The sequence below is a fragment of the Enterococcus florum genome (assembly GCF_004309355.1).
Taxonomy (GTDB): Bacteria; Bacillota; Bacilli; order Lactobacillales; family Enterococcaceae; genus Enterococcus_A; species Enterococcus_A florum.
Window position 1 is genome coordinate 57,672 of record NZ_BJCC01000031.1, and the last position, 57,671, is coordinate 115,342.

Sequence of the window (57,671 nt, forward strand, 5' to 3'; positions counted from 1 at the left end):
GGGGATGGGTCATAAATCGTCTCAACAAAGTCAAATTTTTTGAAAAAATAATCAAGCTGTTTCCGCTGCAGCGGGTCGTTGATCGCTACCAGGCCCACCTTGCGTTTTCGTTTTTTCGAGTCCAGCTGATAAAACGGCATCAATGCAAGGGACAACGATCGTGCCATTGAATCGCTGATCGGGCCCATCCACTCCAATCCGTTTCTGCGACTTAAGCTCAAGACAATACGTTTCACTTTTGGGAATAAGACCGTGTATTGTTCAGAATGCAAAATGGATTGTTCTTGCGTAGGCTTAAAAAGCAGCGGCACATTGTTTTTTTGGATCGAATAGTTCAAAAAGGTCGTGATGATGTTGCTCATAAGCGTTTCTTTTTGCTTGTAATCCTCCAGAGCCGGCATCCATTCCAGTAAGCTTTGATGGTAAAAAGTTTCGATTGCCAGGTACAGGGAATGCCCTTCCTCAAGATTTTTTTGATAATACATCAACAAAGGCTGTGCCGCTTGCGACTGGCAATCAATAGCATAAGGATAGTAATAAATAAGATAATTAATAAATTCAACATTTCGAGTAACTTGTAAAGAATCTTCCAGAAAGCTCTTCAGGTATGTTCGGACCTGTTGCTCTGCTTTAGGGAACAGTAATTCCTCAAAGGGGGTGACTGCCAGCCAATTCCCCGTTTCATTTCTTAGTCGGCACACCCCCAAAAGAAGGAAGACCAATTGCTGGTGAATATGATCCTGCAATTCAGCAGCCAATTCTTGCGCCAGCTTTTTTTCGGCCTCAAAGGACTGCTTCGCCATTGACAAGTCAGTGCCTGAAGAACAAATCCATAAAAATTTGATATACATCAGACGAAGGATCGACTCACGACCAGTCAGCTGCATACTTGCTACATTCACAGTGATTTCATAACGAGAGAGGTAAGTGACAAATGGCTTCAATCGGCGGACTGCGGTTGTTTCGCTAATGGAATGAACGGCACAAAAATCGGCTAATTTTTTTTCGGGGTAAACCAAAGACCAGAGCAAAAACTGATAAGGAATGGAACGGTGCCACAGATGGACCAGATAGTTGTCCAAACGGCTGGCCTCTTTATCCCAAAGCAGCTTTTTCTTTTGATCGATCAATAAGGGCTGCTCGCCAATTTCAATTAGTTCCTTGTCTAAATCGAGGAGCAGTTGTTGAAGAAAAACATAATTCATTTTCAATTTTTTACTAAGTGTATGTATGGTGTATTCGCCAACGGGGACCGTCTCCATCCGGTAAAAAAAATCGATTTTCTTTTTCTCAGTATTTGTCAGTAAAACATCTTGAAGCAATAGATACGTCTCCTTTGTAAAGATAGTAAAAGTAATGAATGTTTGTATGTATAAAGCAGCTTATCGATTAAACTTTCGGTAAAAATAATTAATAATAGTTGTTTGTATGATATTTTAACACAAAAAGTTAACTATATATGATAAAAGATCAAAAAAATCCAATCCTATTTTTAATTTAGTGAAATTGAATTATTATAAAAGAACTCGTAGGGCCTCTTCTCTTTGGAGAGTTGGGACTTACGAGTTCTTTCTACAAGTCATTCATTCCTCAAATCATCGCCAGATACTTGTTGGTTTTTTAATCCTTTCAAGGATTGTTCATAGCGCTTGTTGCCGCGATACAGCTCAGTGATCGTCCATACCAGTAGAGCCAAAACAACGAGAATCAACCCATAAGCAATCCAATCTGCGGTTAGCAAATCGGCCGGCGTAGCTTGTTCTCCAAAAAATCCTTCAAGCTGTCCGGGAAGTCCAACGAGGTTCAGATAAGTTAAGCCAATCACGGACAGCCAGCCTAGACCTTTTACCAACCAGTTATTTTTGAAGCGATCCCCCATTTCTGCCTGACTATTTGTCATCATCAGCAAAGGGATCATGGAAAATGGCAAGGCGAAGGCCAAAAAGACTTGGGAGTTGTTCATCAGATTATTTAGCGCTTCGTGCTCTTCAATCGTGCTTTTTCCGCTAGTGAACCAGACACAAAAGAGAACAGGTAAAACAGAAATCAGTCGAGTGACCAGTCGACGCAGCCAAATCGGCATCCGCAGATGGATAAATCCCTCCATAATTACTTGGCCAGTCAAGGTTCCTGTGATCGTGGAATTTTGGCCAGAGGCAAGCAGAGCCACCGCAAACAGAGTGGAGAGCAGGCCTGACTTGGCGATTGCTGCCAGTCCTGCATTGCTTAACGTAGCTGGATCAGACAACGCTTGGTACAAGCCGAAAAACGAAGGATCTTTTACGGTTCCTGTTTTGAAAACAGCCACGCCCATGATAAGCAATAAGGCGTTGACCAGAAAGGCCATTGTCAATTGAATATTCGAATCCCAAGTCGAGAAACGAACAGCCTCCGCGATATTTTTCGGATCATGACGGTCGATTTTTCGTGTTTGCGACACTGCAGAATGCAAATAAAGGTTGTGAGGCATAACGGTTGCCCCGATGATCCCCAATGCGCCGGTTAAAGGTGTTTGTCCTCCGATCATCGGGTGATTTGCGACAGTTGCAGGTGTCGGAATCAAACCTTTGATAACATCGCTCCAGACAGGATTGGACAATACGACCTGATAAACAAAAACAAACAGAATTACAAAAATCAGGCAAACTACCAGCGCCTCGATTTTACGAAAGCCGATTTTGGTCAGCAGCAGCAACAAAAGGACATCAAAGATCGTGATTACGACGGCAACGAGCAACGGGATGTCAAATAGCAAATACAACGCAATGGCTGCTCCGATTACTTCCGCGATATCAGTCGCCATGATCGCCAATTCAGTCAAGATCCAAAGTACCAGCCCCAAGCGTTTGCTGGTTCGAGCACGAATCGCTTGTGCCAGATCCATTTGGCTGACGATTCCTAATTTTGCTGCCATATACTGCAAAAGCATGGCGATCAGGCTGGACATTAAAATGACCGACATTAACAAATATTGAAAATTTTGTCCACCAGTGATCGAAGTTGACCAGTTGCCCGGGTCCATGTATCCAACGGCTACTAAAGCACCCGGTCCTGAATAGGCGAAAAGGGTCCGCCAAAAGCCGCGTCCCTGAGGAACCTTTACGGTACCGTTGATTTCTTCTAAAGAAGTTCCATTTGTATGATGGATCAACCGTTGTTTATGGTTTTGTTCTGTCTCTTTCAACACACGTTCATCCTTCTTTCACTACGTATCATATACCTGAATGAGGTTTAACGAAAGCGAAAAGTATGGCAAACCTAATTTTTAATCATTTGTATCTTTTTAAAAGAAAAAATTCAGCTTTCACGGTAAAATGAAGAAGCAATTGAATGGTTGGAAATTGATTCAAAATGAACAAGTAAAGCGGGTTATCAAAATGAAAGAACGTGTTTTAGTCTTTAGCGATGCGATTATTGCAATTATTCTAACGATCATGGTTTTGGAATTGCCGATCCGGTATGCGACAAATGGAGCGTTGGATTTTGGGTCTTTGCTGAATGCAGTAGGGATCTACTTTATTAGTTTTTGCTTCGTAGCCAATCTTTGGTTTCAAACCGCTTATGCGTTTAATCGGTTAGAGCAGGTAAAGAATAAGAATTTGGTCGCTTACATGCTGCTGTTGTTTTCGCTGTCGCTGGTTCCGTCAGCGACTCGACTGCTGATCGAAGACACGACACAGCAGACGATCTTGCTCTATGGTGTTTTGACCTTGCTGGTCACTCTGGTAATGCGGCGGATGATCGTTTCATTGACGAAGCAGGAGATCACAGATGAACAGCTGCAAAAGCGGCGTGTAGATGAGTTAAACCGGCAAGATATGGTGAGTATTTTCTTTCGACTGCTATTACTGGTCTTTGGCTATTTTTTTGTTAAACCAGCGTTAGTAATCTATTTGATCTTGCCGATCTTGGCCTTTCTGCAAAACATGATTGATCGTGAGGAAGACCGCTTTGTTGACAGCTTAGACCACATGCAGCAGGCCGATTATTTTCAAGACCGTGATCGTTTGTGGGGGAATACCATGAGGCGGTATTCTTCACTGCTGCGTGATTCGCTGCATGATAAAAATGATGTTGATTCCGAACGCTGGAAAAAAATCATGGACGAATGGCAGGCACGAGTCGATCAGGAAATTACCGAGCGGCAGCAGCTGTTGGCCTCTAATCAATCGATTAACAAAGAAAAGGTATCCTTTGAGCTGCAACAATTAGAACAGCAAAAAAAGCGTCTTGCTCAGCAAAATGCGCGAATGCAAAGCAAAGTAAAGAGGCAAATGGATCGCAAAGTCAACAATCGCTAAACCGAAGCTTGGTATCGTCTGTGAACGATATCAAGCTTTTTTAAACGTAAACCAGTCACTCAACGATAGGTTGAGTCGCAAAAGCAAGGCTCAATGAATCCATCGACAGAAACGTTTCTAAACCTCAGGCTAAACGAGTAGGATCAAGGGAAGGAAAGCTTCTTTTGTGCAGGAGAAAACGAGATGGAAAAGAAAGTAAAATAAGCCGTTCTGGTGTTGTACAATATGTGCGGCCGTTCGTCGGTGATGCTGGCTGTCAAAGGAAATGGTGATTGCTGAACTGCGATCTGCATTAGTGGATAAAAAGAAGACGAACCGCCAGATGCAACTAGCGGTTCGTCTTCTTTATTGTTCAATCGAGGAGAGGGACATTTTAACCAACTGATCGTCTTGTTCGGAGGGAGAGCCGCGGCCATCACGATTATTGGTAACGAAATAGAGATCGTTCCCATCAATATAAACATCGCGAATTCGGCCAAAACCTTCGATAATTTGGGTTTCACTGTCTTCTGCCAAATCAAACCGTAACAAGGTATTTCCTCTTAACCCAGCCACATAAAGCGCATTGCCAGCAACATCCATACCAGAAGGTGCCCAAGTATCGTTGCTGCCAGATGTGAAGATAGGCGTTTCCATGCCGTCCTCTGTTTCCATGCCTTCAATCACCGGCCAGCCATAATTTTTCCCAGCTTCGATTCGATTGATCTCATCGTTGGCACTCGCGCCATGTTCACTGGCGTACATGGCATTCTCTGAGGTCCAAGTAAGACCTTGAGCATTTCGATGTCCATAGCTGAAAACAGGGGAGTCAGAAGAAGGATTGTCTTCTGGGATAGAGCCGTCTAAATTCAGCCGCAAAATTTTTCCTGCTAAAGAATCCTGATCTTGAGCTGTCTCCGGGCGTGAAGCATCTCCGGTGGTGGCATACAGTTTCTGATCAGGTCCGATCTTCAAACGACCGCCATGATGGGTGCTGCCGCTGGGAATCTCATCCAATAATACAGCTGTTTCCTCCCATTGCTCCTCCACCAGCTCCAATTCAACGATTCGGTTCATTCGCTGATTTCCCGCTTCATAGGTGTAATATGCAAACGCAGCGTTCGAGTCTGAAAAGTCTGGCTGCAAAACGAAGCCCAATAAACCTGCCTCAGAAGCGGAAGAAAGAGACTGCTCCAACACAACCTGCTGCCGTTCAAGTGCACCATCAGTGATTGCTGCGATCGTTCCCGGTCTTTCACTAATGTAAAAGGTCTCCTCATGCTGATCAATAGACCACGGCACTTCTAAATTTTCCGCAAGCACCTCAGTCTCACTGTTCGCTGTCTCCTGCGAATTGGAAGGACTCGGGGTATCTGCGGCATCTTCTCCAACGCAGCCGCTCAACAGTCCAATCAATAATCCGCCAAGAAGTATCTTTGTTCTCATTTCTTCTTCCTCCTTGAGTTTTTCAATCCTAAGCAATAGTTCCCTTCTAAACTAGCATCAATGAAAAAGAGAAGTAAAAGGATCTGCCTAAAAAATTGGACGAAGCAGTCAAATGATTTGCTCAACGAATCTATAAAGAAAGAGGTTGCTGAGTATTCTTTTTGACGCTTTTTTAGAGTCTCTTGTAAAGTTTAATTGTAGTTAATAATCATTCTTATAAAAAATAAAGGAATTAAAAGAATTAAATGATAGAAACGAAGGACGGTGAAGAAATGAAACGGTGGATAAAATTGATTGTTCTGGGATTACTGATAACTCATACATCGCATCCATCCGTCTTTGCACAGGTGACCCATTCCTCGGAAAATGAGGAACATTTGACCACTCGAACCGAGGAATCCAGCAGTAAATCTGGAGATGCAATCAAAGATTTCTCTTACGAAGAAAAAAATGATTGGCCAGCAGAGAGCTCTTCCGATTCTACTAAACAGCAACCCACCAGCGAAAGCGCTGAACGATCTATTCAGGAGCAATCCTTGGAAGTCCAAGCTGCGGGAGAGGGAACCAGCAGCAATCCTTTTCGGGTTCAAAATGCAGCAGAGTTAAAAGAGGCCCTTAAAGCCGATTTTATGGAGGGGCAAACGACGCACTATATTCAATTGATCAATGACATCGTTTATACAGATGATGATACACAATTTGAGATTGATAAAAATACGGTGCTTGAAGGAAACCATCATGCCATCTTATACGACGGCACTCGCCCTGCATCGGTGCATTTTCGAACAGGAGCAAATAATCTGACAATTACGTTCAAAAATATTACGTATGGCAACGAACAGTACCCAGACAGCTCGTATTATGGAATTTTACAAGCAACGAACAGCAATATTGATTTTACAGTTGAAAATATCCAGTACACGATCAGGGATGGCGGCCAGCCATTTTATGCAAACAAAGGTGCGGGCAATAAATTGACCCTGACTGGAACCAACCGATTTTACTCTGAGGGGGCCACGGGGGGAGAATTTAACGAAGGCTTTGAAGATGTCTATTTCGCTGCGAATAGCCAAACCTCGATCCATAATGACACTTCGACGGGCTCTGCTATTTTTTGGACCAATGATCAACGGATTTTTGTGGAAGAAAATGCTGAGGTGGACATTACTTTTTCAAAACGCTATTTGTCTTATAACAAATTGGAGCTCAATGTTGCGAGAGGTGGAAAATTCACTGTCAATGGAATTACAACTTCCATCAATTCAGCGACGTACATGACACTTGTTCGTGCAGGAGACTTTACGATGAATTTTGCCCAGGATTCAATTGGGCGTTTTACCACAGAAAAAGGAAGAGGCTTGGATGGTCGAAATCCGATTGTCTATGCGAACTCTCCTTATTATATTTTATTTGATGCAGGACAGAATCCGACTTCCATTATTAATTCGATCAATCCAACATTTCATCGGATAGATGATGATGGCAAAGACTATTCCATCGAATACCTTTTGAACCAAGCAGATGCAGTGCAAAAGACGTTGACCAATAACGTTACATCCGGTCAAAGTCTCGAAGTGAGCAATTCGGATATCGAAAATGGACAATCTCTTCTATACACGAGAAATGTTTCTGTAGATGATTTTTGGGGATCTGCACAAACGGGAGATGCCCAAAGCGAGATCAATACACAGATTACACAGTGGACATTGCCTTCACTGAAGCAACTAGAGGTCAACTATAAGCTGAGCGATCGAACGCTTTATTCAGTAGAGGACATCTATTCGGCGGAGGCACAAGAAAGTATTGAGCAGAGTACGGAAAATGAAGCGGGGATTCAGGAATTTGCCCTCCAGCCAACAGAGGACGGAGCACGCTATCCGGCTGAAGCGACCCAACATACTTTTTCGCCATTAGTTGGAGGAAAAACCTATTATCTCTATGCAAAGGCCTCTACTTCAGGCTTGCCCGGGTATCGTCTTGAGAGCCTGTGGGTGGAAAAAGTCATTGAGGTACCTGCTTATGTCAACATGACCTTTTCCACAGATCATTTACGATTTGCCAGTCCGATTCCGGGTGTGTTTGGTAAAGATCAAAACCTGGAAACGTATTCCGTTCGCAACTTAGGGAATGTTCCTATCGCACTCAGCCTGAATGAAGTTATCACAAATTCCAGCAGTTCCTCAGAGATCGCTTTAGTGAAGCAATTTACCCTGAGGGATCAAGAATACAAGATGCAATTGGTCGCTGAAAATACGCTTACGAACCAAAAAATTACTTGGGGACCATTGATAGAAGGGGAAGTAGAGGAAGGGCAGAAAATGCAGATTGATCCATACTGGACACCAGGAAGCCAACCTCAGCTCTATATCGAAGGAGAATACTCCGGCCCATTGATCGGTCCAAAAGATGTCAGCTATTTATTCAAGTTTACGTATCGATCCATACAAGAAGATCAATAAAGGAGGATGACCATGGAAGAGACACAAGACAAGAAAAGAAAAAGAGGCCTGCTGCTGTTGCTGCTGTTATTATTGCTGGCAGGCGGATATGGTGCGTATCGCTTCTTTTTAGCACCCAAAGCGCAAAACATGTCAGTCGTAAGTGGGGATTTTTTACCTGAAGGAAAGGACGCACAAAAAATGTCCGACCAGGAAATCGCCACCTTGGCACAACAAACTGTCGACAAAAGCCAGTTCAATTTGATGATTGCATCCGAGTCTGCGATCGACGCAGCGACTCAAAAAGGGATGCTTCATATAAAAAATCCTGAAACCAACGGTTATCCGATCAACGTAGAAATTTTTGATGATCAGACCGGAGAGATTTTGTATACTTCAGGAGCGATTCAGCCGGGCGAGGAGGTGAGCGAGATACAATTAGAGAAGCCTCTGAACGAAGGCACACACAAGACGACCGCACTTTTCAGCTTGTATGATCCGCAAACTAAACAGAAGCAAGGAGAGGTATCAGCCGGCGTCACTATTTCTGTGGATTAATTTTTTAACTAAAATAATGAAAAACAATTAGGAGGAATCACCATGAAAAAAATCGTATCAACTATGTTACTGGCGACACTTGTATTAGGAGCGGCACCTTTGGCATTCGCGCAGGATGGAACGGCACCTGAAAGACAAAATAATGTAAACGGTCAAGGCTCAGCAGAGATCGAAGTCAACGGAACATTAGGAGCAGACAACAAAGACCCTGATGCAACCATCCCGGAAGAAGACGTGAACTGGATCAATGTTACCGTTCCAACCAAAACGATTTTCTACAATACAGCGGATGATCCAGCTATCAAAGCTCCAACCTACAACATCGTCAATCATTCAGGTCGACCGGTGACCGTTACTGCAAATGGGTTTGAAGCCGGTGAAGATAATTCTGTATTGCCTGAGGATTTTGATTTGAACTTGGCAGTCTCTGGGAACAATGTTACGACGGCAACTACCTCATTGATTGCTGGTGGACAATTGGCAGAAAATCTAAACAGTGAATTGATTACCTTGGCAAATAATGAAAATCATTTGACTGTTGATGGAGCTGCTGGCGAAAGTGCAGCAACATTCACTTATACGGGTACAGCTACCGTAGAGGAACAATTAGAATTAACCTACACATTGAACTTGAAATTTGACGCTGTGTCTTGGAACTAGGCGTTCTTTTCACTAAGAGGTGATTCGATGGAAAATTCGATCGACGTGGAGGGCATCCTTGGTATTTCAGATGACCATCTAGAAGTATCCGAGCAGTTTCAGCATGTCGCAGATGAGGGTCAACCCCGTGTACAATACACGGTGCAGCCGCAAAAGGTCTATCCTCAGACAGGAGCAATGGAGCAACGAACGATCGCTTTGCTGGGCTGGCTGTTGCTTCTATTGGTTTTGTTGTTCGCATTGAAAAGGAAAAGTTTAGAAGAATAAGAAAAGGCGTTGACACTGATTTGATTCGTTTCAGTGTCAACGTCTTTTTTGAAGAGTATCGCAACCTAACAACAGCCCAAATTACAGCCCATTTGAGCGGCAATTTTTAAACCGGTTTTTGTTTGAGCCAAACCACCTAGGCCGGTACAGCGTAATTCAGGGGCAATCATACGGCCTACTCGATTGAAGCTGTCGATCGTTTCGTCTAAAGGAATCACTACATCATATCCAGCTAACGCCATATTGGCGGCCCCTAATGCATTGAGTCCGCACATCACATTTTTTCCTAAACAAGGAACCTCCACCCGCATGGCGATCGGGTCGCAGACCATCCCAAAAATATTTTGCAAGCCCATCGATGCGGCATTGACTGCTTCTTCAATAGAACCTCCCATCAGCTGAGTCAAGGCACCAGCAGTCATTCCAGAGCCAGCGCCGCATTCCGCTTGACAGCCGGCTACTTCGGCTGCGAAGGTCGCATATTCGGCAATGAATACGCCGATCATCCCACCGGCCAGCAAAGCTCGAACTAGCTCTGATTTTTCCTTTTTATAGTGATGGGCAACAGCGATCAACGTACCTGGCAATGCGCCGCAGGAGCCAGCGGTAGGTGCTGCTACAAAGACGTTCATTGAGCTTTTCACTTCCATCATCGCAGAAATGTACCGAATGATCGAGGCATTTAACTCGCCGCCGATCAACCTTGCTTGATTCTCTAAAATCTTGTGGGACTGCTGCCCTAAAATCCGATCCTCAAAGCTGGTTCCTGCCAAGCCGATCTCAATGCCTCCGACCATGATATCAAGGATCTCCTCTGCCTTTTGGTAGACCTCTTCTTCAGAGATACTCCCGCGAATACTTTCATAGCGCAAAGCCATATCTGCCAAATCGAGCTTTTCCTTGTTGGCTTGTTCCACCATCTCTGCTGCTGTATAAAAGGGCAAGGTCGGTGTTTTCTGGGACAGGACCGGCAAGACCGGATCAAAAGCGATTACCTTTTCAACTGTCATTTGCTGGTGCAGCCATTGGAGTTCCGAGTCTATCAGTTGTTTCTGCGACTTGATAGCTAGAACGATACAAGTGCCGGTTTGCTGAAGGGTGAAGGAACAATAGGTTTGGACATGCTGCGCCAATAATGTATCCAAGTCTTTTTCTGTGTGCTTCATCCCTTGACCAAACAGCAATGTTTCATAAAATCCGCCGGCGATGGACACTGCGGCCTCATCGATCTGAACAAATTCGATCATGCCGCCGCCAACAGAAAGTGCAGTCGCTTCCAAGGTTTCATTTTGATCGGTTTTGATGGTCATTTTATACGTATTGGGATGCGAGTTTTCATAAGGAACGATCCGAAATTCAATCGCCATGCCGTTTTCTTTTGCAATCGTGATCGCGTTCAGCAGATTTTCATCTGTCGGCGCCATATCCAGTAAGCCGCCGATCAGTCCAACGTCTGAACATTGGCCGATATAGCTGGCAGCCAGGGAGCCTTCTGGATCAAAATCTGCCCGGAAATAGGTGATGTTTCCCTGCACCATTTGTCTCAAGGCTTTTCCAATTCGTACAGAGGCGGCAGTATGTGAACTTGAGGGGCCAACCATCACGGGTCCTAAAACATCGTTAAAGATACTTGCATGTTCTTTCATTTGATCGCACTCCTTTTTGCCTTCGCTGATGCTGCGTTAGTGAACCTGTCGAATTTGATTAGGACCAAGTCGTCCCGATTTTTTTGGCAACTGCTTTGTCATAGATTTGTTTTGCAGTGACTAGATCTTGTGCCCCGATCCCCACTGTTTTAAAGACGATGATCTCGTCGTCGTTTTCGCGTCCGGTCAGGGTACCCAATAATACTTCGCCAATGTCGCCGGTAAAGTCATCTTTTGTGATCGTTCCATCCCCAAGCGGAATCAAAATATCTCCAGCTTCAGACAATACGGCATCTTCTGAATCAAAGTACAGTTTGGCTGCTCTTTGTAAGATTACCGGGTCCATTTCCTGCATATGAGGTTGATAAGAGCCTACACAGCTGACCGTAGCTCCGGCTTTTACTTTGTTTCCATCAAACACAGGAGAGGTTGCCGGGGTAACCGTGATAATCATGTCTGCATCAATAATTGCTTCGTCAGAAGAAGCTGCAGCGGTGATTGTCGCACCATAAGCGGACAATTCCTGATTCATTTGCTTAGTAAATGCTTTGGTCCGTTCGAAATTCATGTCGTACACCTTCACTTCTTCCAACTCGCGGGCACAAAGCATCGCCTCTAGTTGCGTCGCTGCTTGTCCGCCAGTACCGATCAAAGCACCTTGCTTCGCATCTCTTCTTGCCAAAACATCAAAGGCAACGCCTGAAGCCGCACCGGTACGGAATTGTGTGACTGTTGCCCCTTCCAAAACGGCAGTGACCACTCCTGTTTCACCATCAATTAACAAGACCTGGGCAGGCGCAGATGGCATTCCCTTATCGATATTGTCAGGAAAAATATTGATGATCTTTAGAGAAGCAGTATCCAAATCCGGCGCATAGGCTGGCATAAATAAAAAGGTGCCGTTTTGTTTTTCAGAAACGATCTGCGTGCGCAGCGGAACATCTGTCTTGCCCGCGGTAAACAGCTTGAATGCTGTCTTGTCGGCTTCGATCGCCTCCTTCATGGTAAATACTTGTTTGATGTCTTCGCGAGATAACAGTAACATAATCTTCCTCCTTGTATTTTGTGGAACAAGCATCGCTCATTTTTTAACTCCTGTTAATGATGCTTGATCCGCGAATAGATAAATCTACGAAAATCTTCAAAGCTGTGTACATTGCGAATCTCCTGATAGCTTTGCGGCGAATCGAACAGAGAGATCAAGCCCTCATAAATATCGGTAAATCTGCGACGATCAACATCATTGATCGCTGCCAGCAAAACCACATGAACTTTGCGATCTCCCCAGCTGATTCCGCGTTCGGATACCGTCACACTGATGATCGTTTTTTGCGCTTCCATATAAACAGAATGCGGAATCGCGATGGATTCAAAGGCCGTTGATGAAGCCGTCTCTCGTTCCAGTACATGCGGATAAAACTCTGGTCCAACAATGCCGTGCGTAGACAACTGGGAGCACATTTTTTCCAAGATCTCCTGTTGTCCGACAGCGTCTGTTTCGGTCCGAAAAAAGAGTTCATCAAAGAAGTCATCAAAGTTGGCTTTTAAGATCTCTCTTTTGCGGTCCAGCCGGATGGTATCTAGCTCGTTAATCAGCATCAGCCGTTGTTTTTCCGTAAAAATAGGAGAGACGTTGATGACGGTGTATTCATTGGCAGCAGGAACCGGCAGGGTAGTGATCAAAAGCTCCAACTCTTGGCCCTTCAACTCTGCGGCTTCCGATATGACCGACTGTATCCGCAGTTCATTGCCAAAGTGCTGATTCAGCTGGTCATACAGCTTCTCGTCTAAATTCATATATTTGGGACACAATAAAACCGTTCGAATTTTTGAAAAATTCTTTTTTTGCTTCTCCAGCTCTGAGCCGATGTGCAGTGCGATATAGGCACATTCGTCCTCATTGATCGTGATCTCCAATAGATCGCCGAGACGCAAAGCCAAAAATACAGCGATGTCATGCACGATCGGGTAATCCTTTTTTAGAGAATCCAGCATCGGATTTTTCAGAAAGGAGGCTTGCTTGGCTCGGTTGAACAGGCCGCTGACATGCAGCGAAAAAGGCACGACAAAGCTTTCATTTGTTAAGTTGATACCAAACGTTCTCCTGACGTCCTCCAAAGCCTGACTGATCGGTGCCATCAAGTCAGCACCTACGATCTGCTCCAGTTCTTTTAGGTTATTTGAAGGGATATAATTAGCATTTGCTTGAAAGATCATGTGGATCTCTTCTTTTTCCAAGCGGTTTAAAGACAAGTCAAAGGTCTCTTCGATCCGTTGAATCATTTTAGTGACCAGCTTGGCTTTGTCTTCGGTCAGCCAAGAGCTGAACCAGTTTCTAGTGATCAGCGATTTATTATTGCGTACCGATTCTAACAGGATCAGCAAATGGATCATTAGATTGATGAAGGAGAAATCATTGAGCTGGTAATTGGATTCCTTCATCAGCGACTGAATGATCTGAGTTAGTTTTTGAATATCCTCAGTCTGAAAGTTTTTTTCTAAAATGTCCTTATCTAGAAATTGTTGCGGTACTTCCTCGAAAATGACATAGGAGATCAGGCGCCGTTTTTCTTTTTCCTCCCCCTCGATTTGGAGAGTATCTTGTTTGAGCAGGAATTTGACGTGGTATTTTTCAAAGGCTTTGTTCATTTTTGTAATGTCTGCTTTGAGGGTGGAATAGCTGACGAATAACTCCTCAGACAAGTCAAAAAGGTTCAGCTGCTGATGTTCAATCAAACTCTTTTTGATGATATAAAAAGCCCGTTCTTTAAAGTTTTGCGGTAGTTCCTCTTGCGGCTGCTCTGAGACGATCAGCTGTCGGGCTGCCTCACGATTGATCTTGTACCCCTGATTCGAAGAGAGGATCACCGGTTCGCCGCTCAGCTGGTTCAATTGAGAGATGTAGTTTTTGACCGTTCGTATCGAAACGTCCAAGGTTTCTGCCAGCACCCGAGAAGGAACCGCTTGCGTTTGTTCCAGTAAAAAATGCAGCATCTGCGCTTGTTTTTCTTTCATAAGGAACCCCTTCTTTTCATTTCATATTTCTATTATAGCGTTTATGAAAGCGATATAAAACAGCAACTTGCACGGGGAGGGTGCAACAGTGTGGTTGAGGCGGACGCTGCAAATCGAGATAATAAGAGTGTAAAAAACATCTAGATGCTAAAAAAATACAAAGCGGAGGTTTTTAAAATGGAAACGGTTAATATTCTTTTATGCTGCGGTGCTGGAATGTCCAGCGGATTCTTGGCTCAAAAAACACGGAAGGCGGCGAAAAAGCGCGGGATTTCCGGTACTATCGATGCTAGAAGTGAAAGTGAAGTAGCGTCTTACCTTGATTCAATCGACATTTTACTTTTAGGACCACATTATGCTTCCTTCAAAGATGAAATGGCTCAGCAGGCAGCTCCTCATAATGTGGTCGTGGATGTGATTCCGCAAGATATCTACGGCATGTTGGATGGTGAAGGATTACTGAATTTTGCCTTGGAAAAATTAAACGCATAAATCGATGACAAAGGGGTAAGTAAAAATGAAAAAATTTATGGACTGGCTAGCGAATTCCTTCGCACCAAAAGCTAAGAACCTGACGCAGAAGCCAGCAGTCGCAGGGCTTTCAAGCGCCATGCAAAAACTCATCCCATTTATTATGACGGGATCAATTGTCTTCTTTTACAACGTATTTCGTTCCTACATTCCGCAGCTGCCGGATTTAGGAAATATCTCAAATTATTCCTTTGGGATGATTGGCTTGATTGCTGCCTTCATGGTTGCCAATCAATACATGGAAAAATTCAAGCACGCCAATTATTCCATTACAGCTGGAATCGTAGCCGTCTGTGCCTTAATGATGACCCTGCATCCAGTAGGAGCTGAAGAAGGCGTGTATGACATGGGTCGGGTAGGTCCGACCGGGATTTTAATCGGCGTTATTACCGGTGCAGTAGTTAGTATCATCTTCCATTATTACAGCAAACTGAAATTATTTAAAAACAGCGAAATGCCGGACTTTGTCATTGAGTGGATCAACAACATCATTCCGATTTTCTTAAGCTTGGCGCTATGGTCTACTTTGATTTTCGGCTTGAACATCGACATTTTCCAAGTGATTCTGAACCTGTTTGAACCAATTCAAAACTTTGGTCAATCACTGCCTGGTCTAATTTTACTAGTGTTAATCCCGGCTTTCTTCTATTCAATGGGGATTTCTACCTGGTTATGGTCAGCGATTCAAAATCCGATCTTTATTGCCGGGATTGCTGCTAACGCACTAGCGGTACAAAATGGTGATCCTGCCATGAACATTGTGACAAACGAAACAGTTTACAGCCTAGGCTTGATTATGATGGGTGGAACAGGTGCAACCTTAACCTTGAATCTGTTAATGTGCTTCTCCAAAGCCAAAAAGCTGAAAACATTGGGGCGGATCTGTATTGGACCTTCGATTTTCAACATTAATGAACCGATTGTCTTTAGTACACCAGTGGTTATGAACCCGATATTGATGCTGCCAATGTGGATCAATTCCATTACCGGCTGTTGTGTTATTTGGTTCGCTATGCGAGGTGGGTTGTTGAATATTCCAGAACAGCTGATGCAGGTAGCACAAATTCCAGCACCTATTTCCAGTGTAATGATTTTGCAGGATTTCCGGGCTGTCTTATGGTATGCCTTGCTGTTTGTTATATACTTGGGCACTTGGTATCCATTCTTTAAAGTCTATGAAAAAGAAGTACTAGCGGAAGAAGTGAAAGAAGAAAAGCAAGGGGCGGAAATGACAGCACCTGTTGAAGCAGTCTAAACAGATAGGAGTATAAAGGACATGATGGAAGAAAAAGACTTACTTGAAGAAGAAAATGAACTGATTCCGGTTGCGATGCAGATTATTCTGCATGCCGGCAATGGACGTACGAAAGCCCAAGAAGCAATCAAATGTGCCAAAGCACAAGATTTTGAAGCGGCTCGCAGCGCCTTGAAGGAAGCAAAGGATAATATTGTGTTGGCTCACCGTTCGCAAACGGCGGTCATCCAAAATGAAGCAGCCGGCAAAAGCTATCAGCCCTGCCTTCTGTTTACCCATGCACAGGATCATTTAATGACGATCACCAGTGAAGTCAACATGACCAGAGACTTGGTAGACATGTACGAATTAGTGCTGCAAAAATAGGAGGCCATCGGATGAAGAAGAAGTTATTATGGCTGTTGCCTATCGCAGCAATTTTGCTAACCGCTTGTGGTGCCAGCGGTGGAGAAACCGATGAATCGGGAACGGCTGCCAGTAACTCCGGTGAAGCAAAAGAAACGACCATCTACTTAGTCAGGCATGGCAAGACCTGGTTTAATACTCAAAACCAAGTCCAAGGCTACAGTGACAGTCTGTTGACAGAAGAGGGCGAAAAACAGGCGAAGCTAGTGGGAGAAGGCATGAAGGACATTGAATTCACCGCAGCCTACTCTAGTGATCTGGGGCGTCAACGTAATACTGCTAAACTGATTTTGGAACAAAATAAGAATGATGTACCACAAATCACGGAAAACATTGGCTTTAGAGAAAAAAACTTTGGCAGTTTTGAAGGCCTGTCCAACGACGACATGAACATTGCAGTCGCAAAGGCGCTAAACCTAGATTATCCCGAAGGCAGCGATGAGCTGTGGGATTTCTTGAAGGAACAGCTGACGGAAGAAGAATTAGCCAACAAAGTGGCAGAAGTTGATCCTACCCAGACAGCTGAGACCTATGACGAGATGCACCAGCGAGTGTCGAAAGTCATGCCTGAAGTAATGAAGGAAGTGGATGCGCAAGGCGGCAACGTACTAATTGTCTCTTCAGGCGGCATCATCCCAATCATTTTAGAAAGCATTGCCCCAGGTGAATACCAAGGAGAGAAAATCGCCAACTGCAGCGTCACTACTTTGACCTATAAAGAAGGCAAATACACGATCGAAAGCATCGGTGATACCAGCTACGTCGATCAAGACTAATTATTGTGAAACCTGAAGCAAGTCCGTTATTGACCATCCTTCAGTTTTGCCAGCTCTGCTTTTCCCAGTTTAGTATGGTTAATCGATCTCTTAACGGAATAAGAACGTATCAATCAGCAAACAGGGTTTAGCAGAGTGGTATGCGTACGAGAATCTAAACAAATTTGAAAAATTTGTTTCCTAATTCCCAAGTTAGCTCCAGCTCTGCTTTTCCCAGCTTAGTATGGTTAATCGATCTCTTAACAGAATAAGAACGTATCAATCAGCAAGCAAGGTTTAGCAGAGTGGTATGCGTACGAGAATCTAAACAAATTTGAAAAATTTGTTTCCTAATTCCCGAGTTAGCTCCAGCTCTGCTTTTCCCAGTTTAGTATGGTTAATCGATCTCTTAACAGAATAAGGACGTATCAATCAGCAAACAAGGTTTAGCAGAGTGGTATGCGTACGAGAATCAAGGAAAATCAGGAGTAAGAATGTCATTCTCCCAAACATACCCAACTGGCACCGTGGTGGAATGTATTTTCCCCACACGATAGATTATTTACAAACTAGAGGAGGATTTACATGAACAAAGAATTTCCAAAAGACTTCCTATGGGGAGCATCAACCAGCGCCTACCAAGTCGAAGGTGCCGCACTAGAGGATGGGAAAGGACTATCCCAGCAAGACGTTATCAACCGGGAACGAAGTGAACAGTATGGGTTTGCAGACGCCAGCGTGGCCAGCGATCATTACCACATGTACAAAGAGGATATTGCTTTGTTTAAGGAAATGGGCTTTACCAGCTACCGCTTTTCGATTGCCTGGTCAAGAATTTTTCCGAACGGGGACGATGTCGTCAATGAGGCAGGGGTACAGTTTTACCGCGACCTGATCAAGGAATTGAAGGACAACGGCATTGAACCGATCCCAACCTTGTATCACTATGATTTGCCATGGCCTTTGGTGGAAAAATACGGCGGCTGGTTGTCTCGTGAAGTGGTCAAAGATTTTGAAGTATTTGCAAAATACGTGATCCATGAGTTCAAAGACGACATTAAGTATTGGATCACCATCAACGAACAAAGCATCATCGTTCAATACTGGACCCAAAAATGCTACATTTTACCGGAGTATCGCGACAACAATCAGCTTCGCTACCAAATCAACCATCACATGAACTTGGCCCAAGCGATTGCCTGCAAGTATGTTCATGAAGTTGGCGGTTTGGCTGGACCTGCATTAGGCTACGCACCAGTTTACGCTCGTACCTGTAAACCAGAGGATCAGCTGGCAGCATTGAATGCCAATGATCTGCGAAACACTTATTACTTAGATGTTTATTTCCGCGGCTATTACAATGTTGCTGCGTTGACTTATTTGAAAAAACACGGGCTGGCTCCTGAGATAGAGGAGGGCGATGAAGAGCTGTTTGCAGAAAACTTATCCGACTTCTTTGCCATCAACTACTATGACAGCCAATGTGCCCATGCTTGTCCAGAGGATGTTACGGAGCATAGCTGGTCTGGCTACAACCTTTCTGGGAAAAAAGGCGATATGTCCGGCTTTGAGACTCATCCCGGCTTTTACCAAATGTGTCCAAATCCAGAGTTGAAAACAACGGACTGGGATTGGGCGATCGATCCGATTGGGTTGGAATACGTTTATCGCGATCTCTACACTCGCTACAGAGTACCTTTCATGATCACCGAAAATGGCTTAGGAGCTCATGACGAGTTGACCGCAGATGGAAAAGTTCATGACGATTATCGGATCGACTATTTCCGTGAACATATCCAGGCAACTAGACGCGCTATGGAACTTGGGGTAGAAGTCGTTGGCTACATGCCATGGTCCGCTTTAGATTTGCTGTCTACCAGCAACGGATACAAAAAGCGCTATGGATTGATTTACGTGGATCGCACAGATGAAGATCCTAAGGAATGCAAACGAATCAAAAAAGACTCTTTCTACTGGTACAAAAAAGTCATCGCTTCTGATGGCACAGATTTGGATTAATGAAAATGCTGATCCGATTAGTTATTTCCGTCCTTGGCTCCTCATTTGTAGGGGTCGGGGTGGGAATGTGCGTGACGACTGGGTTGGGTGCAGATGCTCTAGGCGTCTTGTGGGAGGGGCTGGCAAAGCATTTGCCAGTTACGGTGGGACAAGCGTCCCTGCTGGTTACTGCCACCTGTCTAACAATGGTCTTTTTTATAAATAAAAAGGAACTTGGCCTAGCAACTGTTTTAAACCCGATCGCTACCAGCATTTTTACGGACATTGTCATCAAAGAGGTTCCGGGTCCCAGCTCCTTCGGTATAAAGCTGCTCATGGTCCTGATCGGCATTTCCCTAATCGGTATCGGTTCAGGGATTGCGGCAGCGACCAATACTGGAAAAGAGGGCTACATTGCTTTAAGCTTTGTTCTTAGCCAGCGCCTGGCTATGGATTTAGCGAAAATTCGGATGATGTTGGACGCATTTTGCTTTATTGTCGGCATGCTTCTTGGTGGAAAATTCATGTTGGGTCCGATCCTAGGTGTCGTAATGATCGGCCCGCTGTTAAAAGGTGCAAGCCGCTACTGCGGGCATAAAATGCTGCCGCTTTTGTAAAATAAAAATAGATAAAAAAGAACTCATCAGGAAAATGCTGTTCTTTTTGGATCATCCTTCGTCAGTTGAGAAGCTTCAACTGGCGTTTTTATTTGGAGACATGCTGAAGAAGAATCGATCCAGCTTTGCGCGAAAAGACCAGTGTTGGATCCAGTAAAAATGCACCATTATTTTCGTTTTTTCCGCTTCTTCTTTTTTCCGGTGGCTTTAATCAGCACCTTTTCTTTCTCCCGCTGTCTTCGCCGCTCGTCTTTGGTTAACGGTTTTTTTGAATAATCCCGGGGGTTGCGTTTTCTTTTCAACGCATCGAGGACTTCCTGTTGCCGTTTGTTCGATTTTGTGGCTGTAGCTGTGGCGATGGCTGCCTCTTTTTCATCAGAGACCGTTTCAAACTGGAAGTCGGTCAAAACCGCTCCTTCTGGTAAAGTCGACTTCACCATTTCCATCAGTTCCTCTTCTGACATCGTTGAAGGATCAAAGCCCTCTGGCATCACAGTCTCAACAAGTTGAACCTGTTCACCGTCGACTTCCATTGGCTGCAGCTCGATTAGCTCTTCCCGCGTTTTCACCGGATCATCGTCATTTCGAGTGTCAAAACCAACCTTCGTGAGGCTGAAATCAGCCTTGATCACTTTGGCAAAACGACGCACTCCGTCTTTTTCAAAAATAGTCAGAGTCGTCAAAATATGCAGCAGATCATAATTATCCTGCGGCGCAATCTCAGGATCTACATGACTCAAGCTCCAGCCATGTTTTTTCCCATTGGCATCCTCAAAGGTCGACACCAAACTGGCTTTTACAGAGACTTCTCGGCTCCCAGAGATCAGTTTTGCCCGCAGTTTTTTTATGTGTGAACGAGTGTCCTCGGTGATTTTCAAAAATTCCTCTTGGGTCTCAAACAGACGTCCAATCACGGCTCCCCATTCACTGCCATCAAAGTAATCACGGAAATAAACGCAATAATGGCGCACAGAATCCAACGCATCGCTCGTCAAAAACAGTTCGCGAATCAGTTCTTTAGCAAGAAAAGACAGGTCGGCTGGAGAGAAAGCATTGCGCACCATCACAGCGATCGCACACTGAATCAAGTAGGCGGCATCATTGGTCTCATGGAAGTAATCTAAGAACCTTTTTTCCAGACTCTCTCTTTTCATCGTGTACAACTGGCGTTGGTTTAGGGGTTTGTTTGTCATATCCATTTCTCCCATCTGATAAAGAATTCGCTTACATCATAAAATAAGTCAATAGAAAAAGACAAGCGAATTCCTTTTGTATAACTTTTGTTATTTTAAATTTTTTTGTGTTTTCCCTTTTTATGTGAAATTATAGGAAGCCGACTTGTTAACCATTTTTCAATTAGAAGTATTGATATAATCGCCTTTTTGAACTAAAAAGTCCTTTTTAATAATCCGATTGTTCGTTATTTATAAAGGAGATTTTTTACATAAATTTGATGAACTAGATGCCGAACAATGGAGGAGTGGGGGTTATTTTTACAAAAATTAATAATATCTTAATAAAAAGGGTGAAGTACTGATACGCTGAGCTTTCGTTGTTTTCTTCATGCTGAGCCTTTGATTTGGAGTGATAAATGAGCAAATATCATTTTTTTATTTTATTATTTTTCAAAAAATAGTATTTTAAAATTAAAAAAGTTGTATAATATGTGATAATTCTTTACAATTACTTTTTGATCTACATGGGAAAAGAATTGTTGTTTAGTGTAGCTGATTTGCCTTTTTTCAAGGGAACAAGGTCCCTGTTTTGGCGAGAACGGAAGGACGAGTAAATGGGATTGATGAAAGCATGAAAAGAATACTGATTTTCACTCAAAATATTTTAAATGAAAAAGAAATCCAACAAAATATTCAGCGGCTAAATTATGAGGTCTTTGTATCAGAAAGTCTCTCTGATTTTTCTACGGCTAAGGAGATTCTTGACTATTTTTCGGTGATTATTATGAGCGAGACCCTCTCCAATGCAACAACAGAGCAGCTGGTGCCGAAACTGATCGAGGATCATCATATTTTGATCAAGAAGGAGGGCAAGCTGGAAGAACGTGTCGTAATTGGTCATCGCACTATTCGTACGATTGACGCCAAGATCTCTTTGGAGGAGCTGAGGGAAGTTCTGATCAGCTTTTTCCCAGTAAAAACCGTAGTGGCAGAGGAACCAAAGGCGAGAAGGGAATTTCCTTCGTTGAACCGGTTGGATATGAAAGTCTTGGCTGGCTTGGAGATGCAAAATGGGCATGCTGTTTCACGTTCTGATCTATGCGGCCTCGTATGGGGGAGCGACTATAAGATCTCCTCTAAGCTTTCTCAGCTGTCGATCATCGTGAAGCGGATCAATCAAAAATTTGCTGCCGAAAATATTCAAGATGTTTATATCGATACAATCTGGGGTGTCGGCTATAAGCTCGTAGGAAATGTCGACGGGATTGTTGCACCGACCGCTCCGGGGACTTTTGAAAACTTAGCATTTGAAGAATTCGAATAAACCTCCGCTTGCAGTCGCGAGCCAGAGAAGGGCATGTTGGCCGTTTTCTGGCTCTTTTTTGCTCGTTGCTCTCTGATCAGACTTGCTATCTTTAGTGGGAATCGTCATAATAAAGAAATTACCAGTAGAAATGTGGTGGGAGATGAAAAAACAACAAAGTTTGCAATTGAATCTACGCTATATTAGTTTGCAGGTGCCTTATTGGATGGGCTACTCGATCTTGGCTACTTTTGCTTCGGTGTTTCTGTTGGCAAAAGAGTTCAACAATGGTCAGATCGGACTGATTCTGTCTGCGGCCAATCTTTTGGCAACAGTCGCTCAGCCTTTCTTGGCCTCGTTTGCGGACCGCATGCAGCGTTGGACCTTGTCACAGCTTTCAGCCGCTATGGCAGCAGTGTTAGTGCTGCTCTCAACGGCGCTGCTCGTCATTTTTAACCATTACCTGCTTATTGCAGTACTCTATGTGCTTTTATACACGTGTCTCATTTTGCTGCAGCCCATGACGATTTCAATCGGAACCTTCTTCATCAGCCGGGGGTATTCCTTGAACTTTGGTGTGGCACGCGGATTGGGTTCGTTGGCGTTTGCCTTGGCTTCTGCAGGCACGGGCTTATTGATTGAACGCTTTTCTGTCAATGTTGTGCTGTATGCATTAATCGGGATCTTTGCTTTTTTCGCTGTGGCAACCCGCTTTTTAGATACTCGAAAGACAGCAGGGACTTATTCCCTGTCTGTGAATGAGGAAGAGCAGATGGAGGAGCTGGTGCTGGAGGATCCCTGCAGCCTGCCGGTGTTTGTTCGGCGCTACAAACGGTTCATGGGGTTGATCGTTGGTGTGGCTTGCCTGTTCGTGTTTCATACGATCGTAAACAGCTACATGTATCAAATTATGCAGCCTTTAGGTGGAACAGAGGCGAATGTCGGCTCTTCCTTGTCGATCGCCGCGTTGAGTGAGCTGCCGACAATGTTCTTGTTTACTTGGCTGATGAGCCGTTTCAAACTGAAATCGCTGATTCGGCTGGCTGCTGTTTTTTTCACGATCAAAGCAGTTCTGATCTTAGCAGCTCCGAATATTTTGTTGATCAATGTCGCGCAAACGCTGCAGATGATCGGGTTTGCTCTGCATACCACGGCGTCAGTTTATTACACGAGCAAGATCATCCCAAAGAGAGATCTGATCAAAGGACAAACCCTGATGAGTACAGCAAATACCATCGGTGGGATCGTCGGTTCCTTTTTGGGTGGACAATTATTGAATTCCTTTTCAGTTTCTGTCATGCTGCTGGCAGGTACGCTTATCTCAGCGATCGGTACGATACTGGTCTTTTTGATGGCAGAGGAGTAACCAAAGAAACTCGCGCAATGCATCGTTTTTTCAAAGCTGGACACTTTGACAAGACGGCATTGTGCGAGTTTTTTTGATCGCTTTTACTCGGGTTCCCATCGATGATTTTTCAAATCGACACTGCCTATTGACGTGAAACGGACCGCTTCGGCTTTCAGCAGGTTCTTTTGTGCAGGCCAATGTTTGGCGCATTCGCCTTTGCTGTTCACAACGCGATGGCAAGGATATTTTCCGTAAAAATCAGCGCGGCTCAGTACTTTTCCAACGAGACGGGCATTTCGTTCGAAGCCAGCCAATTCAGCGATTTGTCCGTAGGTTGCTACTTTTCCTTCCGGAATCTCTTCTACGATTGAAAGGATCAAAAATACGAAATCATTTGTCAGTCTAGCCATGGCGGCTCCTTTCTCGTGCGTTTCTCTTCTAATCGTAACAGGAAGTAAAAAAAGTACAAGAAGCAAAAAGGCATCCGCTGCTTTTAGCAAGTGTAGGATGAAAGGAACATCGCCTGCTTTCAATTCATTAAAGGGCAGGTTTGACACACCGTTCAAACGTAGAGCCGCTTTTTGGGCTGATTTTGATACCGTGACTTGGATAGTTGATGGTGTAACATGTGTTGTGTTAGATCAGCGGATAGAAACGGACACCCTTTTTTTAATCAAAAATGAATAGCTCAACCTAAAATAGTGGTGTTTTAACAGGTGCAACAGATTAGTCCAAGGTTTAATCATGTGAGGAGAATCATAAGCAAATCATTCGTGTACAACCGGGTTCCGCAGTAGAATGGAACTATTGATAATCAAAGGAGTGTTCAGAATGACAAGCTATGAAAAAAGACAAGAGGACCAGCTGCTATCTCCGGAGAATACAGTATTGACGGTGATCGATTACCAACCAACTCAAATTAATTCGATCAATTCAATGAACCGTTCAGAATTGATTCGCAACACGGAGATTGTTATCGAATTAGCGAAGCTCTACAATATCCCGATCGTGCTTTCCACTGTCAATGTTGAAAAAGGTTGGAACGAGGATACGATTCCCGTGTTAAGAAAGGCCGTCGGAGAGGACGCCCCTTCCTATGACCGCAGCTCGATCAACGCTTGGGAAGACAAGGAGTACAACGAAGCAATCAAAGCGACCGGGAGGAAAAAGATGTTGATCATGGCTTTGTGGACAGAAGCTTGTTTGACCTTTCCAACTTTGGATGCGTTAAAAGAAGGCTTTGAAGTTTATCCGATCGTGGATGCAGTTGGCGGGACTTCTTCGATGGCTCACGAAACAGCTTTACGCAGAGTAGAACAGGCTGGCGCACAGCTGACTTCGATTGCCCAATTGGCTTGTGAGCTGCAGCGTGACTGGAACCGTGAAGGCACGGTAGATGGCTTCGATGAGTTGATGACGAAGTTTGGTGCATTCTCAAATTTGAGATAACTGATTGCGAGCAAGTTGACAACCTCCTAGGCGATTGGTATAGTGGAACCATAAATAAATCAATCACCTAGATGAACGGAGTTTTTGTGTGAGTGTAGCAGGTATCTAACCCATAAGTTGAATAAATCAATGAACCCTTAGAGGTTTATTTGATGCGCTTATAAGTGATATCTGTCGAATAATAGCAAATGGACGCTAAGACGATAGGAGAACTGTCGTCTTTTTTTGTATACTCTAGGTGAGGGATTTATACCAAGGCAGGTATCTCTTTTCAGAAAGGAAAGAGAACAATGAACAACGAAACATTCAAACACTTACAATTTGAACGAGTGATCAATGAAATTCAAGCACGTGCGATCGGAGAATACAGCAAACAGCGAATCGCCGAGATGGTACCACAAACCAATTTGCAGGCAGTCAGAACCTGGCAAAAAGAGACCAAAGAGGCTCGACTGATCATTGACAGCAGTCAGCATGTTCCCTTTATGGGCTTGATTCGAATCAATACCCTGATCAAGCAAGTCGAAAAAGGCATGATCTTGTTGCCTCACGATCTAATCGAAGCTGCTGATTTCATACGGAGCAGCCGCAGAATCACGGGCTTTTTTGAGAAAAATCAATACCAGACGCCTCTGCTGTATTCCTACAGCAAGACGCTGCCGAGTTTATTGGAGATCGAAGAAGCGATTTATCAAAAAATCCAAAACAGTAAGGTTGCGGATGATGCGTCGCGCAGCTTGCGCAAGATTCGCAAGCAGCTTCAGGAGACCGAAAAGGAGATCCAAGATAGGCTGATGAAATTCTTGCGCCACCCCGGCAACAAGGAAATGATTCAAGATGCATTGGTGGTTCAAAAAGGCGATCATTATACGATCCCGATCAAAGCCAGCTATAAAAATCGAGTGGCAGGTACCGTGATTGAACAATCCGGCAAGGGACAGACAGTCTTTATCGAACCTGCGAGTGTCGATAAGCTCAATGAAAAGCACGCGCTGCTAAAGGCAGAAGAGATCGCTGAAGAATACCAGATCTTGGCTGAACTTACGGGTCTATTGGCTGAACGGGAAACCGAGATTCAGTTTGCACTGGAAACGATCACTGCGTTCGACGTAATTTTTGCCAAAGCGAAATTCAGCCGGGAGCTGAACGGGATCACGCCAGAGGTCAACAAATCAGAGATCATCCAGATCAAGCAAGGCCGGCATCCTTTCTTACCTTCTGATGCGATTCCTTTGGACTTTTCGATCGGAAAGGATTATCGCGGACTGGTTATTACAGGTGCAAATGCCGGTGGCAAGACGGTCGTGTTAAAAACGGTCGGGTTATTGACACTGATGACGATGATCGGAGTGCAGATTCCGGCCAAGGCAGGGACCGAGATCGCAGTCTTAGATGATTTGTTTGTCGATATTGGCGATCAGCAAAACATGGACAATGCCCTCAGTACTTTTTCAGGCCATATGCACAATATTGCAGGTATTTTGAAAAAGGTGAAACGAAACAGCTTAGTGCTGCTAGACGAGATTGGTAGCGGAACAGAGCCGAATGAAGGAGCTGCATTGGCAATCGCCATCATGGAGAGACTGTATCAAAAAGGGGCTCTAACCGTTGCAACGACGCATTATGGTGAGATCAAACGCTTTGCCGAGGAACATCAGGATTTCGTTCCTGCAGCCATGGCATTTGACCGCGAAACGTTGACACCTAAGTATTTGCTGCAGGTCGGCAAGGTCGGAGACAGTCAGGCACTTTGGATCGCAAAAAAAATGAAGATGACCCCAGAGCTGATCGAGCAAGCTCAAAAATACATGGACCATAAAGAGTATCACACGGAGAAAAAGGTATTTCCAGCGGTCGGACAGCCAACGACCAGCCAAAAGAAAGTCGATCAGCTTTACCAAAAAGGCGACCGCGTCTTACTGACAGAGTCACAGGAGACAGCACTGATTCATGAGGACACTGGAGAATCCATGGTCGAAGTTTTTTTGAATCAAGAAATGATCAAGGTTCAAAGACAGCGAGTTCAGCTCGTCATGTCTGCCCAAGAGCTTTACCCGCAGGACTATGACTTAGATAGTTTGTTTAGTGACTTTCATACCAGAAAACGTGAGAAGGATTTGGCTCGCGGGTCGAAAAAAGCCCAAAAACAATTAGACAAAGAGATGCGGGCTAGGCGGCAGCAATCATGATGATCCGTCGAACAATTACGCAGAAGGGAAAGCTATTTTCTGCATCCATTTAATGAATAAAGCTAAAATCACGTTGACGGATGTTGACGTGATTTTTTTGTTCAAATTGCTTCAAAAAAGTGTTTACAATAGAATAGATTTTTGTTTATAATGATTTTAAAGTGACAAACATTTTCTTGTTGCGTTTATGCGTATTAAGTAAAATTGTTTTCAATTAAGAGAAGTAATTCTCATTAAAACACAGGAGGTATATTATGTCATTGATCGGAAAACAGGTAGAAGAATTTCAGGCACAAGCGTATCATCAAGGGAAATTTGTAGAGGTCTCTAACGAAAGTTTTTCTGGCAAATGGACAGTCGTTTGTTTTTATCCAGCTGATTTTACGTTTGTTTGTCCAACTGAATTAGAGGACTTGCAGGAGCAATATGCGAAACTAAAGGAATTAGGAGTGGACGTTTATTCTTGTTCGACCGACACGCACTTTACCCACAAGGCATGGCACGATACTTCAGATGCGATCGGCAAGATCGAATATACGATGATTGGCGACCCTTCCCATCACATTTCGCGGATTTTTGACGTCTTAGATGAGGAATCAGGGTTGGCACAGCGTGGGACATTCATTATCGATCCAGATGGTATCGTACAAGCAATGGAGGTCAATGCAGACGGGATCGGCCGGGACGCAAGTATTTTAGTCGATAAAATTCGGGCAGCCCAATATGTTCGGACTCATCCAGGCGAAGTGTGTCCGGCAAAATGGAAAGAAGACGGCGAAACATTAAAACCAAGCTTTGACTTAGTCGGCAAGATTTAAGGGGATCGCGATGTTAGATAACGAAACAAAAGCACAGCTGAACCAGTATTTAGAATTACTGGAATCAGACATTACCTTTTCTGCCAGTCTGGCTGAAAACGAGGACTCACAAAAGGTTCGTGAATTTTTGACAGAGATTGCAGAGATGTCGCCGAGAATCACTGTGGAAGAGACAGTCTTGAACAGAACCCCCAGCTTTGAGATCAATCAAGCAGGAGCAGAAAAGAGCGGTGTCGCTTTTGCGGGTCTGCCAATGGGACATGAGTTTACATCCTTCATTTTAGCCTTGCTGCAGGTCAGCGGTCGTGCGCCTAAGGTGGATGAAACGATCCTCAATCAAGTGAAAACCATCAATGAACCCTTGGCATTTGAAACGTATGTCAGCTTGACCTGCCACAACTGTCCAGACGTGGTTCAGGCGTTGAATATTTTTGCGATCGTCAATCCTAAGATCTCGCACACCATGATCGAAGGCGGAATGTTCCAGCAGGAGGTCGACGCCAAAGAAGTCATGGCAGTGCCGACAGTCTTTTTGAATGGCGAAGAATTTGGCAGCGGTCGAATGACGATCGAGCAGCTGGCGGAAAAGCTAGCCGGGCCAATGAAGCCTGAGGCGTTTGCGGATAAGGAAGTTTTTGATGTGCTGGTAGTCGGCGGAGGGCCTGCTGGTGCAAGTGCTGCGATTTATGCGGCACGAAAAGGCATCAAGATCGGCATGGTCGTGGAAACATTTGGCGGTCAGGTGCTGGAAACACTAGGGATCGAAAACGTCATTGGCACACCGTATGTCGAAGGACCGCAGCTGATGCGTCAGGTGGAAGAGCATGTGAACCAATACGGAGTCGATGTGATGAAGGGCCAGCGCGCCAAAGCAATCCGCAAATCTGATTGGGTGGAAGTCGATTTAGAGAATGGTGCCCAGCTCAAAGCGAAAACAGCGATTTTAGCAACAGGTGCCCGCTGGCGGGCGATCAATGTCCCTGGTGAAAAAGAGTTTAAAAATAAAGGAATCGCCTACTGTCCGCATTGCGATGGTCCATTGTTCAAGGGCAAAGAGGTCGTGGTGATCGGCGGTGGAAATTCGGGGATCGAAGCCGCAATCGATCTGGCAGGATTGTCAAAACACATCTATGTTTTGGAATTCTTGCCTGAGCTGAAGGCGGACAAGGTATTGCAGGATAAATTGGCGGAATTACCGAATGTGACGGTAATCACCAATGCTGCGACAAAAGAGATCACTGGATCGACACATGTTGAGGCATTAACTTACGTTGACCGTCTAACCAACCAAGAGCATACCTTAAATGTAGAAGGTGTCTTTATCTTGATTGGGCTGATGCCCAATACAGAATGGCTGCAAGACTCGGTAGCCTTGTCTGAAAGAGGTGAGATTCTCGTGGATAAGCAGGGAGCAACCAATGTTGAGGGGATCTTTGCTGCAGGAGACTGTACCGATAGTGCGTACAAACAAATCATTATTTCGATGGGGTCAGGAGCAACGGCTGCATTGGGCGCTTTTGACTATTCCATCCGAAACAGTTTTCCAGAACAATAGAGAAAATGTGACAGAAGCAGAAACTAGCTTTGTCTGTTTTGGACACCACTCAACTCGCTTTAGTCACATTACATCTGAGCATTCTAGGATCTTTGACCTGTTTAGGTTGAAGGTCCTTTTTCTGGCTTTTCTTGCCTTTTGCGAAAATTTTAGCAGGCAATTTTTGGATCTTGTGCTACACTTTTTATAAAAAAGGGAAAAGGGAGTTTAGTATGGCAATTGTTGGAATAGATTTAGGAACGTCCAATAGCTTGGTTACCTATTGGAATGGCACAGAGGTGGAGTTGATCAAGAGCCGGTTCGGACAGACGTTGACACCTTCTGTCGTCGGTTTAGATGACAATGGGGAAATTTTGATCGGCGAAATTGCCAAAGAACGCTTGATCAGCCATCCACAATTGACAGCGGCTGCATTTAAGCGCTTTATGGGGACGGAAAAAGAATACCACTTAGGGAGTCACACTTTTACGCCGATCGAATTGTCTTCGCTGATCCTCAGCAGTTTGAAAGAGGATGCTGAGTTGTTTTTAAACGAATCCTGTGAGGAGGTCGTCATCAGCGTGCCGGCGTATTTTAACAATACTCAACGGGAAGCCACGATGGAGGCGGCTAGACTAGCTGGAATGAAGGTGCTCAATCTGCTCAGTGAGCCGACAGCGGCAGCAATGGCTTACGGTCTGCATAGAGAAGAGGATCTGTCGATATTAGTCATTGATCTAGGCGGCGGCACTTTTGATGTATCGCTATTGGAAATGTTTGAAGGCATCATGCAGGTCGAAGCAATCGCTGGAGACAATCAGTTGGGTGGGGAAGATTTTACGCAATTGATCGTCAAGGATTGCTTGAACAAAAACCAGCTGCTGGATGAAATGCTGACGGCTGAAGTCTATTCGGTGCTATACCAAAAGGCAGAGATGCTCAAAAAGGAGCTGGCTATTCAGTTCAGCACTTCCTTTGAGTTTGAGATTGGTGATGCGAGTTACTGCTATGAGCTGACAAAGCAAGCCTATGAACACTTATGCGAACCGCTGCTGACCAAGATGCGTTTTCCGATCGGACGTGTGCTGAATGATGGCAATACAGCGATCGAAGAGATCGACCGGGTGATCTTGATCGGCGGGGCCACGAAGGACCCCGTGGTTCGAAATTTTCTGTCCAAGCTCTTGAAGACGATTCCTTATACTTCGATCAATCCCGATGAAGCAGTCGGCGTAGGTGCAGGAATCCAAACGGCGTTGAAGAAAGACCGCAGCATGGTTTCAGAAATGATGCTGACGGACGTATGCGCCCATTCTCTAGGGGTCGAATGTGTGCAAAATTTTGGCTCAAAAATGATTGGCGGACTTTTTTCACCAATCATTGAACGCAACACGACGATTCCCGTCAGCAAGGTCAAGACCTTCTACAGTATTTATGACCAGCAGGAAAAAATTTGTTTTTCAATTTTTCAAGGGGAAAGTCCACACGTCAAAGACAATTTAAAAATTGGTGAAATGGAGATCTCGATCCCTAAAGCACCGAAAGGGTATCCTGTAGAATGTCGGTTCACGTATGATTCAAATGGACTGCTGGAGGTGCTTTTGACGATCAAAGATACGGGGAAGACGCACCAGCTGATCATCGAAGAATCTCCTGGAACACTAAGCGAAGCGGATATTCGAGCCAGTCTAAAAAAATTAGAGGCTTTGAAGATCCATCCGCGGGATCGGGCAGAAAATCGGTTGTTGCTGGCGCGGCTGGAACGGCTCTATGCAGAAACGACTGGAGAAACCAGAGAACACGTTCAACAGCTGTTGTTTCGTTTTGAAGCGGTACTGGAAAAACAAGAAGTGCATCAGACCAAAAAAGCAGCCAGTGAATTGACGAAAACCCTTGCTGAATTAGAAAAAGGCTTGTGGCTATGAATATCTGGGAGCTTTTAGAGATCGAAAAAACGCAGGAAATCAAACAAATCAAAAAGGCTTATGCAAAAAAGCTGAAGCAGATCGTTCCTGATGAACAGCCGGCAGAATTTCAACAGCTGAAGGAGGCCTTTGACCGAGCTGTTGAACTGGCCAAAGGCAGTGGACAAATAGATCAAGTTTATCCCTCAGAGCGCAGAACACCGGTCGAACGGCTGGAACCTGAAGAAACAGTAGACGATTCTTTCATGCATAAGGTGCAGCAGTTTCTGCGAGAGTGTGCGTATTTTGATGATTTGGCTGCGTGGAAATACCTGCTGAAAGATCAAACCAGCTGGTCGATCCAAGAATTTATCAATAACACTTGTTATATCCAAGAGCTGCTGCTCGAACATTTCCAATTTTTAGACAAATCGATTATCGTTTTATTGATGGACACGTTTCAGTTAAATGATTTAGAGGAAGAACTAAAAGATGATTCTTTAGTGCTGCCGTACTTTCTTCATATGCGCCAGACGATACTCTCGGAGCCTGAATTTTCCTTTGCTTTATGGCGCGAACTGCCGGTGAATGACCGCTTGAATTATTTTACCTATCGCAGAGAATATCTCGATCTCCTGAACCAGAGTCGAGACAATCCGCTTCTTTTTAAAGAGATCGAACACAAGGTTGAGCAAATTTTTCAACAGGATGGCGATTTTTTAGTATTGCGAGCATTTAATCAGCTGATCAAGGTCCACGGGGATCTGGATCAGCAGGACAGCTATCAACAGGTATCCGATTTGCTGGAACAAGCCAGCTGTCAGCCTTACCGAAGTGACAAATTAGCCTTTTTCCTAACGACGTATCTCCGAGTCTGGAAAACCCATGAACTAACAGACAGGGACCTTGAGCTGCTGCAAAAGGAAACCTATTTATTACCTGCAACGTGGCGCCCTTTATTGATGGGAATGCTTTTTTGGAAAGCCGATTTGCCTTCACTGGTCATTCCTCAGTGGAAAAAACTGTCCAAAGAACACTATTTAATGATTCGTCCCTTTTTCAGGAAGGTACAGCGCCAGCTAGATCGAACGGAGCAGCGGGAATTGACTCAGAACACACGTTATTATGATCCTAAACCTTATGTGCCGCCGAAAAGAAAGCGAAAAATTTCTTGGGAGATTTTGCTGGCGATATGTGTTCTGCTCTCTGTGTTCGGTGCATTTATGCGCTATCAGGATCGACAGGAAAGTCGCAATGCTTTCGATCCGAAGACGCTGCAAAAACCACCGCTGATCGATCAATCCAACGTCAATGAGCTGCAGAAAAAGGCGGAAGAAACCTTCGCTGCTAAAGCTTTGATCAGTGAAGATGCCGATCCCGCTCAACGAATGATCTACTATTTTTTTTGCCAAGAGGATCAGGCAGAGCGACAAACCTTTATCAATGAGTATGTGGCGGAGGAAGCAGTTCCCTTGATGCAGCAGCATTTGGCTGATCCTGCCGCTTACCCGGAAGCAAAGCGCTATGACTTCTCCTTTGAAACGGATCGCACAAGTACAGATGGGCTTTGCAAAGCGGTCTCCTATAATGAAGAAAACCTGCTGATCGTCAAACTAAATGACGAGGAAAAAATCATTGATGTTCTGGGGACTGGTTGGCATGAACTAGAGCCGCAGCATTATGAGGCACTGTTGAAGGACATTAATGTTCGGCCATTGCACTCGCTGAACTTCTTCTTTTCACGCTATTTGCCTAGTGAAGACCGCAAAACGGTGGTGGACACTTATCCGCAATACGTAACCGAAGAACTGCGAACAGAATTGGAAAAAAGAGCAGCCGACAAACCCGTCAAAAAATACGGGAGCGGGACTTGGCAGCTCAGCGAAGTAGATGGACAACGCTATTTTGTAATTAATGATGAAAACGATGAGCCTGCGATGATCTTGACGATGGATAACTACGGTCGGATTGATCATGTTTATTTAGACGGCTGGGAAAAAATGGATCAGAAAACAGTCAAGCGAATATTGGATCACTGCGAAGAGGACAAGATCGGTATTTTTTAAGCAGGGCGAGCCATTTCTCAGTAATAGCTGACAGTTGTTTTACTTATGTATCTGCCTTATACTGAAACCAACAAGAAAGGAAGAAAAACAGATGATCGCACACAAAAGAGCGGGATTCCATGTAGTTTAGAACCAATCAATTACATGGAGGAAAAAAAGATGAATAACGTATATGATAATGAAGATTTTTTTGAGAAGTACAGCCAAATGTCACGTAGCAAGCAAGGCTTAGAAGGGGCTGGCGAATGGCGCACCTTGGAAAAGCTGCTGCCGGATTTTAATGGAAAACGGGTGCTTGATCTCGGCTGCGGATACGGCTGGCACTGTATCTATGCAGCAGAACATGGGGCAAAATCAGTCGTCGGGGTGGATATTTCCAGCAGGATGCTGGAGGTGGCCCGTGAAAAAACACCGTTTGAGAGTGTTACTTATGTACAGGGCAGTATCGATGCGCTGGACTTTCCCGCAGATCAGTTCGACATTGTACTCAGTTCTCTGGCCTTTCATTATTTGCCATCGTTTGAGAAAATTGCCCAGCAGGTCCATGCCTATTTAAGCGAAGGTGGCCGCTTTGTCTTTTCAGTCGAGCATCCGATCTTTACGGCAAACGGAAACCAAGATTGGGTCTACGATGAAAAGGGTGAGATCCAATACTTTCCGGTAGATCGCTACTTCTACGAGGGAGAACGCTCAGCACATTTTCTCGGCAGTGAGGTGACCAAATACCACAAAACCTTGACCACCTATTTGGATGGCTTGCTCACCAATGGTTTTCGGATCGATCGCCTGGTGGAGCCTATGCCACCGGAAGACATGTGGTCAATTCCTGGCATGAAGGATGAGATGCGGCGTCCAATGATGCTGATTGTTTCAGCAACTAATTTGAAATCGCCGCTTGTCTAAGCAGACGCTGTGATGTAGACTTAATAGTGACAACAAGTGAGGGAGTGTTTTTGTCCGGCGCACTATTCATTACGTAATCAAGTAATTTAGTGAAACGTGGAAAAGAAGTCTGAAGGCAAATAAACTGAAAAATTCATGGTTGAATTCAGTTTATTTGTAGTGTTCAGAAGTTCTTTTTCACGTTTTTTTTGCTGTGGAAAAGAGTGTTGCCTGCATGTAGGAGAGGAAGGAAGAAAAAATGAGATTGAATGAGTTAGAAAAGAACATCCCTTTGTTTGCCAAGAGTCAGGATACGATTTGGACAGATCCGTATATCAGCCAACGCATGCTGGAGGCTCATTTAAAAGAAACAGAGGAAGGAGCGACCCGAAACGTGGCTTTCGTTCAACGCTCCGTAGAGTGGTTTGCGGCTAAATTTCCGCCAGCTGAATACCCCAACCTGCTGGACTTAGGCTGCGGACCGGGTATTTATGCGGAACGTTTTTATGAGAAGGGCTATTCGGTGACAGGGATTGATTTTTCCGAAGTCAGTATTGCGTACGCCAAAAAATCTGCCGCCCAAAAACAGCACGCGATCACGTACTTAGCCGCAGATTATTTAAGCACTTCCTTACAAGAAAATACTTACGATTTGATCGTTTTGATCTATTGTGATCTAGGGGTCTTGTCGCACACAGAACGCAGGCAGCTGTTGACAGCCGCCTATCGCGCGTTGAGACCGGGTGGGAAGTTGGTGTTTGATGTTTTTACTCCTGTTCGATATGCCGATTTTCGGGCATTTCGCAGCTGGCAAGTTGAGCAAAACAGCTTTTGGAGCGAGACCGCATGTTTGCGGCTGCAGGAAAATTGCAGCTATCCACAGGAAAATACCTATTTGGAACGACACGACCTGCTGTACCAAAATAGCCATAAGACGTTTTTTATTTGGGAGACGGTCTTTGAACCAGAAACCTTGGAAAAGGAGTTGAGTCAAACGGGCTACCAATCTATTGAACGCTTCTCGTCCATTGCGGGAGATAACTGGCAGGATCAATCAGAGGTGGCCTGCTTTTCAGCCTCAAAACAATGAGATAAAAAGGCTTGCAGCAGGAGCTGATTTTCTTTCGTATCTGGTGCAAAGAATTCCGGGTGCCATTGAACGGCTAGAGCGAACGTTCGGTCTGGCAGATAGATTGCTTCCACCAAGCCATCCTCTGCCAAGGCGGTGACGGTCAGCTGGCTGCCGATTTCCTTGATCCCCTGATGGTGGTAACTGTTTACTCCCAATGTGGTTTTTCCAAATAGCTCAGCCAGCAAGGTCCCTTCTATCAATTGCACATCATGTTGCTGTCGATCATAAGGGGCCTGCATCTGATGGTTCAGCTGAGATGGTTTTTCCGTTGGCAAGTCTTGATACAAGGTTCCGCCAGCAATGACATTCAGCAGTTGAGCTCCGCGGCAGATCCCTAACAGCGGTTTGTCCAGCTCGATGGCTTTTTCCATGCAATAGCAATCCATTGTGTCGCGCAGCCGGTTGGTCTCGCCGCATCGGGAAGACGGCTCTTGATTGTACAGAGCGGGAGTTACATCATGACCGCCGGTAAAGAGAAAGCCGTCACAGGTCTCCAGGAAATAATCCAACGTTTTAAGATTATCCGTCAACGGAAGCAGCAACGGGATTCCGCCATTTTCTTCGATCAAGGCAGGATATCCTGGCAGCATCCACAAGCTTTCTTTTTCACGATCATACAAAGGCATGATGCCGATTACTGGTTTCTTCATAGGTTGCTCCTCCATTTATTTTTTATTGTCTATTTTAGGGGATTCATTAGAATTTGTATAGAAAAAATTTAGAGTTTAGAGAGAAAAAACGACTGATCAACACGCATCAGTCGCTTTTTCCTATTTTTTCACAATCATGTCGATCGCTTTTCTAAGTTTTCGTGCTTGTTCTTCGGAGCTTTCTACGGGTTCTTCGAAGCAATGCATCAAATTTTCAGCAACGATGACTCCCATCACACGATCGATACTGGAGCGAATGGCACTTAGCTGTGTCACGATATCGACACATTCCTGCTCCTCCTCAATCATTTTTTGGACCCCGCGGATTTGGCCCTCTGTTCGTTTTAGTCGATTGATGACTTTTTTCTTTTCTGCTGTCATTGCCCTTCACGTCTCCTCTGGGTGAGTCTTTGTCTCAATAAATATACCTCTGGAGGGTATAATAATCAAGCAGAATATTTTAACAACTTGTTGACAAACAGAGTTGTAAGGCGTTTAATATACCCTGTAAGGTATTTTTGGGAAGAGGGAAGCGCATGCTGTCATTTTTTAAAAGGAGTCCAGAGATTTCTATATCTGAATTAAAAGCCTTGTTAAAAGGTAATATTCCATTCATTGATGTTCGTTCCTTGGATGAATACGCCCTGGGGCATATTAAAGGGGCAAAAAATGTTCCATTGGAGCAGATCGATTCGTTCAACGGAAAAAAGGAAGCAGCTGTTTATGTCATTTGCCGCTCGGGAATACGCAGCAAACAAGCCGCTGCGTATTTGACGAAAGCGGGTTATCAAGCCGTACATGTTCGTGGCGGTATGAACCGTTGGGACGAGAAAAGAAAGGGAGGATACGAAAAATGAAGATCATTATTGTAGGCGGGGTTGCAGGCGGTATGTCTGCTGCGACTCGGTTACGGCGTTTGATGGAGGATGCAGAAATTGTCGTGTTTGAGAAGGGGCCGTACGTTTCTTTTGCAAATTGTGGATTGCCTTATTATGTGTCCGGTGAGATCGAGGAGAAGGAGCAATTGCTGGTCCAAACACCGGAAAGCCTCAACGCCCGTTTCAATTTGGACGTTCGACCTGAGCATGAGGTGATCGCCATTGATCCAGACAAGCGAACGGTTACTGTCAGGTACCGTGAGGAAACATTCATCGAATCCTACGACAAATTAATTTTATCCCCTGGTGCCAAACCGTTCATCCCCGCGATTGAAGGGATAGCTGAAGCGAAAAATGTTTTTCCCTTGCGAAGTGTCCCTGACCTTGAGAACCTAATAGATTGTTTGGCGCAGAAGCCGAAGCAGGCGGTGGTGATCGGTGCCGGATTTATTGGGCTGGAGATGGCTGAAAACCTAAAAAACCGCGGATTATCAGTCACAATCGTTGAAAAGGCTCCCCATGTTTTACCACCTTTGGACGAAGAAATGGCGGCCTTTGTCCAAAGAGAATTGGAAAAAAACCGAGTTCGAGTGCTCACCTCTCAATCTGCAACAGCGTTCAAGGAACAAGGGAAAACCATTGTTTTAGAAGATGGGACAGAACTGACTGCGGATGTGACGATTTTATCCGTAGGGGTTCAACCAGAAAATCAATTAGCAAAATCCGCGGGACTGGCACTAGGTCTTAAAGGCGGGATAATCGTCGACGAAAACTATCGAACAAGTGATAAACATATTTTTGCTGTTGGGGATGCGATCATTGTCAAACAGCAAATAACTGGCGAGGATACAATGATTGCTTTGGCATCACCCGCAAATCGTCAAGGAAGACAAGTTGCCGATGTGATTGCCGGGTTGCCAAGAAGAAATCAAGGGAGTATCGGAACGGCGATCGTACGAACCTTTGCGTTGACCGCTGCCTCTACAGGCTTGAATGAACGAGCAGCCAAGCAGGCAGGCCTATCTTATCAAGTCATCCATACCACCGGGAAGGATCACGCAGGATATTATCCCGGAGCCACCGATGTGACACTGAAAATGATTTTTGATCCAACGACAGGTGAAATCTATGGCGCACAAGGAGCAGGAGCAAAAGGTGTCGACAAGCGCATCGATATTTTGGCGACTATGATCAAAACCAAAGCTACGATTTTTGATCTTCCTGAATTAGAGCTGACCTATGCTCCTCCTTTTGGTTCAGCCAAAGATCCGGTAAATATGCTGGGTTATGCCGCGATGAATCTAGCTGAGGGGTTGAGCCAGTCGATCCAATGGCATCAACTATCTGAGGAGCTGGCAAAGGGGAAAATCTTATTAGACGTTCGTAATCCAGAAGAAATTGCGGAAGGCCGGTTTAAGACATTCATATCTATCCCGTTGAGTCAGCTGAGAGAACGTATGGCAGAACTAGATCCGCACAAGCAATACATCGTCAGCTGCCACAGCGGCTTAAGAAGCTATATTGCAGAGCGGATCTTGAAACAATCCGGCTTTCAGGTCGAAAATTTAGATGGTGCTTTTTCACTTTATCAAGTTGTCAAACCAGAGGAAATCAAGTACATTGAAGAGAAGAGCTGAACCGGCACAATAAGATAAGGAGGAAAAGCAATGAAGCTGGCGATTATTTTAGAGACAAAGGAACATGAGAAAGCGTGGAATGCCTTTCGCTTTGGTGTGACAGCACTGAAAAGAGACCACCAGGTCAAATTCTTTTTGATGGGCGAGGCAGTGGAGGTCGAAGGGATCGTAGACGAAACCTATGATGTCCCCGATCAGATGAAAAAGTTGGAAGATGCGGGCGGAGAGCTGCTTGCCTGCGGAACCTGCTTAATATCAAGACAGCTGGACGGTCAAACGGCTTGTCCGATCTCAACCATGGTGGATTGTGTGGAAATGGTCGAGTGGGCAGATAAAGTTGTCACTTTTTAAGCTATCTAAAGCCCCTTTTTACACGAGGCAGGTGTAGGAGGGGCTTTTTGTTTGTTTCGTTTAAATATTTCATAAAAAGATGAAAAGTTACCAGATATTTTCAGAATACTATCGTCCTCTTATGCTATTCTTTTTTTGTAACTTATTTGGAAAGCGGGCCTTTTTTTGAAGAACACACAGGGACTAACCCATATAGAAGTGGCACAGCGAAAAGCAGCCGGGCTGCAAAACAACGTTGAGGAAAATACAAGTAAATCAACGAAAGCTATTTTTTACGACAATGTCGTTACCTTATTCAATTTTTTGAACCTGCTGATTGGTGTGTGCTTATTTTTAGTTGGCGCCTACAGCAATATGTTTTATCTAGTGATTATCTTGACCAATGTATGCATCGGGATCTATCAGGAGATTCATGCGCGGAATCTGGTTCAAAAGCTTTCGATCGTGAACAAAAAACAAGTCCTAGTCTTGCGCGATGGCGTGGAACAGCAGATCGATTCTAGTGAGTTGGTTGTCGATGATTTGGTGCGGGTTTTCGCAGGCGAACAAGTGGCATCGGATATGGAAGTCGTGGAAGGATTTGCAGAAGTGAATGAGGCGATGCTGACAGGCGAATCAGATCTGATTCGTAAACAAGCTGACGATGCTTTGCTCTCTGGCAGTTTTTTTGTTAGCGGTGAAGCGCTGGCGAAAGTAGTCCATGTGGGCAAAGAAAATTATGCAACGAAACTAGCCAGTGAGGCGAAAACACACAAACCATTTCATTCAGAATTGATCCGAGCTATTCGAAAGGTCTCTAAATTTACCAGCTTTGTGATTATTCCCTTTGGCATTTTGTTGTTTTTGGAAGCCTTTTTCTTTCGAGCAAGCGGGGTCAAGGAGTCGGTCGTGGTCTCTGCAGCGGCTGTTTTGGGCATGCTGCCGAAGGGCTTAGTCTTGCTGATCAGCATCGCCTTGACCACAGGGGTTACCAAACTGGCGAAAAGGCGAATTCTCGTTCAGGATATGTATGCGATCGAGACATTGGCACACGTCGATACACTTTGTCTCGATAAAACGGGGACGATCACGGAAGGAAATATGCGCGTCACTGCTCTTCATCAGGTCGGTTCCTTCGAAAAAGCAGAGTTGGAAGAACTTTTGGGTAGCTATCTTGCCAACAGCAACGACAACAATGTTACGATGCAGGCACTGCGGGAACATTTTCCAGAGTCCGACCGCTATACTAGCCGGGAAACACTGCCTTTTTCCTCAGAACGGAAATGGGGAGCGATGCATCTAGACAGTGTAGGAGCCGTGTACCTAGGGGCACCAGAAAAGCTGTTGACATCAACAAACATACCAAGTGAAGTAACAGCAGCTCAGGAAAATGGCTTACGCGTTCTGCTGTTAGCTGTTGCGCCGATCCAAAGCAATTTCGAAGAAAAACAGAAATTGGACGCCATTGCTGTAATCGAAATCGAAGACATTATTCGAGCCAACGCAGAGCAAACCTTAGCTTATTTAGCACAAGAAGGCGTTGATCTAAAAGTAATTTCCGGTGACAATCCGGTCACTGTTTCAACTATCGCCAAACGTGCGGGTCTGCCGAATTATGAACGCTATATTGATTTGACTACTTGCGAGACTGACCAGGCAGTCAGGGAAGCTGCTTTAGAATATACAGTTTTCGGGCGTGTCGCACCGCATCAGAAAAAAATGCTGGTTCAGTCGCTAAAAGCAAAAGGGCTGACGGTCGCGATGACTGGTGATGGGGTAAATGATGTATTGGCACTAAGAGAAGCGGATGTCAGTATCGCAATGGCCGATGGGGATGATGCCACCAGACAAATTTCCAATTTAGTCTTACTGGATTCCGACTTCGCCTCATTGCCAGAGGTCGTACTTGAAGGTCGTCGTGTCGTTAACAATGTCACAAAGGTGTCGGGGATTTTCTTCATTAAAACGATCTATTCCTTTTTCTTGTCCTTGATTTGTTTAGTAACAGCCACGGCTTTTCCGTTTATTCCGATTCAGATTACCTTGATCGATCTGGCGATTGAAGGCTACCCTTCCTTCTTTCTATCGTTTGAGGGCGATCAAAAACAAATTCGCGGCAAGTTTCTGCCGACTGCTTTACGAGCCGCAGCACCGAATGCTCTGTTAGTGATCTTGAATGTGGTGATGATCTCGCTGGTTTCAAAACAGACGGGCTGGACAGATCTTTCCACTCTGACATTGATGTATTATCTATTAATCGGAATCAGCTGTTTAGCGGTGATCAAAGCGTGTCTGCCTTTGAATCCTCTGCGGATCTTTCTGATCGCCTCTACGGTAGTCGGTATTTATGCGGCAGCGATGCTGTTTCATTCAATTTTAGAAATCGGCTTTTTGACGTCAGCGACTGTCCCATGGTTTTTAGTCATGATGCTCGTCAATGCTGCCGTGTACTTGCTGCTGAATAAAATAATGAGACGTACCAAAAAGAACGCTGCCTGATCAAAAAATCAGACAGCGTTCTTTTTGTATGGTGAAAGCAGCCATTAAGCCATGCTTTGTTTTTCTAGATCCCAGTAAGCCAGCATCTTAGTCATTTCTTGTGCAGCCGTCCGACGGATCTTCCGCGGGATGAACTGGTGGATTTCGTCTTCATTATAGCCGACTTGCAGTCTTAATGAATCTAAAATCAACGGTCTTCTCAGTAAGCCGGGATTCTTTTCAATTAGCGCAACTAATTCATTGAATGAAAGGTCATCAAGATCAATATCCAGTTTTTCATAGACCTTTGATCGCGTCGAAATGATTTCCTCTGTGCCGATTTCAGTTAGTGAAAGAATTTCTTTGATTTCTTCTGCTTTCAATGGCTCAGAAAAAATATTTCTTTCTTCAAAAGCCAATCCTTGATTTTCTAACCATGCTCTTGCTTTTCTGCATGAAGTACAACTTGGTGAAATATACAATTTAATCATTTCCCATCCAACTCCTCTAATAATTTGTTATTGGTTTATTTTCGACTTGAGATATCTTACACCCATAACATTACAGGCTTTTGTTCAATTTGTTAAATTTTTTAGCCTTTTTCTGAGGAAAGAAAAAATTGATTTGACAGAAATAAAGGCTTTAAATAACCCGAATAGCAGATAGGAAAATCCAGATGAAAGAGACGTAAAACAGTTTACATAGGGTTTTAAAGGGTTTTTAGTTTAGAATAATAATAACCTAATAAAAATGATATTTGCTGAAAACTCAAAAATTTCCAATTACTTGAAAAAAATGATTGATCATAAAAATCGCAAAAAAAATGGACAATAATAATAAAAATAGTTGGACGTATTATCATCTGACTATCTGAAAAAGAACGCTTAAAAGAATGAGAATCTGAAAAAAAGTCTCACAAATAAAGGATAATTATGCAATTCTAACTTATATACAATAATCGCTGTTTTTCGCGAGCTAATTCAAGAGGCATAAATAAAAACAAAAAAATGATTATTTTTGATAAATTATAAACGACTCATTTTATTCTAAAATAATTCAGTCCAAGGATATTTTTCTAAATATTATTATTGACTGAATATTTATCTAATACGCAAACAGAAAGGTGTTATTGACAACGCTTTAGTCACTGATATAATTAATTAAAATACACTTTTTTATTTGTTTGTGAAAACACAAACGTATAAAATGAGAAAAATAGCGATAAAACAGTGGTTTCATTTGATTTGATTAAGATTTGAGGAGACGGGAGAATGTGATTTTATGGGGAAAGAGTTACTGAATGTTGAAGATCTGACTGTTCGATTTCGAACATACAACGGGGAAGTAACAGCAATTGATAATTTAGCGTTGAGCCTGAATGAAAATGAAACCTTGGGAATCGTTGGCGAGAGCGGCAGTGGAAAGAGCGTGACTTCCTTAAGCATTATGGGGTTATTAGATGAAGCAACTTCCACAATTTCCGGAAAAGCGCTGTTTAAAGGCAACGACCTCTTGTCGATGCCAGAAAAGGAAAAGCAAAAATACCGCGGCAACCAACTGGCGATGATCTTTCAGGAGCCGATGACCTCTTTGAATCCGCTGCACCGATGCGGCAAACAAATTATGGAGTCCATGCTGATTCATCAAAAAATCAGCAAAGAGGATGCCAAAAAGAAGGCTATCGAGCTATTGGAGCTGGTAGGAATCCCTGCGGCAGAGCAGCGGTTTAACGAATACCCTCACCAAATGTCCGGTGGGATGCGGCAGCGGGTGATGATTGCAATGGCTCTGGCCTGTGATCCGCAGCTGTTGATCGCAGACGAACCAACGACTGCACTGGATGTAACGATCCAAGCGCAGATTTTAGAACTATTGAAGGATCTAAGAAAAAAACTGGGGATGGGCATCATCATGATCACTCATGACCTAGGTGTAGTATCTGAGGTTTGTGACCGAGTCATCGTGATGTATACCGGGAAAGTGGTGGAACAAGGAGCGATTCGTGAGATCCTTGATACACCTAAACACCCCTATACAGAGGGACTGATCGCAGCGATCCCGAAAATGCAGGAGCAAAAGGAACCATTAAATAGTATCGATGGCATCGTTCCACGACTGGATGATATGCCGAAGGGCTGCAGCTTCCACCCGAGATGCCCCTATGCGATGGACGTATGCAAGGAAAAAAGACCAGCGCTATCTGATTTAGAGAATGGACGCAAAGTTCGGTGCTTCAAATATTCAGATGCTGCGGAAGCTGAGGTGAAGGAATAAGATGGAAGATTCAATCGTCGTATTGGAACATGTCAAAAAATATTTTGATATTCGAGACAGCGATGGTAAAAAGGGAACGCTACGGGCGGTGGATGACGTTTCCTTTGCCATAAAAAAAGGCGAAACATTCGGCTTGGTCGGCGAGAGCGGGTGCGGGAAAAGCACCCTGGGGAAAACCTTGCTGAATCTCTCTCCAATCACCGATGGGACCATCCACATTGAAGGCAAAGATGTGTCGCAGTTAAAAGGAAGAAGCGAAAAGGTCCAATTCGGCTCCAAGGTCCAGCTAGTCTTTCAGGACCCATCGGCGTGTCTGAATCCCAGGAATAAGATCGGAACTATTCTGGCTGAGCCTTTCAAAATTCATTTTAAGAAGACCATGAACAAGCAGGAAATGGAACAGAAGATCGATGAGCTGCTGACGATGGTTGGTTTGGCCCCTGAATACAAGCACCGCTACCCGCATGAAATGTCTGGGGGACAAAAACAGCGGATCGGGATCGCCCGTGCCTTGGCTTTAAATCCGGATATTATTATCTGTGATGAGCCGGTCTCCGCACTGGATGTGTCGATTCAGGCGCAGGTCATCAATTTATTGGAAGAGTTGCAGGAAAAGCTGGATTTAACGTATCTTTTTATTTCCCACGATCTAGGTGTCGTTTATCATATGTGCGACCGGATCGCAGTAATGTACTTGGGAAATATCGTTGAATTGGCCGATAAAAAAGCACTTTATGAAGAGACACTTCACCCCTACACACAGGCGTTGATCTCAGCAGCACCTTCGATCGACCAAGTGAAAAAGGAACGGATTGTTTTAAAAGGGGATGTTCCTAGTCCATCAGACCCACCAAAGGGCTGCAAGTTCCATACGCGCTGCCCGTATACGATGGACATCTGTAAAAAGGAAAAACCGTTGTTGGAGGAAGTAAAAGACAATCACTATGTGGCCTGTCATTTATGTAAACAAAGGAATTAGGGAGGAAGTTGTGTATGAAAAAGAGTAAAAAGTTTGCTTTGACACTTGTCAGCTTATTAGCATTGACGTTGACAGCATGCGGCGGAGGCGGAGACACAGATGATTCTGGCGGAGGAAGCGGCGGAGGAAGTGCAAATGGCGAGAACACCTTAGTTGTGGGGATGGATTCTGACTTAAAAACGATGGACCCGGCCCGCGGTTATGAAGTGTACGGGAACATGATGTATTACGCAATGTATGACTACCTGTACAAAACCTATGAATCATCAACACCAGAGCCGTCACTAGCAGAAAGTCATGAGCTGGACGATACCCAAACAGTCCATACCTTTAAAATCAAAAAAGACGTGAAGTTTTCAAGCGGCAATCCGTTAACGTCAAAAGATGTGGCATTCAGTATCAACCGAACTAAAAATCTGAAAAGCAATACCAGCCACCACACAGAAAATGTGAAAAGTGTGGAAACACCAGACGATCATACCGTTGTGATTACGTTGAATGAACCGGATGCAGCGTTCTTGGTAAAATTGGCGAATAATGCCTTTGCCATCGTTGACTCAGAAGTGGTCAAAGAACATGGTGGAACAGACGCGGAAGATGCGTCCAGCGCGGATACCGCAGAAGAATGGTTAAACCAAAACTCTGCTGGTTCTGGAGCCTATGTGTTGAGTGAATGGAAGCAAAACGTGGAAGTCGTCTTAGAAAAGAACGAAAATTACTGGGGCGAAGTGAAAAACGACAAAGTTATCTGTAAAGAAATTCCTGATGTGAATACCCAAATCCAAAACGTGAAGCAAGGCGACATCGACATTGCTCTAGGGGTTGGGGTAGACAATGCCTCTCAATTAGAAGATCAAGACGGCGTAGACCTGAAGAGCTACACAGGAACTACTACTACCTTCTTGTTGATGAATGATGATCCAGAAATCGGCAAAGAAATGGCAGATCCTAAAGTTCAGGAAGCTGTTCGTCGGGCAATCAACTACAAAGAATTGTTGGAAATCTGCGGTGACGGCGCGGTATTGCCGTTGAATATCGTTCCTAAAGGCTTTACTGGTGCATTAGAAAAAGCCAAAGATTATCAAGATGTCGACAAAGCGAAGCAATTAATGGAAGAAGCAGGCTACAAAGACGGCTTCGATGTGAAATTTACAGTACCGAACTTTGACACTGAAGGAATGTCGTGGACGACTATGGGTCAAAAGATCAAAGATGACCTGAGCAAAATCGGCATCAACGCTAAAATCGAGACAGCGGAGATCGGTGTTGCGATCGATTCTTACCGTGAAGGCAAAGAGCAGTTCTTGTTCATGCATTGGCATCCGGATTTTCCAGACATCAACAACCAGTTAGCCTTCTTACCAGGCGAAACGGTTGGAGAACGGGCGAAATGGAGTGATCCTTCTGATGGGAAACTGGATGAGCTGAAGAAAACAGTTCAAACAGAATCAGATGAAGAAAAACGTGTTGCAGCTTCTGAAGAATTGCAAAAACTGCTTGATCAGCAAATGCCGTTTGCATTGCTGGTACAGCATCCAAAAGTGTTGGCATACCGCAGTAATTTGGATGGTGTGAACTACTATGAAGTACAAAAAATCAATTTCCAAGACATAGCGGTAAAATAATCTGGAACTAAGGAGCAATTTGCATGAGGAATATGGCAAGGTTTTTATTAAGGCGCTTCGTGTTTGTGTGCTTTTTGGTCATCGGGATCTCCTTTTTGGTCTTCATGATCTCGCACTTGGTTCCTAGTGATCCGATTGCATCGAATATGAGTACGCACGCCATGAGTGATCCTGAAGCCGTTGCTGCGTACCGAGCAAGATGGGGTCTTGATAAGCCGCTTATCCAACAATATTTTATTTATCTAGGAAATTTAGTGCGTGGAGATTTAGGGATTTCGATTCGGACAGGCAACCCAGTTTTGAGCGATCTAAAACAGTTTTTCCCGGCAACTTTGGAGCTGTCGATCATCGCGATGATCATTGCGGTGATCTTCGGGATCGCTTTTGGGATCTTGTCTGCCGTCTATCGAAACAAACCCGTGGATTATCTCGTGCGGACGATTTCCATCAGCGGGGTATCAATCCCAAACTTTTGGTTCGCCTTAGTGATGCTGTTGCTCTTTTATTCGAACTGGCATCTTTTCCCTGGCGGCGGGCGAATCAACTCGCGTATGACAGCGCCGACGGGCGGGACTGGATTGTATGTGCTGGACGGCATTTTACAGGGAGACTGGTCATTGGTGAACGATGCCCTCTCCCATTTGATCCTGCCGGCATTGGTACTAGGTTTTTTCACGATGGGATTGATCTCTCGGCAGACACGTTCGAATTTGCTGGAAGTGACTTCCTTGGATTATATCCGAACAGCGAAAGCTAAGGGCTTGTCGCAGGGACGAATCATTATGCGTCACGCATTAGGCAATGCATTGATCCCGGTGATCACCGTCATGGGCATGGGCTTTAGCAACCTGCTGGGCGGCATGGTGTTTGTTGAAAAAATCTTTTCTTGGCCGGGCATCGGACAATATGCCTATTTATCAGCTACGACATTGGACTTTCCAGCGATTTGTGGAGTTTCCTTGCTGATTGCGATGATCAATGTCTTACTGAATCTTTTGATCGATATCCTGTACGGAGTGATCGATCCGAGAGTGAGGTACAATTAATGAAACGATTCTTAAAGCAGAAAAACTTTCTATTCAAGCTTGGAATTTTTATTTGTATCGCTTGGATCTTGATCGCGCTGTTCTCGCCTTATTTTGTTTCACAGGATCCGATCGCACAGGATATGACGGCACGTTTCAAGCCGCCAAGTGCGGGGCACCTGTTGGGAACCGATGAACTGGGACGCGATGTTTTCTCTCGGGTACTGGTGGGCAGCCGTGTGTCGATCGCTGCCGGGCTGGTGACGGTCTGCATCACGATTGTCGTTGGCACGATCTACGGTGGGATTGCCGGGTATATCGGCGGCATCGTTGACGATATCATGATGCGTGTAGCTGAGCTGATCAATGCCTTTCCGCCACTAATTTTGGCGATGGTCATTGCTTCTGCTCTAGGGCCGAGTATTTTTAACTCGGTGCTCGCCATGACGATCATTTGGTGGCCGAATTACGCGCGCCTGATGCGAAGCATGGTGATCACCTTGAAGGAAAATGAATACATTGTCGCTTCACGGGTCTTGGGAGCGAGTCATTTGCGTATTTTAGTCAAAGAAATCGTTCCGAATGCTCTAGGCTCCCTGCTGGTCATGGCGACCCTTGATATCGGGAATGCGATCGTTACCTTCTCTGGGTTAAGCTTTTTAGGTCTAGGCACACAACCGCCAACGCCTGAATGGGGCTCGATGGTCTCTGATGGTGTAAACAATATGAACTACTGGTGGATGTCGACCTTCCCAGGTTTATCGATCTTCTCTATGTCGATCGGTGCGAACTTTGTCGGCGACGGTCTAAGAGATTATTTGGATCCAAAAATCAAAAACAAGTAAATCAAAAAGGCTGTGACATCACTGTCATAGCCTTTTTCCTATAAAAAAATAAAGCAAATGCGACAGCTAGTTGTCATATTCACTTTGCTAAGATGTTTACAAGGGAGAACGGACATGCAAATCGAACGTCTGGTACAAATAATTTTCTATTTGGTGGAACACAAACATACGACTGCAAAGGAGTTGGCGGCGCTTTTTAAGGTCTCAACGCGTACGATTTATCGAGATATCAACACGTTGACGATTGCCGGCATCCCAATTTTATCCACCAAAGGCAATGGTGGAGGAATTTCTTTATTGGAAGGCTACACGATGGATCGATCATTGCTGACAAAGGGGGAGCAGCAGAACATTTTTCAAGGATTGCAGATTTTGCAGGCCACTCAATATCCAAACATGGAAACGACATTGAACAAAATCGGCGCGATCTTTCGCACAGCGCTGCAGCCACAATGGCTGGAGATAGATTTTTCGTATTGGGGAAGCGACGATCGGGAAAAATTCAAGATCTCGGATGTGCAATCAGCGATTTTGAACAAACATGTGATTACTTTCGAGTATGTCAATTCTGATATGAAAAAATCGCGACGAATGGTTGAACCGATGCGATTGGTATTCAAATCCCACGCTTGGTATATTGTTGGCTATTGTCAAAGCAAGCAAGAAGTAAGAGTGTTCCGTCTTTCGCGAATCAGAGACCTGAAAATCAATTTAGAAACATTTGAGCGCGAGCTGCCAGAAGATTACTCACTAAAAACTCAAAAGCAAACCAACAACCTGGTAACCCTAAAACTGAGATTTTCCCCTGAGTCCGTGCACCGTTTATACGATGAATTCTCTGAAAGCCAGTTGAAGGCTGACGAAGATGGTTGTTACGTGGTGGAATTTCAGGCTGAGTTGAACAACTGGCTAGTAAATTATCTACTGTCCTTTGGCAGACAGGTGGAGGTACTTGCACCAGCAGCGGCTCGAACACAGATGAGGGTCCGTTCCCTAGATATTGCTGAGCTGTATCAAGACTGAACAGTTTTACAGTCAGCGGATAAAAGGAGGATAAAGACGATGGAATGGAATGAGAAAAGCACATTATTTGTCCGAACGGACTACAAGCTGGATGAACGAGAGGTCAGTGAAGAACAGGCGATGGACTCGATGAGCTACTTGCAGCAAATCGCTCAAGAGCGTGTATTGCTGGCTGGCGTTTTCGGCAACATGGAGTTAGAGGAAGTGGACGGTGCGATGATCCTTTTTGAGGCGCAGGACTTGGAGGAAGCCAAACGCATCTCAGATGAAGATCCGATTATTAAAGGCGGCTTTTACCGCTACGAACTTAAATGCTGGAACCTCATGGTTTTTCCGGCGGGTGAAAAGTAGTTTTGATATTTAATTTCAGTCAAGCCAAGGCTCTGCATGTTGCAGGGCTTTTTTTGCGGCTTGATTGGATCCAACTGTGCTCTTGAGTATCCAGCTCAATCTTAATTCCATCATAGAGTTTATAAAATAACATATTCTGTCTCGTTTGCTATGCTAAAGTTTTATTTCATCTATTTTTAAATTAAAAAGTATCAATTCAATTTAATGTGTATTTCTCTTTAAAAATTTTTTTAAATTAATCTTTTTTCTTTTTTAGACAAAAATACCTATACTTTCACCACCTGAATTTAACCTCTTATACCCTATTTTTGCTTCTTATTCCCGATATATTGTGACAAAAAAACAGAAGAAATATAATAAATTTGAAATAATTTTAAAAAAATACATATTTATATTTGTTTTTAATCAGAGGGGTCAAGATTACTAAAAATTCATTCGTTTAAAATGAATTTTTTTAGTTATATTCGATTTCAATCAATTAAAAATAAATATAACAAGGGGGAGTGCAGCAAACGTTGGAAAAGAAGTAAACAACGGTCAAAAATAAAAAAGAAAGGAGGAAATTATGGATAAGCCAAAAACAACTTGGATGGTTGTTCTTTCTATTTTACTGATTCTTGGCTCTTTTCTTCCGATTCAAACGATTGCGGAAACTCTCCGCTCACCCGAGTCCTATACATTCTCTCATATGGCCTTGTTAGATGCTGAAAACCAGAAGCTGCCGACAGAGATTTCAGGGTCGGATACGCTGAGATTGTCATTTGACCTAGCCATTGAGAAAAACACATCGGTTTCGCTTTCTTTACCAGAAAACAGTCAAACAAAGGATCAACACATTTATCAAGCTGGCGAATTGTCGATCCGAGTCGAGGATCATCAGCTTCAAATAGTCAACGACAAGGATCACGAAGTGTCGCTAGAGGATTTGCTGTTGGATTTTCAATTAGCCAAAGAAGTCCGAGCAGAAACGGCGATCTCTTTGGATTTCTTTGAAGAAGTATCGTTTCCATTAAAGATCCGTCCACCGAATCGCTCCACGACATTGAGTTCTTTAGGTGGCGTCACGCCATTCAGCGGGTTGGATAAAACAAGTACAGTCAATGACATGCTGCTGAAGGACATCTATATTATCAGAAGCGGAAATACCAAAGAATACATCGTCAAAGACGGGGTACCGCAAGTTCCGCAGCCAACGGTCAAAGTGGGCGATGGGGTGTATTTCGATTATCGCTTTACAGTTCCCTCAGAAGCGAATTTGAAGAAGGATGACTACATTATCGTAGATCTGCCAGAAGAGCATTTTAATTTCTCTACGCTGAGCAATAAGGGTCCTTTTTATGAGAGCGGCTCAAATACCAAGATCGGGGAAATCGAGCTGATCGATGTTGGCGGTGATAAGAAACTCAAAATCGTTTTCAATGAAAATGTCGAACAAAAGTGGAATGGTTTGGATGACTGCTTTTTGACTGCTTATGGGACCGCAGGCAGAGAAACCACCGATGGAGAAGTCGGGCAAAGTGAAACGGGGCGGTATCCGATCGTGATCGACCCTAAACCAGATGAAGGAAATCCTGGAAATCCGATCGGGAATTTAGAAACAATCACCAAAAATGGCGGGACCTATGCCAACAGCAACGCGGTTTATTGGACGATCAGTCTCATGATGGACAGCTACAAAAAAGCGTTGAACGGTGAGACTCCGGACTTTTACCAAAATGTCATTCTTGAAGATCAGTTTGATGAATCATTAAGCAACATCTCGGTTTCCATGTACATGAACATCTATACGGTGACAGACGATGGAAAAATGGCGAAGGATCCGATCGGACAGGTGCAATTTATCGGACCAAGTGGATCCAATACGCTAACGCCGCTGCAAACCTTGGTACAAGGAGCAGCTGAGTCCAGTGCAGACTTTGAGCAGCGAATCCGCGCCAATCTATATCCTTGTTACGGAATAACCAAAGAAAACAAGCTGATCGCAAACTTTAGAAATTTGCCAAACCTGACAGGCAGTCGAAGCGAAGGGTTGCTGCTATTTGGCAACGGGACGCTGAGTGCCAAAGAACGAATCTGGAAAGTGATCGATGATACGGTTCTTGCTGGGCGAATCACTGCTGAACGTGGTGAGAAGACCAAAGAAGCCTACGAGCGTTACTTCTCTCATGATAATGGTGGACAATACGACAATTATCCGTTCGGGTTCAATGTACGGATCAATGCTGAAACGTCCTTAGGGGAAGGCTCTGTGATTGAAAATAAAGCAGTTGTTTCCTGGGAAAACAATTCTGAAGGCAAAGAAGGTGAATCGAATAAAATCACCATCAACAACTGGGGCGGTGGAGCGACACGTGTTCCGCCAACAACCTTTCGCCTGAAGAAAATGGACAATGACACGAAGGAAATCTTGAAGAACGTTGAATTTGAATTGAAGAAAGAAACCTCTCCAGGTTCTGGAACGTACACCACAATCGCCAATGGTATCAAAAAGACCGATGGTTCAGGTGTTCTGCTCTACGAAAACTTGACGAATGGCAAATACTGCTTAATTGAAAAGAACAATCCAGATCCTAAGTACAAGGAAAAGCTGGAGATCGTTCCACCAGATGGCATAGGTGAAGAAGGCAAATACTATTTTACGATCGATCGAAGTGCCAAAGAGGGAATCGCTGTTTCGGCCTACAATTTTCTGGCTGTCGGCAAAATAAAGCTGATTAAAGAAGATGCAGAAACAGACGAGAAACTCAACGATGCAGTATTCACCTTGCGAAACAAAGACGGAACAGATGTTGTTTCTCCAAATGTTTCGCTGGAAACTGGGAAAAATTATCTTTATCAATACAACGATACGACGAAAACCTATACGATCGTTGAAGATACCCCGACTTCAGGTACAGCAGGTGAGATCACTATTGAGGACTTGCCCTTAGGCGAATACTATTTTCAAGAGGAGCGCGCACCTGATGGGTATACCTACGATGATGATGGAAAGTCCAGTGGGGCAATCCTCAGCACAGATGGACAAACCGTCAGTGTGACCAGAAAGAATCGCAAAAAGATTGGTCAATTGGACCTAATCAAAACGGGACCTGACGGCACTAAACTGGACGGAGCGGAGTTCGAGCTGTATTCAGTAAAGGGGGCCTCAAACGAAACGAAATTGGGTGGAACGTTTATCACCGGGAAAAACTATCACTACCAATACAATCGTACCGCGCAAGCATACGAGTTTATTGAATCCAACGGGATAGAAGGCGAGCTCCATATTACAGGCTTGCCTCTAGGAAAGTATTACCTCAAGGAGACCAAAGCACCAGACGGCTTTAAAATCACGGGCAATGGAAAGACTGCTGTCAAAGAAATCACAGCGGATGGAGTCACGATCACATTTGAAATGATCAACGAGTTAGCCGAAGGCGATGTCACGCTCATAAAGAAGGATGCCACGAACGATAAGAATTTGAAGGGGGCAAAATTCAAGGTAGCGACAGATGCATTAGGCACGATCTTTTTCGCTCCAGAGGAACTGGAGGTTGGAGATGGGACCAATCCGACAGGAAGCTACAAGGCAATTAAAAATGGTGCAAATTGGACATTCCAACTGGTCTCAACGGTCACGCCGATCGGAAAATTGATTATTGAAGGGCTTCCGGAAGGAGACTATTACTTTATTGAAACCAAAGCACCAGACGGCTATGTTCAGCTTTCAGCTGCTCACAAGTTTACGATCACCGCTGGGCAAACAGCAGCCGAAAATCTGGTAACGATCCAAAATCATCCCAAGGGGACCTTGCCGAAAACAGGTGGAACAGGAAAACACCTTATTCTGGGAGTGGGGACTTTGGCAACCATGCTCGTAGTTGGCTATTTTTTGAGTGAACAAGTTAGACGAAAAAGGGAAGGTGATCGAGGATGAAGATAAGACGTATGTTCTCGCTGCTGTTCCTTTTGATCCTGTGTTTTTCGATTCTGCAGCCTATGACGACATTAGGTGCTCAAAGTCATGAGTTTATCCTTCATAAGCGGTTGTTTCCTGAAGAAAATGTTCCTGATGAGATTAATCAGGCAGGAGAGCTTGGCGATCCAGCAGTGCTCCAGCATTCTTATGGTGTAAACGGCTCTGCTTTTGCAATTTTTGAGGTGAGCCAATATGCCGATCATTTAGTCCGCACGCAGCAGCTTTCTGCTGAGGAGGTCCAGGCTTACCTGCGTGATGAGGCGAAGGTGTTGAGAAATGATTTAGCCGTGTTAACTGCCGCGGATCATCCATCTTATGCAGCCCTGCAAAACACTTATCCGGGAATCAAGTGGGTGGATACGTTGGAAACGGCTACCCAATCCTTTGTGAATGAAAAGAACGATCCTGTATCAGAGCAAGGGATTCTATCCGCAAAATTACCGGTAGGAGAGAATCAGCAATATTTGTTTGTTGAGCTTAGCGGAAGCGAACAGCTGGAAATGAATCAAGACAGGCTGGCTGCATATGTTTTGATCGACAGTACCTTTGCCTCCGGCGAACAGACGCATATTTACACCAAGAATTTTGTCTATGCTCGAGAACTCTATTTTCGAAAAATGGGGAAAGAAACGGATGGAAAAACGCATCCTCTGCCAGGCGCACAATTTGTACTGTCCAGACAAATCAATGGGGAAAAGCAGTACTTGATGGAAACAACGGGCATCAGCAGTGAATGGCTTTCAGAAAAAGAGACCACGCAGCCGCTGCTTGCTGATTCACGAGTTAAAAAGATGACCTCAGATCAGGAGGGCATCGTTCGAACAACGGTTGGCCTGAAAAGCGGGAGCTATCTTTTTGAAGAAGTCGCAACTGTAGATGGATATGAGATCTCGGAGGCTGCCAAAAATATAACAGTTGTTATTCCAGAAGATCGCCAGGCGGCGATTCTAGTAAACGGCGAAGCATTGCCAGCTTTGACCAACAAAGAGCAGCTGCCTGTTGTTTACAATGAACAGGCAGTAGGGAAAAAGATTTTCCAAAAAATCGATAACGATTCTAAGAATCCTTTAGAGGGAGCGGAATTTGTGGTCTGCAACGCAGATAATCACTATCTGACCAAGCAAGGAGACTGGGTAGAGTCTGAATATGGAAATCAGCATTACGAGGAGGTTCTGGTGCTGAGATCTGATCAAAAGGGCCGCTTTGAAATCGAAGGATTGGCTTATGGCAGCTATGCGCTGTTGGAAGTAAGGGCACCTGACGGATATTTCCTGCCGAGCAACCATTTTATTGAATTTGAAGTCAATCAAGCCAGTCAACAGCTCACTGAGCCGTTGCTTATCGTGAATCAAAAAGAAGACAAGCCTGAACTCCCTTCAACTGGAGGCTCCACGGATAAGCCGGCGCAAAAGCTGACCAGCAATCGGCTGCCGCAAACAGGCGAAACGATTTCAGCACGATCGATCATTATTGGAATAATCTGTGTGCTCACAGCATTCATACTAAAAAAGAAAAGGAGTATCAAATATGAAAACTAAGAAAAGAATTTTTGGGTTGCTAGGGTTAGTGTTTTTATTAGCCAGCACATTTATTAGTCTCGGGAACAGCTTGGTGGCACATGCTGCACCGACAAATGTTGATATCAATATTTACAAAGGGGCGTATGATGAGATCCCGGCGGATCGTCAAAATACCGGGGAAAAAGATGAAGACTGGCATACAGATGCTGGCGGGCGCCCATTGAAGGATGTTGGCTTTACTGCTTACGATGCAACAGAAGTATTTTATCAATTGGCAGCAGCGAACCCAACCTGGACAGTTAATCAGTTGCGTGACAAGATCGCAGCTGATGGCGCAACAGGACTAACTGCTGTCGGTACAGAGCAAAAAACCAATGCGTCGGGTCATACCAAATTTACCTTGCCGGATAAAGTGACGGTGGGCGGTGTAGAAAAAGATGCAGTCTACCTGTTTGTGGAAACTTCTGCGCCAAGCAATATCACAACAAGAGCAGACAACATGGTCGTGATTTTCCCCGTCTATAAGATGAATGCGAATGGCACACCTACTAATGACAAATTAACCGAACTCTTTTTATATCCAAAGAACAAGCAAAGTGATGATTTTGAAGTGATCAAAGAAAAAGAAGAAAAAGATGACTTTACGGTCGGCGAGCCGATCGACTACAAAATTACCTTTGATATTCCTGTTGGTATCGATGGTTTAGCCAACAATGATCCAGCAAATCCAGTCTATCGTTATACACAATTCTGGTTGCGCGACGAATCACAGGCGAACCTGCATTATTTAGACAACCAAGGCCTGTATGTTCAAGATGATTCTACTGTTCCGCCAACATTAACACCGATCATGGATGTGGACTACTCAGTCGTGGAGGAAACCAGCGGTACACCAGAATTCGGCACGACCTATACGAACATTTTCCACGTTTTCTTCAACAACGAAGATGATATCAATAAGCAAACACCTAACGTGACTCAGCTTGCGAAATACGCTGGAAAGAAAATCGTCTTCAAATATCGCATGTATCTAGATGAAAACACCGTCCCAGATGCATGGATCGATAACCAAGCAACCTTGAAATATGAAAACAACCCAACCAACGGACTTGAAGAAAAACCTTGGACAGGGGATGACGTAATCACGTATGGCCGCCGCTTCGAAAAAGTCGACCAAGATAATGGAAATGCCTTAGAAGATGCGGAATTCATCGTTAAACGTGAAAACAATGGTGTCACTGAGTATATGATCGAAGCAGCAACTACGGCCAGTCCATCTCGCTGGTCAACAACGAAAACAGATGCCTTAGTGTTTACTTCTGATATAGACGGACTATTTACAGTTAAAGGGCTGGAAGCGACGGTTAGTCATGATGCAACAGGAACCGATTTGCCATTGACAACAGCCGTTGACGAAGATGGGGATCCGATTCTTTCTATTGGAGACCCTGCGCACCCAGCAACAGTCGGCAAACCGTTGGTTCAATACTGGTTGGAAGAAACCAAAGCACCAAGCAATGACTATGTAGATCTGGAAGCAGATATTCCATTTACGGTGGATTTCGGAACGTACACGAAAACGATCGTTGTCGGAGACGAAACAGAAGTCGAAAACAAACGCAAAGGAACCTTGCCTGGTACTGGTGGAAATGGCATTTACCTGATCATTGCAGCTGGTGTAGCAGCAATAGCGATCGTAGGAGTATACTTCTTGCGCAGCAAAGAGGCTGTCGAAGAATAGAAGCAGCTAAATAAGAAATTGGCAGGGTCGAGATAAACAAGCTTCTATCTCGACTCTTCCTGTATAGGAGGCGGGTCCGATGAAAAAATGGAAGCGAAAGCTGCTGCTCGATCTAATAATGCTGTTGATTTTGCTTTTTGGCGTTGGGGCCCTCAGCTATCCGTTCGTAGGAAATGCCTGGATGCAGTATATGGATCAACGCATCATCGAACAAGCACAGGAAAAAGCCAATCATCAGGATCGAAAAAAGATTTCTGCCTTGCAGGAAAAAATGAACCAAGAAAATAAACGACTGGCTCTTGAAGGCATGAATGCTGGAGCCGATCCCTTTTCTGATGCCGCTGAAAAAAACGGTGCAGAAAAAAGCCCAGATTACTTAGCCAAGCATACGATTGCAACGATCTCGATCCCCAAAATCAATGTCAGCCTGCCGATTTTTGATCGAACCAGCGACTATTTTCTGGAACGAGGGGCCTCGCTTCTGGAAGGAACCTCTTATCCGATTGGCGGAGAAAGTTCCCATGCAGTGATCTCGGCACATCGCGGATTGTCCAATGCTAAATTTTTTACGGATCTGCCTGAACTTAAAAAAAACGATGAATTTTACATTGAGATCGGCGGAAATACGTTTGCTTACAAGGTGATCAAACGTCGGGTGGTTGAACCTGAAGAAACGGAACAACTCA

At 44.4% G+C, this 57,671-nt stretch carries 47 protein-coding genes (2 of these 47 cut by a window edge); 36 read left to right on the top strand and 11 right to left on the bottom strand.

Annotated elements, in window-relative coordinates; all coding sequences use genetic code 11:
- Both NRIC_RS15935 and NRIC_RS15940 read right to left on the bottom strand, forming a co-directional pair.
- A protein-coding gene (locus tag NRIC_RS15935) for a helix-turn-helix domain-containing protein (RefSeq protein ID WP_146623702.1) crosses the window boundary here: on the bottom strand, nt 1–1,322 show its 5' portion. The gene continues 136 nt to the left of window position 1, outside the view; only the first 1,322 of its 1,458 coding nucleotides appear in the window; it begins with the start codon at nt 1,320–1,322; its stop codon lies off the left edge, out of view.
- Nucleotides 1,323–1,579: 257 nt separating this feature from the next.
- A complete protein-coding gene (locus NRIC_RS15940; protein ID WP_146623703.1) occupies nt 1,580–3,187 on the bottom strand; it encodes an Nramp family divalent metal transporter in 1,608 nt (535 codons plus the stop codon).
- A gap of 190 nt (nt 3,188–3,377) precedes the next feature.
- Between NRIC_RS15940 and NRIC_RS15945 the strand changes: the two genes are divergently transcribed.
- A complete protein-coding gene (locus NRIC_RS15945; protein ID WP_146623704.1) occupies nt 3,378–4,301 on the top strand; it encodes a TMEM175 family protein in 924 nt (307 codons plus the stop codon).
- Between the two features lie 345 nt (nt 4,302–4,646).
- On the opposite strand, the gene NRIC_RS15950 is transcribed toward NRIC_RS15945, so the two are convergent.
- Nucleotides 4,647–5,726 (bottom strand): PQQ-dependent sugar dehydrogenase, encoded by a 1,080-nt coding sequence (locus NRIC_RS15950; protein WP_146623705.1) that lies wholly within the window; start codon nt 5,724–5,726, stop codon nt 4,647–4,649.
- Between the two features lie 272 nt (nt 5,727–5,998).
- On the opposite strand from NRIC_RS15950, the gene NRIC_RS15955 reads away from it, so the two are divergent.
- Genes NRIC_RS15955 through NRIC_RS15970 form a run of 4 tightly spaced genes read left to right on the top strand, consistent with a single transcriptional unit; the run spans nt 5,999 to nt 9,649 of the window.
- A complete protein-coding gene (locus NRIC_RS15955) occupies nt 5,999–8,185 on the top strand; it encodes a pectate lyase-like adhesive domain-containing protein (protein ID WP_146623706.1) in 2,187 nt (728 codons plus the stop codon).
- Between the two features lie 12 nt (nt 8,186–8,197).
- Nucleotides 8,198–8,722: a hypothetical protein gene (locus tag NRIC_RS15960; protein ID WP_146623707.1), complete on the top strand. Its 525-nt coding sequence runs from the start codon at nt 8,198–8,200 to the stop codon at nt 8,720–8,722.
- A 42-nt stretch (nt 8,723–8,764) separates the two neighbouring features.
- Nucleotides 8,765–9,382 carry a hypothetical protein gene (locus tag NRIC_RS15965; protein WP_146623708.1) on the top strand — a complete coding sequence of 206 codons (618 nt, stop codon included), beginning with the start codon at nt 8,765–8,767 and terminating at the stop codon, nt 9,380–9,382.
- Nucleotides 9,383–9,409: 27 nt separating this feature from the next.
- Complete coding sequence (locus NRIC_RS15970; protein WP_146623709.1) at nt 9,410–9,649, top strand: LPXTG cell wall anchor domain-containing protein; 240 nt, start codon at nt 9,410–9,412, stop codon at nt 9,647–9,649.
- Between the two features lie 65 nt (nt 9,650–9,714).
- On the opposite strand, the gene NRIC_RS15975 is transcribed toward NRIC_RS15970, so the two are convergent.
- From NRIC_RS15975 to NRIC_RS15985, 3 genes are read right to left on the bottom strand one after another with little or no spacing between them, the layout of a single operon-like run.
- Nucleotides 9,715–11,295 (bottom strand): L-serine ammonia-lyase, iron-sulfur-dependent, subunit alpha, encoded by a 1,581-nt coding sequence (locus NRIC_RS15975; protein ID WP_146623710.1) that lies wholly within the window; start codon nt 11,293–11,295, stop codon nt 9,715–9,717.
- A 58-nt stretch (nt 11,296–11,353) separates the two neighbouring features.
- Nucleotides 11,354–12,340 (bottom strand): ornithine cyclodeaminase family protein, encoded by a 987-nt coding sequence (locus NRIC_RS15980; protein WP_146623711.1) that lies wholly within the window; start codon nt 12,338–12,340, stop codon nt 11,354–11,356.
- 53 nt (nt 12,341–12,393) lie between these two features.
- Nucleotides 12,394–14,310 carry a BglG family transcription antiterminator gene (locus tag NRIC_RS15985; protein WP_146623712.1) on the bottom strand — a complete coding sequence of 639 codons (1,917 nt, stop codon included), beginning with the start codon at nt 14,308–14,310 and terminating at the stop codon, nt 12,394–12,396.
- Nucleotides 14,311–14,487: 177 nt separating this feature from the next.
- Here NRIC_RS15985 and NRIC_RS15990 point away from each other — a divergent pair, with 177 nt between their 5' ends.
- The 6 genes from NRIC_RS15990 (at nt 14,488) to NRIC_RS16015 (ending at nt 19,871) form a co-directional block, all read left to right on the top strand.
- Nucleotides 14,488–14,802, top strand: coding sequence for a PTS sugar transporter subunit IIB (locus NRIC_RS15990; protein ID WP_146623713.1), 315 nt, complete (start codon nt 14,488–14,490; stop codon nt 14,800–14,802).
- 25 nt (nt 14,803–14,827) lie between these two features.
- Nucleotides 14,828–16,096, top strand: a complete 1,269-nt coding sequence (locus NRIC_RS15995) for a PTS sugar transporter subunit IIC (RefSeq protein ID WP_175580135.1) — start codon at nt 14,828–14,830, stop codon at nt 16,094–16,096.
- A gap of 24 nt (nt 16,097–16,120) precedes the next feature.
- A complete protein-coding gene (locus tag NRIC_RS16000; RefSeq protein ID WP_175580137.1) occupies nt 16,121–16,462 on the top strand; it encodes a PTS sugar transporter subunit IIA in 342 nt (113 codons plus the stop codon).
- Nucleotides 16,463–16,473: 11 nt separating this feature from the next.
- Entirely contained in the window at nt 16,474–17,277 is an 804-nt protein-coding gene (locus NRIC_RS16005) for a histidine phosphatase family protein (RefSeq protein ID WP_146623715.1), read from the top strand.
- Between the two features lie 564 nt (nt 17,278–17,841).
- Nucleotides 17,842–19,275, top strand: a complete 1,434-nt coding sequence (locus tag NRIC_RS16010) for a glycoside hydrolase family 1 protein (RefSeq protein ID WP_146623716.1) — start codon at nt 17,842–17,844, stop codon at nt 19,273–19,275.
- Entirely contained in the window at nt 19,275–19,871 is a 597-nt protein-coding gene (locus tag NRIC_RS16015; protein ID WP_146623717.1) for a YczE/YyaS/YitT family protein, read from the top strand. The genes NRIC_RS16010 and NRIC_RS16015 overlap by 1 nt, the downstream gene beginning before the upstream one ends.
- Nucleotides 19,872–20,038: 167 nt before the next feature.
- Here NRIC_RS16015 and NRIC_RS16020 read toward each other — a convergent pair whose 3' ends face one another.
- Entirely contained in the window at nt 20,039–21,064 is a 1,026-nt protein-coding gene (locus NRIC_RS16020) for a hypothetical protein (protein WP_146623718.1), read from the bottom strand.
- A 571-nt stretch (nt 21,065–21,635) separates the two neighbouring features.
- On the opposite strand from NRIC_RS16020, the gene NRIC_RS16025 reads away from it, so the two are divergent.
- Complete coding sequence (locus NRIC_RS16025; RefSeq protein WP_146623719.1) at nt 21,636–22,370, top strand: helix-turn-helix domain-containing protein; 735 nt, start codon at nt 21,636–21,638, stop codon at nt 22,368–22,370.
- A gap of 142 nt (nt 22,371–22,512) precedes the next feature.
- On the top strand, nt 22,513–23,715 hold the full coding sequence (locus NRIC_RS16030) for an MFS transporter (protein ID WP_146623720.1): 1,203 nt from the start codon (nt 22,513–22,515) through the stop codon (nt 23,713–23,715).
- A gap of 83 nt (nt 23,716–23,798) precedes the next feature.
- On the opposite strand, the gene NRIC_RS16035 is transcribed toward NRIC_RS16030, so the two are convergent.
- On the bottom strand, nt 23,799–24,107 hold the full coding sequence (locus NRIC_RS16035) for an MGMT family protein (protein WP_146623721.1): 309 nt from the start codon (nt 24,105–24,107) through the stop codon (nt 23,799–23,801).
- Between the two features lie 421 nt (nt 24,108–24,528).
- On the opposite strand from NRIC_RS16035, the gene NRIC_RS16040 reads away from it, so the two are divergent.
- From NRIC_RS16040 to NRIC_RS16075, 8 genes are all read left to right on the top strand, one after another.
- Nucleotides 24,529–25,146 (top strand): isochorismatase family protein, encoded by a 618-nt coding sequence (locus NRIC_RS16040; protein WP_146623722.1) that lies wholly within the window; start codon nt 24,529–24,531, stop codon nt 25,144–25,146.
- Nucleotides 25,147–25,436: 290 nt separating this feature from the next.
- Nucleotides 25,437–27,335: an endonuclease MutS2 gene (locus NRIC_RS16045; protein ID WP_146623723.1), complete on the top strand. Its 1,899-nt coding sequence runs from the start codon at nt 25,437–25,439 to the stop codon at nt 27,333–27,335.
- A 254-nt stretch (nt 27,336–27,589) separates the two neighbouring features.
- Nucleotides 27,590–28,153, top strand: a complete 564-nt coding sequence (gene ahpC, locus NRIC_RS16050; protein ID WP_146623724.1) for an alkyl hydroperoxide reductase subunit C — start codon at nt 27,590–27,592, stop codon at nt 28,151–28,153.
- 10 nt (nt 28,154–28,163) lie between these two features.
- Entirely contained in the window at nt 28,164–29,708 is a 1,545-nt protein-coding gene (gene ahpF, locus NRIC_RS16055) for an alkyl hydroperoxide reductase subunit F (RefSeq protein ID WP_146623725.1), read from the top strand.
- Nucleotides 29,709–29,920: 212 nt separating this feature from the next.
- Nucleotides 29,921–31,612, top strand: coding sequence for an Hsp70 family protein (locus NRIC_RS16060; protein WP_146623726.1), 1,692 nt, complete (start codon nt 29,921–29,923; stop codon nt 31,610–31,612).
- Nucleotides 31,609–33,657, top strand: coding sequence for a hypothetical protein (locus NRIC_RS16065; RefSeq protein WP_146623727.1), 2,049 nt, complete (start codon nt 31,609–31,611; stop codon nt 33,655–33,657). Before NRIC_RS16060 ends, NRIC_RS16065 begins: the two co-directional genes overlap by 4 nt.
- A gap of 159 nt (nt 33,658–33,816) precedes the next feature.
- A complete protein-coding gene (locus NRIC_RS16070; protein WP_146623728.1) occupies nt 33,817–34,560 on the top strand; it encodes a class I SAM-dependent methyltransferase in 744 nt (247 codons plus the stop codon).
- A 238-nt stretch (nt 34,561–34,798) separates the two neighbouring features.
- On the top strand, nt 34,799–35,629 hold the full coding sequence (locus tag NRIC_RS16075; RefSeq protein WP_146623729.1) for a class I SAM-dependent methyltransferase: 831 nt from the start codon (nt 34,799–34,801) through the stop codon (nt 35,627–35,629).
- Here the strand turns inward: NRIC_RS16075 and NRIC_RS16080 are convergent.
- Both NRIC_RS16080 and NRIC_RS16085 read right to left on the bottom strand, forming a co-directional pair.
- On the bottom strand, nt 35,590–36,321 hold the full coding sequence (locus NRIC_RS16080) for a gamma-glutamyl-gamma-aminobutyrate hydrolase family protein (protein WP_146623730.1): 732 nt from the start codon (nt 36,319–36,321) through the stop codon (nt 35,590–35,592). The two genes, NRIC_RS16075 and NRIC_RS16080, sit on opposite strands and share 40 nt — an antisense overlap.
- A 120-nt stretch (nt 36,322–36,441) precedes the next feature.
- Nucleotides 36,442–36,702 carry a metal-sensitive transcriptional regulator gene (locus NRIC_RS16085; RefSeq protein ID WP_146623731.1) on the bottom strand — a complete coding sequence of 87 codons (261 nt, stop codon included), beginning with the start codon at nt 36,700–36,702 and terminating at the stop codon, nt 36,442–36,444.
- Between the two features lie 155 nt (nt 36,703–36,857).
- Here NRIC_RS16085 and NRIC_RS16090 point away from each other — a divergent pair, with 155 nt between their 5' ends.
- The 4 genes from NRIC_RS16090 (at nt 36,858) to NRIC_RS16105 (ending at nt 41,665) form a co-directional block, all read left to right on the top strand.
- On the top strand, nt 36,858–37,178 hold the full coding sequence (locus NRIC_RS16090; RefSeq protein WP_146623732.1) for a rhodanese-like domain-containing protein: 321 nt from the start codon (nt 36,858–36,860) through the stop codon (nt 37,176–37,178).
- Nucleotides 37,175–38,836, top strand: a complete 1,662-nt coding sequence (locus tag NRIC_RS16095) for an FAD-dependent oxidoreductase (protein ID WP_146623733.1) — start codon at nt 37,175–37,177, stop codon at nt 38,834–38,836. The genes NRIC_RS16090 and NRIC_RS16095 overlap by 4 nt, the downstream gene beginning before the upstream one ends.
- 30 nt (nt 38,837–38,866) lie before the next feature.
- A complete protein-coding gene (locus NRIC_RS16100; protein ID WP_146623734.1) occupies nt 38,867–39,187 on the top strand; it encodes a DsrE/DsrF/TusD sulfur relay family protein in 321 nt (106 codons plus the stop codon).
- A gap of 165 nt (nt 39,188–39,352) precedes the next feature.
- Nucleotides 39,353–41,665: a cation-translocating P-type ATPase gene (locus NRIC_RS16105; protein ID WP_146623735.1), complete on the top strand. Its 2,313-nt coding sequence runs from the start codon at nt 39,353–39,355 to the stop codon at nt 41,663–41,665.
- A 44-nt stretch (nt 41,666–41,709) separates the two neighbouring features.
- Here the strand turns inward: NRIC_RS16105 and spx are convergent, their stop codons facing one another.
- Entirely contained in the window at nt 41,710–42,135 is a 426-nt protein-coding gene (gene spx, locus NRIC_RS16110; protein WP_146623736.1) for a transcriptional regulator Spx, read from the bottom strand.
- Between the two features lie 790 nt (nt 42,136–42,925).
- On the opposite strand from spx, the gene NRIC_RS16115 reads away from it, so the two are divergent.
- From NRIC_RS16115 to NRIC_RS16165, 11 genes are all read left to right on the top strand, one after another.
- Complete coding sequence (locus NRIC_RS16115) at nt 42,926–43,918, top strand: ABC transporter ATP-binding protein (protein WP_146623737.1); 993 nt, start codon at nt 42,926–42,928, stop codon at nt 43,916–43,918.
- A 1-nt stretch (nt 43,919) separates the two neighbouring features.
- Nucleotides 43,920–44,897: an ABC transporter ATP-binding protein gene (locus NRIC_RS16120; protein ID WP_146623738.1), complete on the top strand. Its 978-nt coding sequence runs from the start codon at nt 43,920–43,922 to the stop codon at nt 44,895–44,897.
- A gap of 14 nt (nt 44,898–44,911) precedes the next feature.
- On the top strand, nt 44,912–46,522 hold the full coding sequence (locus tag NRIC_RS16125) for an ABC transporter substrate-binding protein (RefSeq protein ID WP_146623739.1): 1,611 nt from the start codon (nt 44,912–44,914) through the stop codon (nt 46,520–46,522).
- A 23-nt stretch (nt 46,523–46,545) separates the two neighbouring features.
- A complete protein-coding gene (locus NRIC_RS16130) occupies nt 46,546–47,568 on the top strand; it encodes an ABC transporter permease (protein ID WP_146623740.1) in 1,023 nt (340 codons plus the stop codon).
- Entirely contained in the window at nt 47,568–48,392 is an 825-nt protein-coding gene (locus NRIC_RS16135; protein ID WP_146623741.1) for an ABC transporter permease, read from the top strand. The genes NRIC_RS16130 and NRIC_RS16135 overlap by 1 nt, the downstream gene beginning before the upstream one ends.
- Before the next feature lie 114 nt (nt 48,393–48,506).
- On the top strand, nt 48,507–49,415 hold the full coding sequence (locus tag NRIC_RS16140) for a helix-turn-helix transcriptional regulator (protein ID WP_146623742.1): 909 nt from the start codon (nt 48,507–48,509) through the stop codon (nt 49,413–49,415).
- Between the two features lie 39 nt (nt 49,416–49,454).
- Nucleotides 49,455–49,766 (top strand): YciI family protein, encoded by a 312-nt coding sequence (locus tag NRIC_RS16145; RefSeq protein WP_146623743.1) that lies wholly within the window; start codon nt 49,455–49,457, stop codon nt 49,764–49,766.
- Between the two features lie 565 nt (nt 49,767–50,331).
- Entirely contained in the window at nt 50,332–53,682 is a 3,351-nt protein-coding gene (locus tag NRIC_RS16150) for a SpaA isopeptide-forming pilin-related protein (RefSeq protein ID WP_146623744.1), read from the top strand.
- Nucleotides 53,679–55,262, top strand: a complete 1,584-nt coding sequence (locus tag NRIC_RS16155; protein WP_146623745.1) for a SpaA isopeptide-forming pilin-related protein — start codon at nt 53,679–53,681, stop codon at nt 55,260–55,262. Before NRIC_RS16150 ends, NRIC_RS16155 begins: the two co-directional genes overlap by 4 nt.
- Complete coding sequence (locus NRIC_RS16160) at nt 55,252–56,985, top strand: SpaH/EbpB family LPXTG-anchored major pilin (protein ID WP_146623746.1); 1,734 nt, start codon at nt 55,252–55,254, stop codon at nt 56,983–56,985. The genes NRIC_RS16155 and NRIC_RS16160 overlap by 11 nt, the downstream gene beginning before the upstream one ends.
- Nucleotides 56,986–57,064: 79 nt before the next feature.
- Nucleotides 57,065–57,671, top strand: the 5' portion of a protein-coding gene (locus NRIC_RS16165; RefSeq protein ID WP_146623747.1) for a class C sortase. It continues 491 nt past the right edge of the window; 607 of the gene's 1,098 nt are visible here — the first part of the coding sequence; its start codon is at nt 57,065–57,067; its stop codon lies beyond the right edge, outside the window.

Bases quoted from the DNA above. Each gene is read 5' to 3' on its own strand.
- NRIC_RS16120 (WP_146623738.1), top strand. From the start codon at position 43,920: ATGGAAGATTCAATCGTCGTATTGGAACATGTCAAAAAATATTTTGAT.
- NRIC_RS16130 (WP_146623740.1), top strand. From the start codon at position 46,546: ATGAGGAATATGGCAAGGTTTTTATTAAGGCGCTTCGTGTTTGTGTGC.
- NRIC_RS15985 (WP_146623712.1), bottom strand. From the start codon at position 14,310: ATGAAAGAAAAACAAGCGCAGATGCTGCATTTTTTACTGGAACAAACG.
- ahpF (WP_146623725.1), top strand. From the start codon at position 28,164: ATGTTAGATAACGAAACAAAAGCACAGCTGAACCAGTATTTAGAATTA.
- NRIC_RS16000 (WP_175580137.1), top strand. From the start codon at position 16,121: ATGGAAGAAAAAGACTTACTTGAAGAAGAAAATGAACTGATTCCGGTT.
- NRIC_RS16095 (WP_146623733.1), top strand. From the start codon at position 37,175: ATGAAGATCATTATTGTAGGCGGGGTTGCAGGCGGTATGTCTGCTGCG.
- NRIC_RS16125 (WP_146623739.1), top strand. From the start codon at position 44,912: ATGAAAAAGAGTAAAAAGTTTGCTTTGACACTTGTCAGCTTATTAGCA.
- NRIC_RS15970 (WP_146623709.1), top strand. From the start codon at position 9,410: ATGGAAAATTCGATCGACGTGGAGGGCATCCTTGGTATTTCAGATGAC.
- ahpC (WP_146623724.1), top strand. From the start codon at position 27,590: ATGTCATTGATCGGAAAACAGGTAGAAGAATTTCAGGCACAAGCGTAT.
- NRIC_RS15975 (WP_146623710.1), bottom strand. From the start codon at position 11,295: ATGAAAGAACATGCAAGTATCTTTAACGATGTTTTAGGACCCGTGATG.
- NRIC_RS16010 (WP_146623716.1), top strand. From the start codon at position 17,842: ATGAACAAAGAATTTCCAAAAGACTTCCTATGGGGAGCATCAACCAGC.
- NRIC_RS15945 (WP_146623704.1), top strand. From the start codon at position 3,378: ATGAAAGAACGTGTTTTAGTCTTTAGCGATGCGATTATTGCAATTATT.
- NRIC_RS16040 (WP_146623722.1), top strand. From the start codon at position 24,529: ATGACAAGCTATGAAAAAAGACAAGAGGACCAGCTGCTATCTCCGGAG.
- NRIC_RS15960 (WP_146623707.1), top strand. From the start codon at position 8,198: ATGGAAGAGACACAAGACAAGAAAAGAAAAAGAGGCCTGCTGCTGTTG.
- NRIC_RS15980 (WP_146623711.1), bottom strand. From the start codon at position 12,340: ATGTTACTGTTATCTCGCGAAGACATCAAACAAGTATTTACCATGAAG.
- NRIC_RS15950 (WP_146623705.1), bottom strand. From the start codon at position 5,726: ATGAGAACAAAGATACTTCTTGGCGGATTATTGATTGGACTGTTGAGC.
- NRIC_RS16005 (WP_146623715.1), top strand. From the start codon at position 16,474: ATGAAGAAGAAGTTATTATGGCTGTTGCCTATCGCAGCAATTTTGCTA.
- NRIC_RS16145 (WP_146623743.1), top strand. From the start codon at position 49,455: ATGGAATGGAATGAGAAAAGCACATTATTTGTCCGAACGGACTACAAG.
- NRIC_RS16035 (WP_146623721.1), bottom strand. From the start codon at position 24,107: ATGGCTAGACTGACAAATGATTTCGTATTTTTGATCCTTTCAATCGTA.
- NRIC_RS16140 (WP_146623742.1), top strand. From the start codon at position 48,507: ATGCAAATCGAACGTCTGGTACAAATAATTTTCTATTTGGTGGAACAC.
- NRIC_RS16065 (WP_146623727.1), top strand. From the start codon at position 31,609: ATGAATATCTGGGAGCTTTTAGAGATCGAAAAAACGCAGGAAATCAAA.
- NRIC_RS16115 (WP_146623737.1), top strand. From the start codon at position 42,926: ATGGGGAAAGAGTTACTGAATGTTGAAGATCTGACTGTTCGATTTCGA.
- NRIC_RS16060 (WP_146623726.1), top strand. From the start codon at position 29,921: ATGGCAATTGTTGGAATAGATTTAGGAACGTCCAATAGCTTGGTTACC.
- NRIC_RS16100 (WP_146623734.1), top strand. From the start codon at position 38,867: ATGAAGCTGGCGATTATTTTAGAGACAAAGGAACATGAGAAAGCGTGG.
- spx (WP_146623736.1), bottom strand. From the start codon at position 42,135: ATGATTAAATTGTATATTTCACCAAGTTGTACTTCATGCAGAAAAGCA.
- NRIC_RS16045 (WP_146623723.1), top strand. From the start codon at position 25,437: ATGAACAACGAAACATTCAAACACTTACAATTTGAACGAGTGATCAAT.
- NRIC_RS16020 (WP_146623718.1), bottom strand. From the start codon at position 21,064: ATGACAAACAAACCCCTAAACCAACGCCAGTTGTACACGATGAAAAGA.
- NRIC_RS15955 (WP_146623706.1), top strand. From the start codon at position 5,999: ATGAAACGGTGGATAAAATTGATTGTTCTGGGATTACTGATAACTCAT.
- NRIC_RS16090 (WP_146623732.1), top strand. From the start codon at position 36,858: ATGCTGTCATTTTTTAAAAGGAGTCCAGAGATTTCTATATCTGAATTA.
- NRIC_RS16160 (WP_146623746.1), top strand. From the start codon at position 55,252: ATGAAAACTAAGAAAAGAATTTTTGGGTTGCTAGGGTTAGTGTTTTTA.
- NRIC_RS16085 (WP_146623731.1), bottom strand. From the start codon at position 36,702: ATGACAGCAGAAAAGAAAAAAGTCATCAATCGACTAAAACGAACAGAG.
- NRIC_RS15965 (WP_146623708.1), top strand. From the start codon at position 8,765: ATGAAAAAAATCGTATCAACTATGTTACTGGCGACACTTGTATTAGGA.
- NRIC_RS15990 (WP_146623713.1), top strand. From the start codon at position 14,488: ATGGAAACGGTTAATATTCTTTTATGCTGCGGTGCTGGAATGTCCAGC.
- NRIC_RS16075 (WP_146623729.1), top strand. From the start codon at position 34,799: ATGAGATTGAATGAGTTAGAAAAGAACATCCCTTTGTTTGCCAAGAGT.
- NRIC_RS16030 (WP_146623720.1), top strand. From the start codon at position 22,513: ATGAAAAAACAACAAAGTTTGCAATTGAATCTACGCTATATTAGTTTG.
- NRIC_RS16080 (WP_146623730.1), bottom strand. From the start codon at position 36,321: ATGAAGAAACCAGTAATCGGCATCATGCCTTTGTATGATCGTGAAAAA.
- NRIC_RS15995 (WP_175580135.1), top strand. From the start codon at position 14,828: ATGAAAAAATTTATGGACTGGCTAGCGAATTCCTTCGCACCAAAAGCT.
- NRIC_RS16070 (WP_146623728.1), top strand. From the start codon at position 33,817: ATGAATAACGTATATGATAATGAAGATTTTTTTGAGAAGTACAGCCAA.
- NRIC_RS16135 (WP_146623741.1), top strand. From the start codon at position 47,568: ATGAAACGATTCTTAAAGCAGAAAAACTTTCTATTCAAGCTTGGAATT.
- NRIC_RS16015 (WP_146623717.1), top strand. From the start codon at position 19,275: ATGAAAATGCTGATCCGATTAGTTATTTCCGTCCTTGGCTCCTCATTT.
- NRIC_RS16155 (WP_146623745.1), top strand. From the start codon at position 53,679: ATGAAGATAAGACGTATGTTCTCGCTGCTGTTCCTTTTGATCCTGTGT.
- NRIC_RS16150 (WP_146623744.1), top strand. From the start codon at position 50,332: ATGGATAAGCCAAAAACAACTTGGATGGTTGTTCTTTCTATTTTACTG.